Raw genomic sequence first — 56,218 nt, 5'->3', positions numbered from 1 at the left:
TGATTTCAGCCGTCTCCGAGCAGGTCGAAGCAGCCGACAGGGAATGGCGTCATGCACACTGATGCATCCATGTTCAAGGTTCGCGGACTGGAGCTGTCGCTCCCCGATTTCGCCAACAAGCAGCCCTTCGGCCGCGCGCCGATGGTCGATATACTCAAAGGGCTGGATTTCGACATCGAGACAGGAAGCGTGCTCGGCATCGTTGGCGGCTCGGGGTCTGGCAAGTCGACATTGGGCCGAACGCTCGTCCGGCTGCTGGAGCCGACGGCCGGATCGATCGTGTTCGAAGGCAGCGACATCGGACATCTCGACGAGACGGGCCTGCGGCCGCTGCGGAGGCGGTTGCAGATGATCTTTCAGGACCCGATGTCCTCGCTTAACCCACGGCGCCGTGTGGGAGCAATCATCGCCGATCCGCTGCGGATACACGATCTTGACCGGATCGATGAGCGCGTCGACGAGGCTCTGGACCATGTCGGGCTGCCGCGCGCGTTCCGGGCGCGCTACCCGCACGAGCTTTCAGGCGGGCAGCGTCAGCGCGTCGGCATCGCCCGCGCCATTGCCATGCGTCCGGATTTCATCCTCGCCGATGAAATCGTCTCCGGCCTTGACGTGTCCTCGCAGGCACAGGTGCTCAATCTGCTGGAGAACCTTGTGCGCGAACTGGGTCTGACGCTGGCCTTCATCAGCCATGACCTTTCGGTGATCCGGCGCTTGTGTTCGCAGGTCCTGGTCCTCAATCGCGGCACGATCGTGGAATATGCGCCGGTGGAGCAGATTTTCGACGCGCCCAAATCCGAATATACCCGCGAACTGCTTGATGCCATCCCGTTGCCGGATCCCGATCAGCCCGGCTGGTAGCTACCATGTTCTCGGAAATTCACATATAAAAACACATTTTACATATGGATCGTTTTGGCGTAGCCTGCCCGGTGTGGACAGGGAGCCGAAACCGCATGATCGTGGAGCAGTTTTTCGAGGACTATGAGATCGGGACGCGTCGAAAGACCTTCGGGCGAACCATCACGGAGACCGATTTCGTCGTTCATGCCGGCCACAGCGGCGACTTTTTCCCCCACCACATGGACAAGGAGTGGTGCGCCACGCAGGAATTCGGACAGCGCATCGCCCACGGGACCATGATTTTCACAATCGGTGTCGGGCTGACGGCAACGGTCATCAATCCAAGGGCGTTCAGCCTCGGCTACGACAAGCTGCGGTTTCTCAAGCCCGTCCATATTGGCGACACGATCCACACCGAGGTCGAAATCACGCAGAAGACTCCGGACAGGAAACGCGATGACCACGGCAGGGTCATCGAGGCGACATCCGTCGTCAATCAGCGCGGCGAGACGGTTCTGTACTGCGAGCACATCTATCTGGTGCAGATGCGGCCCTGAAGCGAGTTCGCGGACCGATGTCTGAGGGTTTGCACCTCGGTCATTGCCGAAAACATGTGAAAGACCCGAGCCACGCGCCGCGCTGAATGCGCGAGCCGGATGCGTTGCAGCGCTTGATCATCACGTTGCGTATTTTTCAACTTGACTAGTCAACTGGACATATTAGTCTGAAACCATGCAAAGACACATCGCCCAGCCGCGTTACCTCATGCTTGCCGACGATCTGCGCGGCAGGATCGAGGATGGCGCCTTCAAGCCGGGCGACCGCCTGCCGAGCGAGGCGCAGCTTTGTGCCGATCATGGCGTGAGCCGGGGGACCGTCGTGCGGGCCATCGAACAGCTTGTCAGCGACGGCATTGTTCACCGCCGCCAGGGCGCCGGCAGTTTCGTCGCGCGACCGTCGCTGCATCGGCGCGCCGGAAACCTGCTGAGTTTTTCGGAATCGGCTGCAGGCGAGGGCAAGCAATCGCAGCAGACGCTGATCGACTTCAAACCGGCGTCCGAGGAACAGGTGCGGCAGTTCGATTGCGACGGGCCGGCGATCTACATGTGCAGGCTGCGGTCTCTCGACGGTCTGCCTTGCGCCATCCACCGCTCGATCGTGCCGGCCCATGTGGCGCGTCGGATCGACGCGCTGAACGGCAAGGAGCCGCAAGCGCTGAATGAAAGCGGTTTCTCGCTCTACCACGCACTGGACGAGGCCGGCTTCAAGGTGCGCGAGGCCCGCGAGCGCGTGACCACGCGTCTCGCGAGCACCGAGGAAACCGAACTGCTCGGCCTCGACGATCCGGCGGCGGTCATGGTCGTTTTTCGGCGCAGTTACGACGGGTCGGGACGGCTGGTCGAGGCCGTCGAGGCCGTCTACCACGGAGAATACTACACTTACGACATGCGCCTGGTTTCGGCACCGAGCGAGGTCACGGACCATGATGGTCCCAGCATCCTCAGCCTCGGCGGGCGTGTGTCCAATCCAGCTAACAGGAGGAAATGAAATGTTGAAATCAACAGCGATCGCCTGCGGATTGGCCATTCTTGGAATGGGCATGCCGACAATGGCGAACGCGGCCGATGTTGCGCCGGCCGCACTGATCATCGCGCAGGGCGGGCTCGGCGACGGGTCCTGGAACGACACGGCCAATGCCGGCTTCCAGGCCGGTCTCAAGAACACCGGCATCGAAGGTCGGCCCATTGAATCGAAGGATGTCGCCGCGCAGGGCGAGGAGATCATGCGCCGCGCCGCCGATGGCGGCTTCGGGCTGGTGATCAGCCTGGAATGGATCCACGGCGAGCCGATGGAAAAACTCGCGGTCGACTATCCCGACGCCAACTGGGTCATCATGAACCAGACCCGCAAGGGCGACAATGTCGCCTCCGTCGTATTCGGCGAACATGAAGGTTCCTATCTGGCCGGCGCCCTGGCTGCTCAGGTGACGACAGACGAATCCATCAAGGGCATCAACGGCAAGCCGGTTATCGGCGTGATCGGCGGCGTGAAGGCGCCGGGCATCGACAAGTTCATTGTCGGCTATATCCAGGGCGCCAAGGCCATCAATCCCGACATCGAGGTCAAGGTCGCCTATTCCGATTCCTTCGGCGATCCGGCGAAGGGCCAGCAGATGGCCAAGGCCATGTTCGACGAGGGTGCCGACATCGTCTATCAGGTCGCCGGCGGCACGGGCATCGGCATCATCGAGGCCGCCAAGGCGGCTGGCGCTTATGCCATCGGGGTCGACACCGATCAGGACGGCATGGCCCCGGGCAACGTGCTGACCAGCATGATCAAGCGTGTCGATGTTGCGGTTGAGGACATCATCAACAACTACGCGGACGGCAAGTTCCCCGGCGGAGAGGTGATGGATTTCGGCCTTGCGCAGAACGGCGTGGCGCTCTCCGATATGAAGCACACCAAGGACATGATCCCGGCCGCCTATCTTGAAAAGGTCGATGCCCTGAAAGCCGACATAGTCGACGGCAAGATCGAGGTTTGGGACGTATCGACTCAGGGTTACCCGGACTTCTTCCAGTAATCTCCCAAGCACCAGAGGGGCGGCGTGAGCCGCCCCTCTGGTCATTCGAAAGACCTGTAAATGAATGTCCGCAACGCGGCCCGAGATGAAACAGGCCAGGTGTCCGTGCGCCTCGGCGCCGACCGGCTCTGCAAGAGCTATGGCAGCATCGAGGCCAACCGCGACATCTCGATCACGGTTGCGCCGGGCGAAATCCATGCCATTGTCGGCGAGAACGGCGCCGGCAAATCGACACTCATGCGCATGCTGCAGGGCATCGAGCAGCCCGACAGCGGCCGCATCATCGTCGATGATCAGGTGGTCGATCTGACAGGGCCGCAAAGGGCTTTCACGCTCGGTATCGGCATGGTGCACCAGGAATTCATGCTGGCGCCCGATCTCACCCTGCTCGAGAACCTCGTGCTCGGAGACGAGCCGGTGATCCGCGCGCTGGGGCCCGCATCGACGATCGACTGGCGCTCGGCGCTGGAATCGGGCGAGCGGCTGGCGCGGGAAACCGCGGCGCATGTCGATTGGAGCCGCACAGCCCGCAATACGCCCGTCCATATCCAGCAATTTGTCGAAATCATCAGGCTGCTGCGGCGCGGAACGCGGATACTCATTCTCGATGAGCCTACCGCCGTTCTGGCCCCGCAGCAGGTCGACGACCTGTTCGCATTGCTGAAGAAGCTGCGCGATGGCGGCACCACGATCCTCTTCATCAGCCACAAGCTTCGCGAGGTGATGGCGCTGGCCGACCAGGTCACCGTCATCAGGCGCGGCGAGGTGCAATATACCAGCCCGGTTGCCGAGACGGACCCGGACACGATCGCCGGCCACATGGTCGGCGGGCAGGGTGTCCTGCCGGAAAGCGCGGCGGATGCAAAGAGCAGACAAGCCGTTGTCGGCGACGTGGTGCTGGAAGTCTCAGGCCTGACGACCCCCATCGTCGAGAAATCCCACCCGCTGCACGGGGTGGGCTTTGAACTTCGCAAGGGCGAGATCATCGGTCTCGCCGGCGTCAGCGGCAACGGGCAGAACGAACTCGTCGAATGTCTCGTCGGATTGCGGCCTGTCGGAGGCGGCGTGGTTTCCTTCGCCGGGCAGGACATTACACATATGTCCAATCAGCAAAGACGCGCCCGTGGCATGGGGTACATCAGCGCCGACCGGCGGCATGAAGGCCTGGCGCTTGAAGCGTCGGTTGAAGCCAATGTCATCGCCGGAAGCCAGCGCAAGCCGCCGATCAGCAATGGCGGGTTTTTCAACCGGCGAGCCATGCGGCGCGCCGCCGAAGAACGGCTGTCCTTCATCGGGGTGCGCCATGGCGGCCTTGACAATGCGGCCGGCGATCTGTCCGGCGGCAACCAGCAGCGGCTCGTCTTCGCGCGGGAAATCGCATCGCGGCCGAGCCTGCTGATCGTCTCGCAGCCGACCCGTGGCGTTGATCTTGTCGGCATCGCCGCCATCCACGGCATTCTGTCCGACTTTCGCCGAAACGGCGGTTCGGTCCTGCTGATCTCCGAAGAGCTCGATGAAATTCTCGCCCTGTCGGACCGCATACTCGTGATGGCCGATGGCGCGATTGTCGGAGAGACCAGCGCTTCGGACGCCGATATCGGCCATATCGGCCGGATGATGGTTATCCAGGGGGCGGGCGATGGCTGAGGCCGCAAGCATCGGGCGATCGCCTCTCATGGATTGGTTCGACAAGGGCATCGGCCTGGCTTTCCCGTTCATCGTGGCCCTTGTCGTCGCGGCTGTCGTGCTTCTGGCGATCGGCGAAAATCCGCTCGATGTCTTCGCGCTGATGTTCGCCGAATCCTTCGGCACGCAAAGGCGCATTGCGGCCACCCTGTCTGCAGCGACACCCCTGCTGTTTACCGGCGTTGCGACGGCGATCTGTTTCCGCTCGGGCGTTTTCAATGTCGGCGTCGAAGGCGCATTGGTTATCGGGGGGCTTTGCGCGGCGTTTATCGGCTTCACGCTTCCGGCAGCGCTCGGCCTGACGCTGATACCGCTGGCCTTCGGCTTTGCCGCGCTCGTCTCGGCGATCTGGCTTTTGGTGCCGGGTTTCCTGCTGGCCCGCTACGAGGTGGATGAGGTCGTCTCGACGCTGATGCTCAATTTCGTTGCCTTCGGCATCACCGGTTATCTGGTCAACGGCCCGCTGCTCTCGGAAATCTCCGGCAACAACGTCACGCCGCTGGTTCACGAAGCCGCGCAACTGCCGCGCCTGATGCCGCCGTCGACTCTGCATACGGGCTTCCTGATCGGTGTGCTGGTCGTCATCCTTTACGGGGTATGGGCCCGCAGGACACCATCCGGTTTCGAGGCCGCGCTGGTAGGGCAGAACAAGCGGTTTTCCAGCGCGGTCGGCATATCGATACCGGCCACGATCATTCTCGTGATGGTGCTTTCGGGCGTCATCTCGGGCCTCGGCGGCGCGTCCCACGCGCTTGGCCAGCTGCATCGCTTCGCTGACGGCTTTTCGCCCGGATACGGCTTTACTGGAATGGCGGTCGCCTTGCTTGGCCGCAACAACGCGATCGGGATATTCCTCGGCGCTGTCCTGTTCGGCGCGCTGGCCTCCGCCGGCACGACAGTGCAACTCTTCTCCGACATCCCGCTCGACATCGTCAATATCATCGAGGGCACGGTGATGATCTTCGCGGTCGTCGAGCTTGGCCGGATCAGTCTCAAGCGATGGAGGGCGCGACGATGATCGTCGACCAGGTCATAGCCGCTTCCCTGACGCTGACGACGCCCATTCTGCTCGCCGCCATGGGCGGCCTCGTCAACCGCCAGGGCGGTATCGTCAATATCGCGCTCGACGCCAAGATGCTGGCCGGCGCCTTTGTCGCGGTCATCGTCTCCTCGATGACGGGCGGCTGGTTCGTGGCGGTCCTGTCTGCCGCCGTCGCGGGCGCACTCGTCGGCTATCTGTTCTCGCTTGTGATCACGCGCGCCAATGCCAACATGATCGTCGCGGGGCTGGGCCTGAATGTCCTGGTTGCCGGGTTCATTGGTTTCATCCTCAACTGGGTCTACGATTCCAGTGGCACGCTGCGCTTGCCGGATGTGCAGTTGCTGCCGAAATTCATGCCCGATTTCGTCTCCGGAATTCCGGTCGTCGGACTGGCCTTGTCCGAATTGGAGCCTCTGACGGTTTTCGCCTGGATAACCGTCTTCACGCTGCCGTTTCTGCTGGCTAACACCCGGATCGGTCTTTGGGTGCGCGCCACGGGCAATGCGCCGCAGGTGGCCCGCGCCATGGGCATATCGGGCCGCAACGTGCAGGATTTCTCCACCGCCTTCGCCGGTTTCTTTTCCGGGCTGGGCGGCGCGCATCTGGCGCTCGCTTCCATCGGCCTGTTCAATGAGGGCCTGACGGCGGGGCGCGGCTTCATCGCCCTCGCAGCGTTCTATTTCGGCCGCGACAGGCCCGTGACCACCGCGCTGGTGTGCCTGCTGTTCGGCTTCCTTGACGCCACTCAGATACGCATGCAGACGGCGGGGTTGCCGCCGAAGCTCATCGGCACGATTCCCTATCTCATGGTGCTCGTGGCACTGTGTATCGCCGGCTGGCGCAATCACCGCAGAAAGGCTGTCGCTCCATGAAGACCGCGCTCATAGTCATCGACATGCAGAATTCCTTCCTGCACCCTGACGGCGAGAACTACTATCCGGCGGCGGCGGATGTGATCGACAATGTCCGCCGGCTCATTGCGGCGGCCGGTGCCTGCGGCGTGCCGGTGGTGCATGTCGCGGACCGTCACCGCCAGGGATTTGAGGACTTCGAGAACAAGCGTCTGCCGCGCCATTGTGTGAGCGGTGGGTTCAACGCCGAGTTCTTCGACGGTTTCGGCCCTTCCGGGCGACCCAATGAAATCGAGATCGTCAAGCGGCGATTCAGTGCCTTCTTCGCAACGGAGCTGGCGCTGTTCCTCAATGAGCAGTCGGCGGAGCAGGTCGTGCTGTGCGGGGTGAAAACCAATGTATGCGTGCGGGCAACGGCGCAGGATGCATTCGCCAACGGCTTTGAAGTCTGCGTGGTCAGCGATGCGACCAATTCGAACCGCGAACACCTTGCCGAGGCGTCGCTGGAGGATATCGAGCGCTATATGGGCCGGCTCATATCGACGGACGAGGCACTGGAGATGCTGTCATGACGGGACTGGTGGTCACCGGCTATGCCAGTCTCGACTATCCGGTGGGCCTGTCCGGGCAGATCGGCGGCGACAGGACGACACTGATCGATCACCGTGATCCCGCCGCCTGGCCGCGCATCGGCGGCTGCCCGGCCTATATGGCGCTGGCCGTCACACGCGAAGGCGGATCGGTTTCACCGCTCACATGGATCGGCACCGGCGCGGAAAGCGATCATTTTGTCGGTGCGCTGCGCGATGCCGGAGCGGATATTGGCGGGATCGCCAGTCTGCCGTCGGAGCGCACGCCGACGGCCATCCTGGCCTATCAGGCAGACGGCACGTGCGCCTGCCTTTTCGATCCGGTCTTTGCCGGTGAGGAGACGTTGACGCAAGCCCAGCGCGACCTCCTGGCCGGCGCGGATCATCTGTGCATTTCCGTCGGTCCGCCGCACCTGACCCGGGAGATCCTCGCGTGCCGCAAGGCGAGCGCGCGGCTCTACTGGGTGATCAAGAACGATGCGCACAGCTTTTTTCCCGAGATTTGCGGTGAGCTCTCGTCGGCCGCCGATGTGATTTTCTGCAACGAAGCCGAGCGGAGCCTCGTGGCGGAAACACCACCCGAAACGACTATTGTGGAGACGCGGGGTTTGCGTGGAATCGCGGTCGAATGCGAGGGGCAGGTGCAGACGCTGACCATCGATCCTTTGGCGGTCCGCGACACCACGGGCGCGGGCGACACGCTGGCCGGTGGTTTCATTGCGGCACAGATGGCCGGGACAATGGATGCGCTCGCGGCGACGCAAGCCGGTCTCGACGCGGCAAACAAGATGCTGAAACAGCGGCAGGAAAGGCAAACCTCATGAAGAAGGCCTGGTATCTCGGATATTCTGCCGACGATATAGGCGATCGCGCCATACTGATCGGAGATCCGGACCGGGTGGACCGTATTGCCGGCCTCCTCGAAGAGCCACGGTTCCTGCCGGTCTCGCGCGGCCTCAAATCCGTCACCGGCGGTTTTGCGGGCAAATCCCTGACGATCGCGGCATTCGGCATGGGTGCGCCGATCGCGACGATCGTACTGCATGAACTCGCCGATCTCGGCATATCGCGCTTCCTGCGCATCGGAACCGCCATGTATTTCCCGCCGGCGCGTGGCGGGGAGTTTATCGTCAGCACATCGGCCGTTGGCTTCGAGGGCACATCGCCGGCCTATCTGGAAGGCGGCGAGCCGTATGCGGCCGATACCGCCCTGGTCGAGGCCTTGAATCAGGCGGCCGCCGCTGCGGGGCAGAGCGTGCGAAAAGGTATCTACGCCACATACGACGCCTTTTATCGCGACATGTTCGGCATCGACGATGCGGGCCGTGACCGCGCTTCGGCAAACAGGGAACTGCTCAAGGAAATGGGCGTGCTCGCGGTCGATATGGAAACCTCGGCTCTGCTGGCGGCAGCCGGCGCGCTCGACGTCGCATGCACCACATTGTGTCTCGGAACAGTGGACGCGCTGACCCAGGAAAAGCTCGAACCGGGCGCGCTGGCGCAGGGTGAGAAGCAATTGTTCGAAATCGCGTTAAGCGGGCTGTGCGCGCTCGATTGACGGCGTACCGGTTCCGCATGGAGAGTTAAAATGAGTAATATTTCAACGGATTACTTCGCTACGGTCATGGAACGGTTGCAGAAGGTCGCGGACACGCAAGGCGCGGCCATTGAGGCCGCGGCCGAGATCTGCGCAGAAGCGATCATCAACGACAAGCTGGTGTTTACCTTCGGCACCGGTCACGGCTCCTTTGCCGCGATGGAGATGTTCCCGCGCACGGGAACGGTCACCGGTTTTCGGCCGATCGTCGAGAGCTCGATGATCTCGTTTCACCGCGTATTGGGCGACGGCGGCGCGCGCCAGTACCGGTTCATCCACGGCCGCGAAGGCTATGGCGACGCGATCCTGTCCTCGCACCAGCTCGATTCCGGCGATGCGATGCTGATTTTCTCGCATTCGGGTCTCAATGCCGTGACGCTCGACATTGCCGTCGGCGCCAAGGAGCGCGGCATGAAGCTCATCGGCGTTACGTCTGTCCCGCATTCCTCGTCGACGCCATCGCGCCATTCCTGCGGCAAGCGTCTGTACGAACTTGCCGATGTGGTCATCGACACCGGCGTGCCCAAGGGCGATGCGGGCATATCCATCGAAGGCCTGAAATACCGGGTCGGCGCGACATCCACGTCGATTGCCATTGCCGTCGGCCAGGCGATCAACGCCGCGACAGTGGAAATCATGGTCAAACGCGGTCATGAGCCCTTCGTCATGGTCAGCCCCAACACGGCCGAGAAGGCCGAGGCCGACATTCAGAACGACCGCAACTACGCCGAACTCTGGCGGCGCCTGAAGATGCGTTAGAAAGGCTGGGTCATGGATCGCGGACTATTCATCGACGGCGAATGGCAGTTCCCGGAAGGGCTTGAGCGGTTTGAGATCGCCGACCCCGCCACCGGAGCGCCGGTAGGCTCGACCCTGCTTGCCGACGAGGCGACTGTCGACCGCGCGGTTGCAGCCGCGCAACGGGCGGCTCCCGCCATGGCGGCGATGCACGCAGATGAGCGGGCTGCAATACTCGAAAGGGCGGTCGGCCTGATCGAGGCGCGCGCCGAGGACATGGCGTTCCTGCTGACCCGCGAGCAGGGCAAGCCGGTCGCCGACAACCGCAAGGAAATCCTCTTCGGTGCGCGGGTGCTTCGTTACTATGCGGGCGAGGTGATTCGCATCGGCGGCTCCCTGCGGCCGGCCATGGCCGCCGACATCAAGAATATCGTCTCCTATCATCCCGTCGGGGTGGCGGCGGCGATCGTTCCGTGGAACTACCCGGTCGATCTTTACTGCTGGAAGGCAGGGCCGGCGATTGCCGCCGGCTGCCCGTTGATCGTCAAATCGCCGCCCGAGACACCGTTGGCGATCGCCATGCTGGTCGATTGCCTGCACGAAGCCGGGCTTCCCATGGGCGCGCTCGCCGATTTGCCGGGCCGCGGCCCGGTGGCGGGCGCCGCGCTGGCGCGTCACGCGGGCGTGCGCGTTCTCTCGGCGACCGCCTCGATCCCTGCCGGCCAGGACATCATGCGCAATGCCGCAGGCAATCTGAAAAAGCTCTGCCTGGAGCTCGGCGGCAATGCGCCGCTCGTCGTCATGGCCGATGCCGATCTTGAAGAGGCGGCGCGGGCGGCGCACCGCCGTTCCTTCTCGAATATGGGACAGATCTGCATCACGGTGAACCGGATCCTGGTGGACCGGTGCGTGCACAATGAATTCGTGGATATTCTGGCCGGGCTGGCCGAAGGGACGGAGCTTGGCCACGGGACCGATGCAGGCGTCGAATACGGACCCGTCCTCAACAATTCCGTCATTGAGCGGGTCGAGGCCCACCAGAAGGACGCCGTCACAAAGGGCGGGCGGCTTGTCGCCGGCGGGAGCAGACCGGCCGGAGAGACCTTCGGCAGCGGCTTTTTCTACAGGCCGACAGTGATCGACAACGCGCCGGCCGACAGTCTGCCGATGACCAGCGAGACCTACGGGCCGCTTGCGGCCGTTGCCGCATTCGATACGGATGCGCAGATGATCGCCATGGCCAACAGCCTCGAATACGGGCTGGCGGCCTATCTCTACGGCTCGGACCTTGAGCGGCTCTGGGCCGTCGCGGACCGGCTGGAATTCGGCGGTATCGGCATCAATGTCAACGATGTCAGCGAGTTGCAGGCGCCCTTCGGTGGCTGGAAGATGAGCGGCATCGGACGCGAACTCGGGCCGGAGGGGCTCGATGCCTATCTCGAGCCGAAACTCGTCAAGATGCGTGTCCGGCGTGTATAGCCTGCTTGGACAGACACGGCCTGTCTCTTGATCCGGCGCAAATTACCCTAGAAAATAGCGAGTCGAAGTATCCCGACACGCTCCGGCGTGCTGTCTGAGGCGAACGGATGGATAAAGCCGTCAAAAAACAGAACTATTCCGCTCCCGCCCTTGAAAAGGGGCTGGATATCATCGAACTCCTGTCGGATCAGGAAACGGGTCTGAGCCAGTCGGAAATCGCCCGGGCGCTCGGCCGGTCCGTCAGCGAGATATTCCGCATGCTGGTGGTGCTCATGGAGCGCGGCTACGTGGCGCAGGAACCGCTGAGCGACCGTTACGTTCTGACAACTTTCCTGTTCGAGATCTCGCACCGCATCCCGAAGATCCGGCGCCTCACGGCCTTTGCCGGGCCGCTGATGCGGGCGATGGTCAATGCGGTCAAGCAGTCCTCGCATCTGGCGATCCTGACGTCCGACAGCGTGCTTGTCGTCGGGCAGGTGGATTCACCCGGCATCAACAACATGACCGTGCGCCTCGGCGCCAAGATCGATCTCTGGTCGACATCGTCCGGTCGTGTGATCCTTGCCCATCTTCCCGACGAGGAGGTCGGCGAATATTTCGAGAGTGTGCCGCTTCCGGCCGACATGAGTGAAGAATCGGTGCGCCGTGATCTGCGCAAGATACGCGACAACGGACACGAGGTTCGCGACAGTTTCGTCGTCCGGGGCGTGGTCAATGTCGCGGCCCCGATCATGGACCATTCCGGCCGGGCGGTTGCCGCTCTGACCGTTCCGCATATCGAAAAATATAACGACCCGATCACCTTCGAGGATTGCCGTCTCGAACTGATCAGGACGGCCGCCGAGCTGACCAAGAGCCTCGGCGGCGGGGCTTTCCTGCAGGATGTCAGTCAAGCTGAAGCGGAGTAGGTGGCACCTGCATGGCATTGAAACAGGCTTCGACAAGCGCCATCGTCTCATAGGCATCCTCGACCGAAGCATATAGGTGGTCATCCTCGCCGGCATCGAAGCGCTGCACATTGCGCATGGTGCCCATGAAGGCGTCGATGAACCAGCTTCCCTCCAGCGGTATGGATTGCCACGCCCCGCCATTCGGGCAGTACCACAATTCATCCTCTTCTCCGTTCGGATAGTCGAAGCAGACGCCGAGCTTGACCATCATGGCGCCTTCCGTTCCCTCGATGCGGAACCAGGCGGACTGGAATTTGCGGCCGCCCTGGTGATTGTGATTGATCGACATCAGGCCGCGCAGCCGGTCGCCGTAATCCAGGATGACGGAGGTCCGGGTCTGTGCAAAGTCCTCGGCCCGCGGATCGCCGATACTGCGCGCGAAGACGCCGGAGGGGCTGCCGGCCAGCGCGCGGATCGTATCGAGATAATGGATCGAGTGGACAGCGATCTCGACGCGCTCCATCGGAATGAGGAACGGGAAGAGCTTCCAGGGCGTGAAGATATTGAGGTGCACCTCGATCTCAAGAAGGTCGCCGAGCAGACCCTTCTCGATTGCGTCCCTGGCAGCCATCATCATCGGTGAAAAGCGTAGCTGGAAATTGACCGCCGCCTTCAGTTTCCTGTCGCGGCAGATCTGCCGGATGCGGCGCGCCTGCTCCTGGTCGGCGCCCATCGGCTTTTGAATGAGAACGGCAGCGCCGTCGGGAAGGTCCGGCAGAATATCGGTGATGACGTGGGGCGGCGTCGCAATGTCGTAGACCGCATCGGTCCCCTTGGCCGAAACCGCGTCTGACAGGCTCGAATAGACCGCCGGTATGTCGTAGTCGCTGGCCAAGGCATTGGCGTGCCCGGCGTCGACATCGGTCACGCCGCCGACCGCTATGCCGGCCTTGGCATAGGCCGGCAGGTGGGCATCGCGGATAATGCCGCCTGCGCCCACAATAACAACCGGCTTTGGCGCCGACGGCGCCGGCCAGGACTGTTTGAGTTCCGCAATCATCATGATCCTCCCGTTTTCGCCGCGCTGATTATGCCTGCGACAACTGGCAGCCGTCCCGGTCGGCGGCGATGTCCGGGCATGTCAATGCACAGTTTGGATTTTATATATAGAAAAGAATTTGACAAATAAAAAATAACATGGATCATTGACAGGCAAGAATGAAGCCTGGGGAGGAGAAATGGCTGAGATTGGTGTCCACGCACGGGCATTGCCCGGGTTGCCCAAGGACCATTGCGAAATCCCGGTCTGGAACGCAGAGAACTGGTACTTCGAGGATTTCGAGGTCGGCGACAAAATCCGTTCCATCCGGCGCACCATCTCCGAAGGCGAGGCCATGCTCTTCAATTCGCTGGTGCTCGATATGCATCCCTATGTCGGCGATCAGGGCTTTGCCGAGAAAGAGGGCGTTTTCGGAAAACGCCTGGTGGCCGGCGCTCAGGTATTCTCCTACGGCCTGGGACTTGCCGCGACCAACTGCCTGAATTCGTTTTCCTACGGCTATGACCGCCTGCGCTTCATCGCGCCGGTCTTTATCGGCGACACCATCTACACGATCCGCGAGAACCTCTCCAAGGAGATCAAGAACGAGGAGATGGGCAAGGTGCGTGTGAGCTATTCGGTCTTCAAGGGCGACGGCGAGCTGGTGCTTTATTGCGAACATCTCATGACCGCGCTCTATCGCGATCCGGCGGCGTTCGCCGACGAGGTTGCCAAGCTGGCGAAAGAGAAGGCGGCGGGGTAGCTGCGGATGGGTGAGACGATACATCTGCGCGGCATGACCTGGGATCACAGCCGTGGTTACGATCCGATGGTCGCGACATCGAAGCAGTTTGCCGAGATGCATCCGGGCGTGTCGATTGCCTGGGAAAAGCGCTCGCTCCAGGCTTTCGCCGACCGCCCGATAGAGGAGATGGCCGGCGACTATGACCTGATGGTCATCGATCATCCGCATGTCGGTGAGGTCGCTCGCAGCGGACAGCTCCTGGCGCTGGACACGCTGGGCCGGGCAGGGGAGCTGGAAACGCTGGCCGCCCAATCCGTTGGCGTTTCGCACCGCTCCTATGAATTTGATGGTCATCAATGGGCGCTGGCGATCGATGCCGCCACGCCGGTTGCCGCCTTTCGTTCGGACCAGTTGAGCGTGGCACCGACGCGTTGGAACGAGGTTGTGGAACTTGCCAGGGGCGGCGACGTGGCCTTTGCGCTCATCCCGATCAATGCGCTGATGACCTTTTTCGGCCTCGCACGCAACATGGATTACGCTATTGCCGAGGATCCCGGGCTCCTTATCGAACGCGCGCAGGGCCAGCGTGTCCTCGAAGTAATGGCGGAGATCGCCGGCCTGATGGATGCGCGCTGCCTGACGCTCGATCCCATCGGGGTTCTGGAATGGATGGGCCGGACGGCCGACGGCCCGATCTATGCGCCGTTCGGCTATGGTTATACGAACTACAGCCGCCGCGGCTATTGCAGGTTTCCGGTTACTTTCGCCGACGCGCCCGGTATCGGCAACAACGGGCCGCGCGGCACGGTGATCGGCGGAACGGGCATTGCGGTGTCCGCTTCGTCTGAACACAGCGCCATCGCCGCCGACTATGCGTTCTGGATCGCCGGAGCGCAGTGTCAGTCGGGTGTCTATTTCTCATCCGGCGGCCAGCCGGGCAATGCGGTCGCTTGGGAAGACGATGCCTGCAATGCGGCATGCGGCGATTTCTTCCGCAACACGCGACAGACGTTGGAGACGGCCTGGCTGCGCCCGCGCTACGACGGCTATATGGGCCTTCAGGATCATGGCGGCGACATCGTTCACGAGTGCCTGCGCGGCGAAGCCGGCATCGAAGCAACGCTCGACAAATTGCAGTCAGCCTATCTGGAGAGCCGGTCATGAGGGATCTGCCGCAGGCCGACCGGCCGCTCAACGGTCTGACCGTTATCGATTTCAGCCAGTTCCTGTCCGGTCCCGTCTGCACGCTGAAGCTGGCGGATCTCGGCGCCCGGGTCATCAAGGTGGAACGGCCCGAGATCGGCGATTTGTGCCGCTACCTTTATCTGTCGGACACGGATATCGATGGCGACAACACGCTGTTCCATGCCATCAACCGCAACAAGGAAAGCATCACGGCGGACCTGCGCAACGAAGAGGACCGGCAAAGGCTGTTTGACCTTTTGAAAACGGCCGACGTGATGATCCAGAACTTTCGGCCGGGCGTCATCGAGCGGCAGGGATTCGGTTACGAGGACGTACGCAAGATCAATCCCGGCATCGTCTACGGATCGATCTCCGGCTATGGCGAGGATGGCCCCTGGAAGGACCTGCCGGGCCAGGATCTTCTGGCCCAGGCGCGTTCCGGGCTGCTCTGGCTGACCGGCAGCCGTGACGATCCGCCGATGCCGATGGGGCTGGCGGTCGCCGACATGATGGCCGGCAATGCGCTGGCGCAGGGTGTTCTGGCGGCATTGGTCGGCCGCGGCATTACCGGCAAGGGCGCCAAGGTGGAGACCAGCCTCTTCGAGGCGATGATCGATTTCCAGTTCGAGGTCCTGACGACCCATCTCAACGACGGCAACAGGCCGCCCGAACGCAGCGGGTTCAACGGGGCGCATGCCTATCTGGGCGCACCCTACGGCGTTTACGAGACCGCCGACGGTTATCTGGCTCTTGCCATGACGCCGTCACTGAAGACGCTTGCGGAGTTGCTTGGTGTGGAAGGCCTCGACCATTTCTACAAAGACAAGAACGCCCTGCTTTCCCATCGCGACGAGATCAAGCAGTCCATCGCCCGGCGTCTCAAGCTGAAGAAGACGGCCGAATGGCTTGCCGTGCTGCAGCCGGCGGACATCTGGTGCTCCGAGGTCCTCGACTGGCAGGACATGCTGCGAAGCGAAGCCTATCGCATGCTTGATCTGGAGCAGACGATCCGACGCAACGCCAGCCTTGAGCTGACTGCCGTGCGCTCCCCGATCCGCATCAACGCCGCGACCCTGAAGTCCGAGATAGCGGCGCCGGTCCTCGGCCAGCACAACGCAGCTGTCTTCGGCGCGGACAAGACTAAAGACGGCGATGGAAAGTCGGCCGGACAATCGAAATGACGAACTCAAGCAATCGTACCAAGGAGGAAACGATGACCAAGGCAGGAATCAAACTTTTGGCCGCGGCGACAGCATTGCCGCTGCTGATGGCCGGCGCAGTCAGCGCCGAGGAGATCGACTACGGCAATTTCGACGGATATACGCTGCGTGTGAAGCTGATCGGCGGTGCGCAGTACGAGCCGCTCTATGCCGAAATCGAGAAGTGGGAAGAGATGACCGGCGCCAAGGTCGACGTCCTGTCCCGCAAGAACCACTTCGAGCTCGACCGCGAAATCAAGCAGGACATCGCAGCCGGAACGCTCGACTGGTGTGTCGGCTCCAACCACACCAGCTTCGCGCCGCAATACGGAACCATCTATATCGACCTGAACGGTGTGATCCCGGAAGCAACGCTTGCCGAGTTCCAGGAGCTGGCTCTGGCGAACTCGACCGTTGACGGACGCCTGGTGCAGTTGCCGAGGCATTCGGACATCTCCAACCTCTACTACAAGAAATCGCTCTACGCGGATCAGGGCAACAAGGACCGGTTCAAGGAAAAGCACGGCTATGATCTGGCGCCGCCGGAAACCTGGGACCAGTTCAAGGATCAGGCCATTTTCTTCGCCAATGCGCCCGAATTCTTCGGCACGCAATATGTGGGCAAGGACGAGGCGATCACCGGCCGCTTCTACGAATTGCTGATCGCCGAGGGCGGGCAGCTCTTCGACGAGAACTGGAACCCGACCTTCAACTCGGAAGCCGGCGTTCGCGCGGTCCAGTGGTTCAAGGACCTGTATGATGCGAAGGCCGTGCCGGCAGGTGTTCTCAACTATCTGTGGGACGACACCGGTCTTGGCTTTGCATCCGGCACTGTTGCGCTGAATCTCGACTGGGCCGGCTGGGCATCCTTCTTCAATGATCCGGCAAATTCGAAGGTCGCCGGCGATATCGGCCTGGTGCGCGCACCTGTCGGATCGGGCGGCAAGCGCAGCGGATGGTCGGGCAGCCACACCTTCTCGATCACCGAGACCTGCGACAACAAGGAAGCCGCGGCCTCTTTCATCTCCTTCCTCACATCGCATGAGCGGCAGATGATCGAAGCGCGCAAGGGCCTGTTGCCGACACGCGCCAAGGTCTGGGACGAAGCCATTGCCGAATTCGACGGAGCCGGCAATGAATTCATGGTGACGGTCTTCGAGACCTACTCGCAATCCATGGCGGAAGATGCCTTCACACCGCCGCTGATTGCGCCGTGGATCGAGGTCTCGAACGAAATCTGGCCGCGCCTGCAGGCCGCCATCCTGGGTGAGAAGTCGCCGCAGGAAGCACTCGACGAAGCCGCGGAATCGGCACGCGAGGTCATGGAAGATGCGGGCTATCTCTGATGTCCTCCCAACCGGACGGCGGCCTTCGGGCCGCCGTTCGACCAGACATTCCCACTAGACGGGACGGACCATGGCGAAAATCGAAAAAAAGCTTCCATTCTGGCAGCGCGAAGGGTTCACGCCCTTTATTCTGCTTCTGCCTGCCATACTGGTTCTCGTTCTTGTCGTTCTGCTGCCGCTGCTTTTCTCCCTTTACACGAGCTTTACCGGTTACCGGCTGATCCGGCCCGACAGTCTCTACAACTTTGTCGGGTTTCGAAACTATGAGCGTATTTTCACCGATTGGGATTTCTGGGTCGCCTTCGGCCGCACGGTCCTGTTCCTGACGATTGCGCTCAATCTGGAATTCCTGTTCGGCCTCGGCATTGCCCTCCTGATCAACAGGATCACCTGGGGGCAGCGCACCCTGCGCACGATCATGATGTTCCCGATGATGTTCTCGCCGATCCTCGTCGGCTATCAGTTCAAGTTCATCTTCAACGACAATATCGGCGTGCTGAACAATGCGCTGCAGTCGCTGGGGCTGAGCGACGGCGCCATTCCATGGCTGGTCGACAAGCATCTCGCCATGGGTTCGATCATCGTCGCCGAAGTGTGGATGAGCACATCCATCTTCGCCATCCTTTTGCTCGCCGGGCTGTTTGCCATGCCACGCGATCCGCTGGAAGCGGCCAAGGTAGACGGCTGCAATCCGTGGCAGGTGTTTCGCCACATCACGCTGCCGTTCCTGATGCCTTTCGCCTTCATCGCCATGACGATCCGCTCGCTCGATGTCGCTCGCGCCTATGACATTGTCGACGTCATGACCGGCGGCGGCCCCGCCGGCCGCACGGAGCTCCTCTGGACGATGATTGCCCGGGTCGGATACGACAATTCGCGGATGGGGCAGGCCAACGCCATGGCCTATGTGTCGATCCTGCTGTCGATCGCCTTCACCTACTATTTCTTCAGGAAGCTGATTGCCGCGCGGCGCTACATGGGAGGGGCGAACTGATGGATACCGCCCTCAAGAAGCGCATCGGCAAGGCCGTCACCTGGGTGATGACCTTCCTGCTCATGTTGATCATCTGCCTGCCGGGACTGTGGGTGGTGCTGACCGGGTTTCGCCCGAACCGCGAAGTGCTGGCCAAGCCCGCCATCTGGATTCCCGAGGAACTCACCCTCAACAATTTTGCCCAGATCTTCGGCTTCGGCGCCGAACAGGTGGCGATCCCGGTGCCCGCCTATTTCACCAACTCGCTGATCATTGCCCTGACCAGCACGGTCATCGCCATATTGATCGGCATGTCCGGCGGCTACGCTTTTGCCCGTTTCCGCTTCCGCTTCAAGGACGGGATTTTCCTCGGCCTTATGCTGTCGCGCACCGTACCGGGCATTGCCCTGTCCCTGCCGGTTTTCATGATCTGGAGCCGGCTTGGTCTGATCGACACCAAACCCGGGCTGATCATCGTCTATGTGGCGCTCAACATCCCGTTCACCATCTGGCTGATCGACGGCTTCTTCCGACAGATTCCGAAGGAGATGTCCGAGGCGGCGCAGGTCGATGGCTGCACACGCTGGCAGGCCTTCTGGAAGATCGAATTTCCCCTGGCACGCTCCGGCATTGCCTCCGCGGCGATTTTCGCCTTCCTGACGTCCTGGAACGAATACGCGCTTGCCAGCCAGCTCACCCGGTCCACCGACAGCAAGACGCTGCCGGTCGGGCTGATGGATTTCACCGCCCAGTTCACCATTGACTGGGCCGGCATGTCGGCCATGGCGGTGATCATCATCGTGCCGGCGCTGATCCTCACTTTCATCGTGCAAAAGCATCTCATAAGCGGCCTGACATTCGGCGGCGTGAAGGGATAATTCATGGCTGAAATCAAGCTGCAGAACGTTGTCAAGAAATACGGCCCGTTGGAGGTCGTGCACGGTATCGGCCTCGATATCGAGCACAATGAGTTCGTCGTCCTGGTCGGACCGTCCGGCTGCGGCAAGTCGACCACGTTGCGCATGATCGCCGGGCTCGAGGAGATCTCGGACGGGACGATTTCCATCGGCCCGCAGGTTGTCAACGACCTTCCGCCGCGCAAACGCAATATCTCCATGGTGTTCCAGAACTATGCGCTCTATCCGCATATGAGCGTGCGCGAGAATCTGGGTTTCGGCCTGAAGATCGCCAAGCAGCCGGAAGCCGTGGTTGCCGAGCGGGTCAGGGAGGCAGCCGAGATCCTCGGGCTGGAAGAGCTGCTGGAACGCACGCCGGCGGAACTGTCCGGCGGCCAGCGCCAGCGCGTGGCCATGGGCCGCGCCATCGTGCGCCACCCCGAAGCCTTCCTTTTCGATGAGCCGCTCTCCAATCTGGACGCCAAGCTGCGGGTGCAGATGCGCACCGAGATCAAGAAGCTGCACCAGAGGGTCAAGACGACGGTTGTCTATGTGACCCACGACCAGGTGGAGGCGATGACACTCGCCGATCGCATCGTCGTAATGAAGGACGGCTGGATCGAGCAGGTCGGAACACCCATGGAGGTGTTCAACCATCCACTCAACACATTCGTCGCGAGCTTCATCGGCTCGCCTCCGATGAACCTGATCGATGCCGAGATCGCCGACAACCGGATCGTCCTTTCCGACGGCACGCAATTGCCGATACCCGAACGTCTGGAACAGCATGTGCGCGACGGGCAGAAGGTGGTCTTCGGGCTGCGGCCCGACGATCTGACGCCCCAGGGGCATGGCATCGCGGAAAGCGGTCACCGGGCGACGGTGGAACTCACGGTGGAACTTGCCGAACTGCTTGGCACGGAGACGATCCTCTACACGCGGATCAATGGCAGTGAGGTGCTTGGAAAGATGTTCGATCCGCGCGACGTATCGCCGGGCGAACGCATGACCTTCAACATCTCGCTCGACAAGGTCCATCTCTTCGACGCTGAAACGCAGAAATCCGTGAGGCTCGGCTGATGGCGCGCATCGAAAGGGTGGAACTGGTCATGGTCGACCTTGCGCCCAAGGCGGAGCGCAAGGATGCGATCCAGGCCTTTGTCAGCCAGGAAACGCCCATTTTGAGCATCACCGACACCGACGGCGCCGTCGGAACCGGCTACTGCTATACGATCGGTACCGGCGGCGGGGCGGTGATGAGCCTGCTCGGCGACACCCTCATTCCGGCGCTGATCGGCCGGGAAGCCGAAGAGATCGAAGCCATCTGGCGCGATCTGCTGTTCTTGACCCACGCGACCGCCGTGGGCGCGGTTACGTCCCTGGCGCTTGCAGCCATTGATACGGCCCTGTGGGACCTGCGCTGCCGGAAGGCATCGCAACCCCTCTACAGGATGGCCGGCGGCGCCAAACACGCGGTGCCGCTTTATTCGACGGAGGGCGGGTGGCTGCAGCTTGCGCCGGAAGCGCTGGTCGAGGATGCCCTTGCCATGCGCGAGCAGGGGTTCATCGGCTCCAAGTTCAAGATCGGCAAGCCGACGGCGGCCGAGGACCGGGCGCGTCTGGCGGCGGTGCGCGAGGCGGTGGGAGACGCGTACCGCATCCTGACCGACGCCAACCAGTGTTTCGCATTGTCGGAGGCGCTGATCCGCGCCGAAATGCTGGCCGAGCTTGATGTCGGCTGGTTCGAGGAGCCGATGCCCGCCGACGATGTCGGCGCCCATGCAACCCTTGCCAGCCGTTCGCGCGTGCCGGTCGCCGTCGGCGAGAGCCTCTATTCGATCAGCCAGTTCAAGGACTACCTGAATCAGGGCGCCTGTTCGATCGTCCAGGTGGATGTGGCGCGCATCGGCGGGATCACGCCGTGGCTGAAGGTGGCCCATATGGCCGAAGCCTTTAACATATCCGTCTGTCCGCACTTCCTCATGGAGTTGCATGTCAGTCTGGTCTGCGCCGTGCCGAACGCGCCGATCCTGGAATATATCCCCCAGCTCGACGACATCACCGTTTCCCGCATTCAGATACACAATGGACAGGCAAGTCCGCCATCGGCGCCGGGCATCGGCATCGAATGGGACTGGCCGGCGATTGAGGCAAGGGCCGAGGCGCACAAGCGCGTATTCACCGGAGGATAGACAATGCAGAGAATGGGAATGGTCATCGGTTTGAACGCCGACAAGGTCGAGGAATACAAGCGCCTGCATGCGGCTGTCTGGCCGGAGATCCTGGCAAAGATAAGCGAATGCAACATCACCAATTACTCGATCTTCCTGAAAGAGCCCGAGAACCTTCTGTTCGGCTACTGGGAATATACCGGCAACGATTTCGAGGCCGATGCGGCGCTCATGGCCGCCGATCCGAAGACCCGGGAATGGTGGGATGTGTGCATGCCCTGCCAGGTTCCGCTCGAGACGCGCAAGGAAGGTGAATGGTGGGCCATGATGGAGGAGGTTTTTCATCATGACTGACGCACGCGTCGGCAAACTCGGGCAGTGTTATACCGGCGTCATCCATGACGTGATGCGGGCGAGCGGCTTGCGCAATTTCACCCTGCCGCCGCGCATCACGCCGCTGCAGCCGGAAAAGACGCTGTGCGGGCCGGCATTCACCATCGAGGGGCGGATGGATGAGACGGCGGACGCCCATGAAACATTGCTGGCCTGGACGGGGCTGTTGTCGCAATGCAAGCCCGGCCATATCTGGACGGCGCAGCCAAACACCCATCTCGTCGCCCAGATGGGCGAGCTTTCCGCCGAAACCCTGCACCGCAAGGGTGTGCTGGGCTGCGTCCTCGACGGCGCATTGCGCGATGCGAATTTTATCCTGGATCTCGGTTTCGCCTGCTGGCGCACCCACCACACGCCGCGCGATATCGTCGGCACCTGGCTTCCGAAGGCAATCGATGTGGAAATCATGATCGACGATGTCCTCATTCGCCCGGGCGACTGGTTGCACGGCGACCGCGACGGCATGGTGCGCATTCCCTTCGAGCGCCTGGATGAGGTCCTGGAAAAGTCCGTCGAAGCGATGCAGACGGAGAACCTGGTCCGCAAAGCGATCCTTGAGGGCGTCGATCCGCAAGAGGCCTATCTGCGTTTCGGAAAATTCTGATGAAGATCGCCAGCCTCGACATCCGCTGTTGCCGATTGCAGCAGGCCGTCATCCCGGGCGATGCGACCCGCGACGGCATCGCGCAGGACGGCATGGAGTTCCTGGTTTTCACGGCCAACACCGAGGACGGCCTGTCGGCCTCCATGTTCGGCTTCGCCGGACGCTCGGCGCTCGGCTCCGGTCACCTGGCGGCCGCATCGCTCAGGCCTTTCATGGTCGGCCGCGACGCACTCGATCGCGAGGCGGCCTGGCATGACTGGCGCGTGGCCGACCGCTGGTGGCATCACTTGCCGATCTATCTTTACGGTCCTGTCGATTGTTGCCTGTGGCTGCTCGGAGCAACGGCGGCCGAACAGCCGCTCTGGCGCTATATCGGCGGCGCGCGCAGCGAAATCCCGGTCTATGCCTCGTCCATGGTTCTGCCCGATGCCGCCGCCTATCAGGACGAGGCGCGTGCCGTGCGCGATGCCGGTATGAAGGCCTACAAGATCCATCCGCCGGGGCGTTCGCCTGAAGAGGATATCGAGGTCCACCGTGCCGTGCGCGAAGCCGTCGGTCCCGAATTCACGCTGATGTCCGATCCCGTGGCGGCCTACTCGCTTGAGGAAGCTGTTCGCTTTGGCCGGGAACTGGAAGCACTTGGCTATCTTTGGCTTGAAGAGCCTCTGCCGGATGAGAATTTCAGCGCCCTGCGGGAACTGACGCGGCGCCTCGATATTCCGGTGGTAGGCACCGAGGTTATCGCCAAACATCCCTATTCGGTTGCCGAGTGCATTGCATCGCGGGTGGTCGATGCGGTGCGGGCCGATATCTCCTGGACCGGCGGTGTGACGGGCGCGCTGAAGACGGCGCGTCTTGCTGAGGCGTTTCACATGAACTGCGAATTGCACACGACGATTTTCCACCCGCTGGAACTGGTCAATCTGCACCTGTGCGGAGCGGTACGCAACAACAGCTATTTCGAGCTTTTGTGGCCGGTGTCGCAGTTCGCGTTCGGACTGGCGGAGCCGCTGCCCGTCGAAAATGGAATAGCGCGCATGCCGGTCAAGCCGGGTCTTGGAGTGGAACTCGACTGGGACCTTATCGACAATTGCACGATCGCCGAGCTGTGAACCGATGGGCAGGATCGAAACCTTGACCGACCGGCTTGAAACCGACAGGAGGTTGCTCACCCTGTCGCCACGCGACAATGTCGCCGTGGCGAAAGAGGCGATTCCGGCCGGCGAAACGTTTCTGGTCAGCGGTCGTGAGATCATTGCCGCGGTCCGTATCGGCCTCGGGCACAAAGTGGCGCTTCGCCCAATTCGCGCGGGTGAAAAAGTGCTCAAATACGGCGTGCCCATCGGCTCGGCGACCGCCGACATTGCGGTCGGCGATCATGTTCATCTCCACAATATCAGAAGCGATTACACGCCCACCCATTCTCTTGATGCCGCGCGCGCCGATCATATCGGTGAGCGCAATGGAGAGGGCCGATGAGATTTGAAGGTTTTCAACGCGCCGACGGTCGCAAGGGTATCCGCAATGTCGTCGCGGTGGCCTACCTTGTCGAATGCGCGCACCATGTTGCCCGCGAAATCGTGCTTCCGCATCGGGAGGAAGCGCATCTGATCGGATTTCCGGGCTGTTTTCCCAACGAATATGCGCAGAACATGATGGAGCGCCTGTGCACCCACCCCAATGTCGGAGCGGTATTGCTGGTCTCGCTGGGTTGCGAAAGCTTCAATCGCTACCGGCTTGAAAAAACCATCGCCGACAGCGGCCGGCCGGTATCCACGCTGGTGATCCAGCGCGAAGGCGGCACGCGCACGACCATTGAAAAGGGCCGGGCGTGGATCGAGCGGACGCTTGCCGGGCTTGCGGGCGCACAACGCGTTTCCATGGATGTCAGCGACCTTGTCGTCGGCACCGTGTGCGGCGGTTCCGATGGCACGAGCGGAATTTCCGGCAATCCGGCCACGGGCCGCGCCTTTGACCGGCTCGTCCGGGAAGGCGCGACCTGCATCTTCGAGGAGACCGGCGAACTGATCGGCTGCGAGGAGATCATGGCCGCGCGGGCGGCAACGCCTGAACTTGCCGACGAATTGCGCCGGTCCGTGCACAAGGCGGCGCGCTACTATGCCGAGCTCGGCTATGGCAGCTTTGCCGCCGGCAACGCCGATGGCGGCCTTTCGACCATCGAGGAAAAATCGATGGGCGCCTATGCAAAGTCAGGCAGTTCACAGATATCCGGGTTGATAAAGCCGGGCGACAGGCCGCCGAAAGGCGGGCTCTACCTCATGGATGTCGTGCCGGATGGCGAAGTCCGTTTCGGATTTCCCAATATCTCCGACAATGCCGAGATCGTCGAAATGATGGCCTCCGGTGCGCATCTGACATTGTTCGTGACCGGGCGGGGTTCAGTGGTCGGCTCGGCGCTGGCGCCCGTCATCAAGATTGCCGCCAATCCGACCATGTATGAACGGCTGAGCGAAGACATGGATATCAATGCCGGCGCCATTCTGACCGGCGATGCGACACTTGACGAGGTTGGATCGGCGATATTCAATCAGGTCCTGCACGTGGCCGCGGGCCAGCAGACGAAATCCGAAGCGCTCGGCCACACCGAGTTCATCCTGACATATAAGAGTTTCGAACCGATTGGTCCGGCATGTTTGCCGGTTTAGCAAGGACAGTATCGTGAGGGCATATGGGAAGACTTGAAGGAAAGACGGCGCTGGTAACGGCAGCGGGGCAGGGCATCGGGCGGGCGTCCGCGCTGGCGATGAGCCGCGAGGGTGCAAAGGTGTTCGCGACCGATGTCAATGAGGAAGCGCTGGCGTCGCTGAACAACGAAGGGCTGGAGACGTTCCGGCTGGATGTTCTCGACCCGGCGTCGATCGATCAGGCGGCAGAACGGGTCGGCGCGCCGGATGTGCTTTTCAACTGCGCCGGTTATGTCGCCAACGGAAACATCCTCGACTGCGATGAGAAGGACTGGGACTTCTCCTTCGAACTCAATGTCAAGGCCATGTACCGCATGATCCGCCGTTTCCTGCCCGGCATGATCGACAATGGCGGTGCCTCCATCATAAACATGTCTTCGGTGGCCTCATCGGTGATCGCCGCGCCGAACCGCTTCGTCTACGGCGCATCCAAAGCCGCCGTCATCGGGATGACCAAGGCGGTTGCCGCCGACTTCATCGAAAAGGGTATCCGCTGCAACGCCATCTGCCCCGGAACGGTGGAATCGCCTTCGCTCGATGATCGGCTGCGTGCCACCGGAGACTATGACAAGGCGAGGAGCGATTTCGTGGCCCGCCAGCCCATGGGGCGCATCGGCAAGGCGGAGGAAATCGCCGCGCTGGTGGTCTACCTCGCATCCGAGGAATCGGCCTATACATCCGGTGTCGCACATGTCATTGACGGTGGCTGGGCGAATGTCTGACAGGAGAAGAATGTGAAATTACTGAGATTTGGAGAAACGGGTTCGGAGAAGCCGGGTATGGTGGATGGCGATGGGACCATCCGGGATCTGTCGTCGGTCGTCGGTGATATCGCCGGCAAAACGCTGTCCGATGAGGGGATAGCGCGTATCGCGGCGATCGACCCGGCAACGCTTCCGGCGGTGGATGCGTCCGTGCGGCTGGGACCCTGTGTCGCCGGAACCGGCAAGTTCATCTGCATCGGCTTGAACTATGCCGACCATGCCGAAGAGGCCGGCATGGAAGTGCCGCCCGAACCGGTTATCTTCATGAAGGCGACCAGTGCGATTTGCGGACCGAACGATCCCATTCTCATTCCGCGCGGCTCGGAAAAGACCGACTGGGAGGTCGAACTCGCGGTGGTCATCGGAAAACACGCGAAATATGTCGATGAAGCCGATGCGCTGGATCATGTCGCCGGCTACTGCCTGACCAATGACGTATCGGAGCGGGCCTACCAGATCGAGCGCGCCGGACAATGGACCAAGGGCAAGTCCTGCGACAATTTCGGTCAGATCGGTCCCTGGCTCGTTACCCGGGACGAGATCGCCGATCCGCAGAACCTCGATATGTGGCTGACCGTCAACGGCAACACCATGCAGAGCGGTTCGACCCGCACCATGGTTTACGGTGTCGCCCATGTCGTCGCCTATCTCAGCCAATTCATGAGCCTGCATCCGGGCGATGTGATCTCGACCGGCACGCCGCCCGGCGTCGGCATGGGGCAGAAGCCGCCGACTTATCTGAAGGCCGGCGACGTCGTTGAACTCGGCATTGAAGGGCTGGGCACGCAGAAGCAGGAGTGTTTCGACGACGCATAGGCACCACAGGGAGGATGTCATGATACCGCTTATCGATACCCATCAGCATCTCGTTTATCCGGACGTGGCCGGCTACGGCTGGACGGCGGGCATTCCTGTTCTTGCGGACAAGGCGTTTACGCTGGAAACCTATCAGGAACTCGCCGATCAACGCAGTGTGGCGGCGACCATCTTCATGGAAACGGGTGTCGATGACGCGGACTACAAGGCCGAAGCCCGGTTTGCCGCCGAACTGGCAGGCCGGCCGTCGAGCCGTATCATCGGTCTGATCGCGTCATGCCGGCCGGAAAGCGACGAGGGTTACGAGGCTTGGCTCGACGAGTGTGCGGGCCTGAACGTCGTCGGCTTTCGCCGCATCCTCCATGTCATGCCCGACGATCTGTCGCAGTCGGAAACCTTCCGCCGCAATATCCGGGAGATCGGCAGGAGGGGGCTTGTCTTTGACATGTGTTTCCTGGCGGCCCAACTGCCGATCGCACTCGAACTGGCAAAGGCGTGCGACAATACGAGCCTCGTCCTCGACCATTGCGGCGTGCCCGATATCGCCGGCGGCGGCCTCGACCCGTGGCGGGCGCATATTGGCGAACTTGCCGCGCTGCCGAACGTGACCTGCAAGCTTTCCGGTGTGCTTGCCTATTGTGCCGCCGGTGAGGCCTCGCTCGATGCGATCAGGCCCTATGTCGATCATGTCATCGAGACCTTCGGGCCGGGGCGGATCGTTTGGGGCAGCGACTGGCCGGTCGTCGACATGGCCAACGGCCTGCCGGACTGGCTTGCCGCGACGCGGACAATCCTCGAGGGCCTCTCCGAAGACGAGGCGGCGCAGATTGCGCAGGAAAACACCAAGCGGGTCTACAAGGTCAGCGTGTAGGGCAGCGGGGCAGACGCCGGAAATCCGTGCGTCTTAGACGCAGACCATCCGCATCACGGTTTCGATGTTGAATTCCAGGCGCTCGTCGAGCTTGCCTTGGTCCATGAAATCGCGTTCGAACAGGATCGATCCCGTGAACCGGTTGGTCAGGTAATAATAGCTGATCGCCGCGATGGTGATGTTGAGTTGGACCGGATCGATTCCCTTGCGGAAGTCGCCGGCTTCCTCACCGCGCTTGAGAAGATCGCCGACCATTCCGACGAAACGGCGGCTGACATCCTTCAGCACGGTCGAGCGTTTCAGGTGCCGTGCCTTGTGCAGGTTCTCGCTGTTGACCAGCGTCAGGAACTCCGGATTTTTCAGATAGTAGTTCCAGGTGAATGTCACCAGCGCCTTGAGCGCTTCGGGGGGCGCGAGGTGATCCAATTCAAGCTTCTGCTCGGCCGTCCTGATATCCAGATAGGCATCTTCCAGAACCCGCTGAAACAGGCTCTCCTTGCTGTCGAAATAGTGGTAGATCATGCGCTTGTTGGCCTTGGCCCGCTCGGCAATGACATCCACTCTGGCACCGCCAAGACCGTTTTTGGCGAATTCCTTCCGCGCCGCCGAAAGGATACGCTTTTGCGTGGCGTCCGCGTCGCGAATGCGCTTTGGTTTGGTAGTTGACGCCATCATGTCCCGCTTTGCTGATTGAAACGCTTGTGCCCTCATCTCGCTCTACCACCCACCGGCACCTCCACGTGTATCCCCATCAAATTCAATCGCAATCGATTCTGTCAAGACGTTTGTGCCCCAAAGTCCACCAGAAATAACCCGTTAGTTCCAGAACCCGTCTATGGCACCCGCAAGCCGGCCACGGTCAATGCCGCACGTGTCGCGCCACTGTCGCAAGGGTGTTGACACATGTCAAATAACGAAGTAACTAGTTAGTGCGTTAATGCGAAAAGGCCAGACGTGGAAATCATGATTTTTCCGACGCGTGCAGCCTGAATATTCCTCGCATTGATCAATTCCATGGGAGAGAGAAATGTCGTTCATCAAGAAATTCATCGAGCAGGAGAAGATTTCCAGGCGGAATCTGCTGCTGGCATCAGCCTACGGAATCTCCGGTGCCGCGGCGATGCGCATGTTCGGTCCGTCGCCCGTACAGGCCGCGACCTATGCCGATCCGACGATCGCCTGGTCGTACCGCAACCGCACCAATCCGTACTGGAACGAGATCGTTTCCGGCGGCGAGGCCTTTGTCGAAAGCCTCGGCAAGCCCAAGGATTCGCTCACCCACCTGATCAACGAGGGGTCTTCCGAAAAGTCGCTTGCCGACGTCAAGGCGCTGCTGGCCAAGACCAATGGCGAACTGGCGCTGGCCATCGATACCAATGACGCGCCGAACTGCCGTCCGGTCGTTGAAGCCTGTGCCGGCGCCGGTGCCTATGTCTCGACTTTGTGGAACAAGACCGACGACCTGCATCCGTGGGATTTCGGTGACAACTATGTCAGCCACATGACCTGGTCGGACGAAAAGCCGGCCGAGCAGACCGCGCGCATCTTGCTGGAAGCCATTGGCGGCAAGGGCGGCGTGGTGCATCTCGGCGGCATCGCATCGAACAACCCCGCCATCGAGCGTCTGCAGGGCCTGAAGAACGCCCTTAAAGACTATCCTGATGTCGAGTTGCTGGACGCGCAGCCGGCGGATTGGGACACCCAGAAGGCCAACCAGATCATGTCATCCTTCATCACCCGTTACGGCGATGAGATCACCGGCGTGCACTGTGCGAACGACACCATCGGTTACGGCGTTCTGGAAGCGCTGCGGGCCGAAGGCATGTCCGTGCCGATCGTGACCTATGACGGCAATCCGCAGGCGGTCGAACTCGTTGCCAAGGGCGACATCCTGGCAACGGTCTTCACCAACCCGCATTGGGGCGGCGGCGTGACCGCAGCGCTCGCCTATCACGCGGCAACCGGGGCGTTCAAGCCGTCGGAAGAGCCGAATGAGCATCGCGAGTTCTACGGTCCCACGATCATGATCACGCCCGAGGATGCCGTGGAATTCAAGGCAGCCTATCTCGACAACGTGCCGACCTATGACTGGAAGGATTTCTGGGGTCCGTCAAACGGCCAGATCCTCTACAAGTAAAGACGCCTCTGCGTGGCCGGACGATCCGGCCACGCAGACCTTGCGGCTACCGGCAACTTCCACATTCCGAACTGCGCATTGCTCTAGCTGCCGGCGACAAAGGGCATGGAGGCTCGTACCATGACGGACATCACGGCTCAAAGTGCACCGGGCGCCCGTTTCCTGACCCGGGAACGGATAATCAAGTGGACGCCGCTTCTGGTGCTGGTCTTTCTGGTGTTGCTGTTCCCGTTCTTCGAATGGCTCGAGGATTTCGGCGCGGGCAAGGAGCACATGTACCTGGCAGACAGCCGCTTCTTTTCGATCCGCAACGCCGCGCGGATTTTCATTGCCGCGACACCCGCGCTGATGGTCGCCATCGGCGTGACGTTCATCATCATCATGGGCTCCATCGATCTGTCGATGGAAGGCACGGTATCGGTTTGCGCGGTGATTTTTGCCTTTGCCTTCATCGGGTGGGGCGGCACGCTGGCCAGTTGGGCGTGGCTGGCCATCCCGGTGGCGCTGCTGGTCGGCGCCGCACTCGGGTTTATCAACGGTCTGGTCCATGTTCGCCTGAAGATACCGAGTTTCATGGCTTCTCTGGCGATGGGCTTTGTCGGCACCGGTCTGGCGCTGCTGCTGACGGGCGGAGATCGTATAAGGGTCGAGGATGAGCTGTTCCGCTCATTGCTGACCGTCCGCTGGTTCAACTTCCCGATCATGGTCTATGTCGCGGCTGTCATGCTGCTGATTGCGTGGTTCATTCAGTCGCGCACGACGCTTGGCCGGAACTTCTATGCCGTTGGAGGCGGGGAAGAACTCGCCCATGCCAGCGGCCTGAACGTCAACCGTGTCCGCATCATGGGCTTCACACTGGCCGGCGTCTTCTTTGCGGTGGGCGCACTCCTGGCAGTGGGCCGCATCGGCATCGCCGAAACGGCGACCGGCAACAATTTCATGTTCGTGTCGATCACCTCGGTGGTGGTCGGCGGCACCGCTCTGTGGGGCGGCATCGGCGGCGTGTGGAACACGCTGGTCGGAGTGCTGATCGTCAATGTCATCAACAACGGCATGGTGGTGATCGGCCTGCCCAACTTCCTGCAGGACGGGGTGCTGGGCATTCTCGTGATCCTCGCGGTGGTGCTTTCGACCGACCGCAAGTCCGTCAGTTTCGTGAAATAGGGGCGGGCGCATGTATGAGCTGAGACAGGTCGACAAGCATTTCCCCGGCGTGCATGCGCTGAAAGCCGTCGACTTCAAGGTCAACAGGCACGAGATCGTTGGCCTCGTCGGCGAGAACGGCGCCGGCAAGTCGACCCTGATGAAGGTCATTTATGGCGCCTATCAGCCCGATGGCGGCGACGTGCTGATCGACGGCACGGTTGTGCGCTTTCAAAATCCGCGCATGGCGATGGATCACGGCATCGGCATGGTGTTCCAGGAGCAGTCTCTGATTTTGAACCTGACCGTGATGGAAAACATCTTTCTCGGATATGAGCAGCAATTCGTCAAACTCGGCGTCATTGACTGGAAGGCGATGTCCGAGGCGGCGAGAAGACAGCTCGCCAAGGTAAAGCTGGACATCGACCCGGCGATGACGACATCGGACCTCTCCTTCGCCCAGCGCCAGCTCGTCGAACTTGCAAAGGTATTGACGCTTGAAGAGCGCATCGACGGCGACCTGGTGATCCTGCTCGACGAGCCGACCTCGGTGCTCGCGCAGGAAGAAGTGGAGCTGCTTTTCAGTCTCGTCCGCGACCTGACGAAACGCGCAAGTTTCATCTTCGTCAGCCACCGCATGGAAGAAGTGCTGGAACTCAGCGACCGCATCTATGTGATGAAGGACGGCGCGGTGGTGGATGTCGTCGCCCATGACGGTGCGGACAAGGATGCGATCCAGCACAAGATGGTGGGACGCGACGTCGACAAGGAATATTACCGTGAGCAGAAACAGAAACCTTACGACGAAGACAAGGTGCTGGTCCGGTTTGACGGCGTCAGCAGCGGCAACCGCTACACCGACATTTCCTTCGCACTGCACCCGGGTGAAGTTCTGTGCCTTGTCGGCACCGAAGGATCGGGCCGCGAGGCCATCTTGCGCACGATTTTCGGGCTGGAGACGCCGACAAAAGGACAGGTGACGATCAAGGGCGAAACGATCAGCCGCTTTACCGCGCAAAACGGCGTCAAGCTTGGCGTTGGCTACACCCCGCGCGAACGCAAGATCGAAGGCATCGTCGCGGGCATGAATGTCTACGAGAACATGACTCTGAGCCAGATGGGCAACTATGCCAGTGCCGGTGTTCTCAAGGTTAATGAGGAAAAGAGCCTCGCCCGCACCTGGATCGAGCGGCTGGGGATCAAGACGCCAGACGTCTACAAGGATTGCGGCGGTCTATCGGGCGGCAATCAGCAGAAAGTCGTTCTGGCGAAATGGCGATCCGCCGGAGCGGACATCATGCTGCTCGATCACCCGACGCGCGGTCTCGATATCGGCGCCAAGGAAGATGTCTACGAGATGATCCGGGAGATGTGCGCTGCAGGGGTCGGCGTCGTGCTTGTCGCCGACACGCTGGAGGAGGCGATCGGACTGTCCCACACGATCATCGTTCTCAAGGACGGTGCTTTCCAGAAACGCTTCGACGGAAAACCCGGCTCCAAGCCGTCGCTCTATGACCTAGTCCACCACATGATCTGAGGCCGCCCAATGTCCTTCGAACGCATCAAGCCGCACTTTCCCTGGATAACGCTGGTCGTGCTGATCCTGATCGTCGGCATTGCCAATCCGAGTTTCTTCGACCCGGCCGGGCTGCTGACACTGGTGAGCGACGTCGTACCCCTTTTCATCATGGCGCTCGGCATGACGTTCGCCATCTATATTGGCGGGATCGATCTGTCCGTGCAGCAGCTTGCCAATCTGGTGACGGTGATTGCCACGGTCTACCTGGCGGAATTCGGCATTGCCGTTGCCGTGATCGCCATCGTGGCGGGATTTGCCATCGGCGTGATTTCCGGCTTCGTGACAACACGGCTTTACGTGCCGAGCTTCGTGTCGACGCTTGCAATGGGTTTCGTGGCGCTTTCGGCCGCAAAATTCCTGTCCGGGCAGCGGGCGCTCTATATGGATGCCGAATTGCGCGATGCCAGCTTCGGCTGGATGTTCGGCAACACGGCGGGCATTCCCCATGAGCTGGCGATTGCCGTCGTCCTTCTGGTCGTCGCCTGGTTCCTGCAGACCCGCACGACCTTTGGCCGTGCCCTGAAAGCGGTCGGATCCGGCGAGTTGGCGGCCATCGCATCGGGTCTCAATGTCGACCGGGTGAAGATCCTGGCCTTTGCGATCTCGGGCGTTTTTGCGGCGATCGCCGGGCTGCTTTTTTCAGTGAAACTGTCTGGCGGCGACGCCAACCTTGCCAATGGATTCCTGCTGCTGGCGATCGTTGCCGTTCTGGTGGGCGGCACGCCGTTGACCGGTGGCGTCGGCGGCGTTGTCAACACGGCCATCGGCACGCTGATCGTGATGGTGATCCGCTCGGCAATGGTCTATCTGGAAATCGACGCGACGCAGCAGCAGATGGTGTTCGGCATCGTCCTGATTGCCGCCATTGCCCTGACCATCGACCGGTCCAAATTGCGCGGAGTGGTCAAGTGAGCACCATGCAGGCCGCTTATTTGGTTGAACCCGGACGATTTGATCTGCGCGAGGTGCCGGTGCCTGAACCGGGCCCGAACGAAGCGCTGATCAAGATTGCGCGGACCGGCATCTGCGGAACCGACATGCATATTTTCCACGGCGCCTATTCGGCGGACAAGCTGCCGTTGATCCCCGGGCACGAATTTACCGGTACCATCGCCAAACTCGGCGATGACGTTGCCGGTCTCGAGGAGGGGCAGCCGGTGGTCGTCGACATGAACATCGGCTGCGGACGCTGCTACTGGTGCCGGCGCAACGAAGTTCTCAACTGTCCCGAGATGCAGCAGATGGGCATTACCATTGACGGTGCCTTCGCCGAATATATCTGCGTGCCCGCGCGGCTGGTGATCCCGGCATCGGGTCAGATCCCGCCGGCTGTCCTGGCGCTCACCGAACCGCTCGCCTGCGTTGTGCGTGCCGCCCGCAAGGCGCAGGTGACATTCGGGCAATCCGTTGTGATCATCGGTGCCGGACCCATCGGCAATCTGCATGTCCAGCTGATGCGCACGATCGGCGCGGCGCCGATCATCGTTTCGGATGTTTCACAAGAGCGCGTTCAGACGGCGCTCGATGCGGGCGCGGATTTCGGCGTCAGCGATCCCGATGAATTGAAGGACACCGTCATGCGGGCGACCGACGGGCGTGGTGCGGACATTGTGATTGAGAGCGTCGGACATCCGGCGCTCTACAAGGAGGCGCAGGGGCTGGTCCGCAAAGGCGGGCATATTGCGGCGTTCGGCCTGACCGGTGCGGGCGAGACGCTGCCGCTCGACATTCTTCAGACGATCCTCGAGGAGAATTCGATCAAGGGGTCCGTCGCCGGCATGGGTCAGGACATGCATGACAGCCTGACGCTGCTTTCCCATGGCCGCATCCGGACTGATGCTTTCACCCGGGCGGAATACCAACTGGCAGAAATCCAGGTGGCTTTCGACAGCTTCGCCGACCGGCCACAGGACCTCAAGACCCAGATCGTGATGTAAACGAATGGAGTGACCGTGATGACCACTGAAGCCTATACTTCAAAGCCGGAAGGCATGATTCCCAACAGCCGCTTTCCGCTGCTCATTCACCGGGGCGGCATACCAGGCGGCGGGGCTGATGCCATCAAGGCCAGGTTCCGCAAAAACGGCTGGGGCAACAACTGGGAATATCCGGGTATCTATGAATATCCGCATTTTCACTCGACCTCGCACGAATGCCTTGGGTGTGCTTCAGGATGGATGGAGTTCAACCTGTCTGTGGAAGGCTGGTCCCGGGTGCGCATCGACGCCGGCGATGTCATTGTCATGCCGGCCGGTGTCAGCCATGAGATGGTCGGGCACTCGGACGATATCCTCATGGTCGGCGGTTATGCCGGCGGGCGCGACTGGGACAACATTCAGGAGGCCTACCTGACGCCCGAACTGTTTTACCAGGCGGCCAAGCGGATCATGATGCTGCCTATCCCCGACAAGGATCCTGTCACGGGCGAAGCCATGCACCAATGGCACGATGCACCGTCCTCGGTGGATGGAGGCTGGAACGACTATCGCGACGGGTTGGACGTCAGCGGCTGATCAACGGAGCAACAGGCTATGGATAAACCCACGATAGATCTCTCCCTGCCAAAAACACCGCGCGAATTCGGTTTTTTTGTCGACGGCGGCTGGATCGGTGCGGGCGACCGCGACGTCTTTGAACGCAACTCGCCCGGTCATAACGTGCCGGTGAGCCGCATTCCCAAATGCACCGAGGCAGATCTGGACATGGCCGTTGCCTCGGCCCGGCGCGCCTTCGATGACCGGCGCTGGTCCGGTCTGTCCGGTGCCGACCGCGCCGCGGTCCTTCTGAAAACCGCGGAGGGCATCCGCACGCGCGCCGAAGAGATCGCCTATTGGGAAACGCTGGAAAACGGCAAGCCGATCAGCCAGGCGAGGGCGGAAGTCGGCGGCTGCATCGGCATGTTCGAATATGCCAGCGGGCTCGCCCGCGCCATCCACGGCGACAGTTTCAACAATCTCGGTGACGGCATGTTCGGCGTGGTCACACGCGAACCGGTCGGCGTTGTCGGCCTCATCACACCATGGAACTTTCCGTTCCTGATCCTTTGCGAGCGTGTGCCCTATATTCTTGCGGCGGGATGTACCATCGTTGCCAAGCCGTCCGAAGTAACCTCGGTAACCACCTTGATGCTGGCGGAAATTTTGCACGACGCCGGGCTTCCCGACGGGGTGATGAACGTCGTCACAGGATCCGGCAGCACCATCGGTCAGGGCCTGATCGAGCACGACCATGTGGACATGCTGTCCTTTACCGGCTCGACGGCGGTGGGCCGGCGCGTTGTCGAAGCGTCCGGGCGGACCAACTTCAAGAAGCTGGGCCTCGAACTGGGCGGCAAGAATCCGCAAATCGTTTTTGCCGATGCCGATCTCGAAGATGCTGCTGATGGTGTTGCCTTCGGTATCGGGTTCAATACCGGCCAGTGCTGCGTCTCGGGATCCCGTCTGATTGTCGAGCGATCGGTGGCCGACCAATTTGCCGACATGGTGGCCGAAAAGTTCAAGAAGGTCAGGGTGGGCGATCCGCTCGACGAGGCGACCCAGGTCGGCGCGATCACCACGGACGCACAGAACGCAACAATCATGGGCTATATCGAAAAGGGGCAGTCGGAAGGGGCAACCCTGCTGCACGGCGGCGAACAACTGGATTTCGGGCGCGGTCAGTACATTGCACCGACGCTGTTCGGCAATGTCACGCGCGATATGGCCATTGCCCGGGAAGAGATTTTCGGCCCGGTCCTGACGGTCATGCCCTTCGACACCGTGGAGCAGGCCATCGACATTGCCAACGACACCGAATACGGTCTTGCCGCCAGCGTCTGGACGAAAAACATCGACAAGGCGCTGACGGTGACGCGTCGGGTGCAGGCGGGCCGGTTCTGGGTGAACACGACACTGTCCGGCGGTCCGGAACTGCCGATCGGCGGTTTCAAACAGTCGGGCTGGGGCCGCGAGGCGGGTATCTATGGCGTCGAGGAATACACTCAGATCAAGTCCGTGCATATCGAGATCGGCAAGCGGTCTCCATGGGTAGAGTGATGGCGGCGTCCGCTTATGACTATGTGATCATCGGCGGCGGCTCCTCCGGCTGCGTTCTGGCCAATCGGCTCAGCGAAAATCCGGATGTGCGGGTGCTACTGCTCGAATCCGGTGGCAAGGACTGGCACCCGCTGATCCACATGCCGGTGGGCTTTGCCAAGATGACCACCGGGCCGCATACCTGGGGCCTCGTCACGGCACCGCAAAAACACGCCAACAACCGGGAGATTCCCTACGCGCAGGCGCGCGTCATCGGCGGCGGCAGCTCCATCAATGCCGAGGTGTTCACACGCGGCAACCCGGTCGACTATGACCGCTGGGCCAAGGAAGAGGGCTGCGACGGCTGGGCCTTCAAGGATATCCAGCAGTATTTTCTGCGTTCGGAAGGCAACACGATCCTGTCGGGCGACTGGCACGGCACCGATGGTCCGCTTGGTGTGTCGAACATTCCCGATCCGCAGGCCATGACGCGCGCCTTCGTGCAGGCCTGCCAGGAGAACGGGATTCCCTACAGCCATGACTTCAATGGTGAAACCCAGGCCGGATGCGGGGTCTACCAGACAACGACCAAAAACTATCGCCGCTGCTCCGCCGCCGTCGGCTATTTGAAACCGGTTCTTCATCGCAAGAACCTGACGGTCGAGACCGGCTGCACGGTGTTGCGGATTACCATCGAGTCCGGCCGCGCAACCGGGGTCGTCTATGCGAAGGGCAAGGAAAAGCAGACGGTCCGCGCCGAAAGCGAAGTGCTGGTGGCGGCCGGCGCGATCGGTTCCCCGAAGATCATGATGCTGTCGGGGGTAGGACCGGCCGCGCATCTGAAGGAACACGGGATCAAGGTCGAGCACGACCTGCCGGGCGTCGGCGAGAACCTCAATGACCATTTCGGGATCGACATCGTGGCCGAACTCAAGGGCCATGACAGTCTCGACAAGTACAACAAGCCGCACTGGGCACTTTGGGCGGGGATCGAATATGTGTTGTTCCGCAGCGGTCCGGTCACATCGAACGTGGTCGAAGGCGGCGCGTTCTGGTTTGCGGATGAAGCCAATGCTGTGCCGGATCTGCAGTTTCATTTTCTCGCCGGCGCGGGCGCCGAAGCCGGGGTGCCGAGCGTGCCCAAGGGCTCGTCCGGGATCACCCTGAATTCATACACGGTCAGACCGAAGAGCCGAGGGACCGTGCGGTTGCGCTCGTCCGATCCTGAGGCGCTGCCGATCGTCGATCCGAATTTCCTCGCCGAACCGGACGATCTGAAAACGAGCGTCGAAGGGGTGAAAATCAGCACGGAGATCTTCCAGCAACCGTCCCTGCGGAAATACATCAAGGCAATCCGCTATCCGGACGACGGCGTGAAAACCCAATCGGATTTCGAGGCCTATGCACGCCAATATGGACGCACCTCCTATCATCCGACCTGCACCTGCAAGATGGGCACGGACGAGATGGCGGTCGTGGATCCGCAACTGCGCGTTCACGGTCTCGATGGAATTCGGATTTGCGACAGTTCCGTCATGCCGAGCCTGATCGGCTCAAACACCAATGCGCCGACGATCATGATAGCCGAGAAGGCCAGCGACATGATTCGCGGCAACCAGTAGCGTGTCACCTCCCGACACAAACTCGGCGGCCTGGGCCGCCGTTTTTTTTGGCTAGAGCAATTCTGAGTTAGCTTGGATCATTTGACCGTGGCGATTTTGGTCACTGGCTAGGCGGATTGCGCGTCGTGGTGCCAACCCACCACAAGCGCGAGCCAACGACGCCAGGGGGCAAAATCGCCCGGCCCGATCATCTCTGAATTTCAACACGGTAGGCCTTACCAGGGTGGGGAAAATCGGCCCATCGGACGTCGTTGCGCCGCTTGCCCGATGCACCACATCGCGCTGCGCGACGCGCCTGGCCGACTGGACCGATTTTCCACCATCAAATGTTCCAAGCTAACTCAGAATTGCTCTAGGTGTTTAGTCCCATTTCGGTGCCCACGGCACCAGGCTTTCGTCGACAATGCGCATGCCGGTTTGCGTCAGCGCGTCGATGCGCGCCATGTCGACGCTCGAAAGCGAGAAGTCCATGACATCGAAATTTGAATGGATATTGTGCGGTTTGGTCGACATGGTGTTGATCGAGACGCCCTTTTGCAGGATCCACCGCAGGACGATCTGTCCGGGGGTCTTTCCATAGGCTTCGGCCAGTTCTTCGAAAAGCGGATATTTGAACACCTCGCCCCGCGCCACGGAGCAGTAGGACGACAGCGGAATGCCGGTTTCAACCGAAGCCGCATGCAGGATGTCCTGATTGAGCAGCGGATGAAACTCCACCTGGTTGGTCACCAGCGGCGCATCAATGATGTCTCGTGCCTCGCGCATCATCTGCGCCGTGTAGTTTGACACGCCGATATGGCGCGCAAGACCTTGTTTATGCGCTTCTTCAAGAAGTCGCAGCGATGGCGCGATATCGCCGCCGATGGGCGGCCAGTGCAGCAGCAGGACATCGACATAGTCGGTCTTGAGTTTATCCAGGCTTTCCCTGACGGAGGGGATGAACCGTTCCTCGGTGAAGTTGTCCGGGTGCACTTTCGTGGTGATGAAAAGCTCGCTTCTGGGGGTGCCGATTTCCTGGAGGGCCTCGCCGACATCCGCTTCGTTCTCATACATTTGTGCGGTGTCGATTGAACGGTATCCAGCCTCGATCGCGTGGGCAAGCGCCTGCTTCAGTTCCTCTCCCTGCAGGGGATAGGTGCCGAAGGAGCGCTGGTGGGTTCGTTGAAAATAAGCCGTCATTGTCCGTTCTTTCATAATAAACTAACCAGTTACTTAATTAATCGCATTTTTGGCGATTTTGCAAGTTTGCCGGCGATAGCGCTTTCTATGGCGCCGGAAATATTGAAAATTGCACCCGATCGCAACATTTTAGGCGTAATCCTGCCGTGGCGGCGCTTGAAATATAAGCCCAATTGGGCATATAATTAACGAACTAGTTACTTAATTAAGGGCAGCGGAGAACATCGATGTCTAAGGTGAGGAGAGCCTCGGAGGCGGCAAGGCAGATCAAGAGCGGAGCTGTCGTCGCGGTGAATGCATCGAGCGGCCTTTGCTGCCCGGACGCGGTGCTTGAAGCGGTCGGCCAAAGGTTTGATACGGAGTCGGCGCCGAGGGACCTCACCATGGTTCATCCCATCGCCGCCGGCGACATGTTCGGCACGCCGGGGATAGATCATCTTGCAAAGAAGGGGCTGATCACCACCATCCTGGGCGGCTCCTATCCGTCGGGTCCGTCTTCCGCCGAGCCGCCGCTGATCTGGCAGATGCTCGGCAACAATGAGGTCGCCGCCTACAATGTGCCGAGCGGCATAATCTTCGACATGTTGCGCGAAGCAGCCGGCAAGCGGCCGGGTGTGCTGACGAAAGTCGGCCTCGACACATTCGTCGATCCGGCGCATGAGGGCTGCGCCATGAATGAGGCGGCGAGCCATAAGCCCATCGTCAGGAAAGTGGAATTCGAGGGCGAGGAGTGGCTTTATTTTCCGGCGCTCGCACCGGATGTGGCGATCATTCGCGCAAGCACCGCCGATGAACGCGGCAATCTGACCTTCGAGCATGAGGGGGCCTATCTGGGCGCCATGGAGCTGGCGCTGGCCGCGCACAACAGCGGCGGGCTGGTGATCGCCCAGGTCAAGCGCGTTGCCAAATCCGGCACCTTGAAGCCGCACGACGTTCGCGTGCCGGGCATTCTGGTGGACACCGTCGTCGAGGCGCCGGATCAGTTGCAGACGACGGCGACGAGTTACGATCCGGCCATATCGGGCGAGCTCTTCCGGCCGCTGGACAGTTTCAAGACAGGCGAATTCAATGTCGCCAAGGTCATTGCGCGGCGGGTCGTTCAGGAATTGCGGTCCGGTTGGGCGGTGAATATCGGCTTCGGCATATCCGCCAATGTGCCGCGCATCCTGCTTGAGGAGGAAAAGCACGGCGAAATCACCTGGGTCATCGAGCAGGGCGCCGTCGGCGGCGTTCCGTTGCTCGATTTCAAGTTTGGCTGTTCCTCCAATGCCGAGGCATTCGTCTCCTCGCCGCATCAGTTCACTTACTTTCAGGCTGCCGGCTTCGACGCATCGCTTCTGTCGTTCCTGCAAATCGATCGCAACGGATCGGTCAATGTCTCAAAACTCTCCGCGCGGCCGCACGTCACCGCCGGTGCCGGTGGTTTCGTCGACATCACGGCGCGCGCACGCCGCATCGTCTTTTCCGGCTATTTCAATGCCGGTGCAAAGCTTGCCGTTTCGGAAGGCCGCCTCGTTATCGAGAAGGAAGGCAAGATCGCCAAGATCGTCGAAGAGGTGGAACAGATTTCGTTCTCCGGCCGGCGCGCCATGGAGCTCGGCCAGGACGTGACTTACGTCACCGAGCGTTGCGTGCTCAAACTGACGGAAGACGGGCTTGTCGTCACGGAAATCGCGCCCGGTATTGAGCTGGAGCGCGATGTGCTGGGGCAGGCGGCCATACCGCTGAAGGTTGCCTCGGACCTCAAAGTGATGGATGAAGCCCTGTTTTGTCCCGAGCCATTCGGGCTTGAGCTGAAACCCGGAGGCAGGGCATGGCAGATCGATCGTCACTGATAGATTATTCGAATAGCGGCGGCATCGCGCGCATTACCATCGACCGGGCAGACAAGCTCAATGCACTGGATGCCGGGATGGTCGCGGAGTTGCACCGCATCTGCCTCGAGATCGATTCCGACGCCTCGGTTCGGATCGCATTGCTTTCATCTGCGGGTGACCGCGCCTTCTCCGCCGGCGGCGACATCAAGGCGTGGGGCGATCTGACGCCCGAGGAATTCGCCCGGGACTGGTTGCGGCGCGGCCATGATGCCTTCAATATGCTGGCGCGCCTGCGCGTGCCGCTGATAGCCGTTCTTTGCGGCGACGTGCTGGGCGGCGGCCTGGAGCTTGCCGCGACGGCCGATCTGCGCATTGCCGAGAACCACATACGCTTCGGACAGCCGGAAGCCGGCATCGGCATCATACCCGGCTGGTCCGGCACCCAGCGCGCGGTCCGCCGTTTTGGGGCGGGGCCGGTGCGGCGCATGGCGCTCTTCGGTGAAATTCTGTCCGCCGAACAGGCCCTCGCCGCCGGCATTGTCGATCACCTTGCCGAAAAGGGCGCGGGGATGGCAAAGGCCGAGAGCATCGCGGCGACCGTCCTGTCGCGCGGTCCGGCCGCCACGACGGCCATCAAGATGCTGATCAATGCCGCCGAGGGCGAGGAACGCGAAAGCGCCCTCGAAACCCTTGCAGGGCTTGCGGTCAGCCAGTCGGGCGAGCCGGCAAAGGGCGTTGAAGCCTTCCGCAAGAAACAGAAGCCTGAATTCTGAGCCGCGGTGGCTGCTCGCCATCCAAAGCCCACACAAGATACCGGGGCCATGCCATGATCCGCCACTTCGTTTTGCTTCGATTCCGCGATGACGTCACCACCGAGCAGAAACAGGACATATTCGACGCGCTTGCCGGCCTGCAGGCTCACCTGGAAGGCGTGCGCGGCTTCCATGCCGGTGCCAATGTCTCCGTCGAGACTGATCTCATTCGCGGCTTCAGGGAAGCCTTCTGGTTCGATTTCGAGGACGCGAACGCGCGCGATGCCTATCTCGTGGACGAGAAACACCAGGCGGCCGGCGCGCGCATCGTCGAGCACACGGTTGGCGGCATTGACGGCGTGATCGTGGTTGATCTGGAGCTCTAGATCCAATGACCGAAGATCCGCGCACGCTTCTCACCGCACTGTTCGACGCGGCCATTGCGGCTGCCGATCCGGAAGCAACGATCCGTTCTCATCTGCCTGAGAAACCCAGGGGCCGTACGGTGATCGTTGGTGCCGGCAAGGGTGTCGCGCAGTTGGCAAGAGCGCTGGAAAAGAGCTGGGGCGGACCGCTGGACGGTGTTGTCGTCACCCGCTACGGTTTTGGCGCGGCCTGCGAGACGGTTGAGGTGCTCGAAGCGGATCACCCGGTGCCCGATGCCAATGGGCTTGCCGGTTCGAAGCGCCTTCTGGACGCGGTCGGTAATCTGACCCGGGATGATCTGGTGATTGCGCTGATCTGCGGGGGTGCATCCGCTTTGCTGCCCTGTCCCGCGCCCGGGCTGACCCTTGAAGACGAGATCGCCGTCAATCGGGCCCTGCTGGCTTCCGGCGCGCCGATCTCGGCGATGAATGCGATCCGCAAGCAGATATCGGGCATCAAGGGCGGCAGGCTCGCGGCAGCAGCGCACCCGGCCAGGGTCGTCAGCCTCATCGTGTCGGATATTCCCGGCGACAATCCGGCGGATGTCGGGTCCGGCCCGACGGTCGCCGATGCGACCACCGCTGCGGATGCTCTTACCGCGATTGAGCGCTACGCCATCGATCTGCCAGCCAATGTCCTGGCTCACATCGAAAACGCCGCATCGCCCGCGCCGCAGCCGGACGACCGGCGCCTTGCCGGGCACGAACAAGCGGTCATCGCTTCTGCGGGCGTTTCTCTGGAGGCCGCCGCGGAGAAGGCGAAATCATTAGGACTGAGTGCCGCCATCCTTTCGGATGCCATCGAGGGCGAGGCGCGGGAATCGGCGCATATGCATGCGGCGATCGCGCGCGAGATTGCCCGGCGCGACCGGCCATTTGCAAAACCTGTGGTGCTGCTCTCGGGCGGTGAGACGACGGTGACCCTGCGCGGCAAGGGCAAGGGCGGGCGCAACACGGAATTCCTGCTGTCCTTCGCCATGGATATTGACGGTTTCGACGGCATTCACGCGTTGGCCGCCGACACGGACGGCATTGACGGTTCGGAAGACAATGCCGGGGCGTTTGCCGATGGCGACAGTGTGACGGCCATGCGGGCGGCGGGCCTCGATCCGGCGGCGCTGCTTGCCGACAATGACGCCTGGTCTGCCTTCGCCGCCATCGATGCGCTCTTTGTGCCGGGTCCGACGGGAACCAACGTCAACGATTTCCGCGCTATTCTTGTGCGTTAGAGCAATTCTGATTTAGCTTGGAACATTTGATGGAGGAAAATCGGTTCACTCGGCCAGGCGCGTCACGCAGCGCGATGCGGTGCATCGGGCAAGCGGCGCAACAACGCCGATGGGCCGATTTTCCCCACCCTCGAAAGGATTGTCGTACTGAAAACCAGTAGTGAATGGGCCGGGCGATTTTGCCCCCTGGCGTCGTTGGCCCGCGCTTGTGGTGGGTTGGCACCACGGCACGCAATCCGCCTAGCCAGAGACCAAAATCGCCACGGTCAAATGAACCAAGCTAACTCAGAATTGCTCTAACTCCACGGTAAACCATCAACTGGTTGGTGCCGCTTTGCACGCTGTCGCCATTCTGGTTGGTGACATCGCAGGCAAGTTTGACGATGCCGCGCGCGGCATGCCGGGTCGGGCGTTTGCCGGCAATGGTCAAGGTGGCGCGGATCGTGTCGCCGATCAGGACCGGGCGCTTGAACGACCAGTCCCAGCCGAGCGATGCGATGGCGTTGAAACGCGCTGCGGCCTGGTTTTTGAGCCCGTCGACGAGCGACAGGACCAGCAACCCGTGGGCCACGCGGCCGTCGAAGCCGTGATGTCTGGCCCGGTCGTCCGACATGTGGATCTCGAAGCGGTCACCGGTCAAGTCGGCGAAACGATCGATATGATCGGCGGTCACCGTCAGTGAGTCGGTACTGAACCAGTCCCCGTCCCGAAGCTGTTCGTATTCATGGGTTCCGGCGGCAAGTTCGTGCTGCTGCGATTCCACCGGCATCTCAGCTTCCCGCCGGTGTCGGAGCATCCTCCCGCAAAAGGCTCTTCCGCTTCAGCTCGGCCCAGAATTCCGCCGGGATCGGATGGGTGAACCACGCCAGGTTTTTCTCCAGCTGTTCGACGGTGCGTGTGCCGGCCGCAAAGGACGGGACCGCCGGATGCGCCACGACAAACTGGATCGCCGCGGCGGGCAGGGGAACGTCGTGCTCGCGGCACACGGCCTCGATGCCCCTGACGCGCTCCATGATTTCAGCCGGCGCCGGTGCGTAATTGTACTTGGCGCCTTCGACGGCGCCCGTTGCCAGGATGCCGGAGTTGAAGCCCCCGCCGACGACGACGGCCGCGTTTCGTTCCTCGCAAAGCGGCAGGAACGCATTGAGCGAATCCTGCTCAAGCAGCGTGTAGCGCCCGGCCAGCAGGAAGCAGTCGAAATCCCGCTGCTTCAGGGCTTCATGACACACTTCCCATTCATTGACGCCGACGCCGATCGCCTTGACGACGCCTTCGTCGCGCAGTTGCGACAGGGCTTTCCAGGCGCCATCCATGGCCTGTTTGAACACTTCGGGCTGTTCGCTGCCCCGCGTGAAGACGTCGATGTCATGGATGAAGCAGATGTCCATGCGTTCCAGCGCCAGGCGCTGCAGTGAATCTTCGAAGGCGCGCATGGTGCCGTCATAGCTGTAATCGAAAATCATCTCGAAAGGTGCGGCGTCGACCCAGGGCGTGAAGTCGATATGGGCGCGCTTTTGCGGCTTGAGAATGCGCCCCACTTTCGAGGACAGCACGTAGTCATCGCGATGTTTCCAGCGCAGCGAATGGCCGCAGCGCAGTTCGGAAAGGCCGTGTCCGTACATGGGCGCGGTATCGTAATAGCGCACGCCCGCATCCCATGCCGTCTGGATCATCGCATCCGAGACGTCTTCGCCGATAGGGCGGAAGATATTGCCGATGGGCGCCGCGCCGAAAGCGAAGGGAGTGACATGCAGGTCAACCCTGCCGAATTTGCGTTTATCGCCGATATTCATGATTGCCTCACAAGTAACTAGTTAGTTATATAAGATACACGGGATTACGATTTCCGCAAGCCTCATCCGGGCAAATCGGTACTTATTCGTTGTGCCCGGCCGCGATGGCACGATGCATCGGTCGGCAATCTTGACGGCGATATTCCTAGTTGATATATAAGTAACTAGATAGTTACAAATATGGTAGACTCATGCATTTGACCGATACCCACCGGCAGGTTCGCGAGATGGCCCGGCAGTTTGCCGATGATGTCGTCCGCCCGGCTGCGGAGGCACTGGACCGCGACGAACGTTTTCCGTCTGAAATCTACGAGCAGATGGGCGAACTCGGCCTGTTCGGCATCGGCGTGCCGGAAGACCATGGCGGTCCCGGATTCGACACGCTGTGTTACGCGGTCGTCATGGAGGAATTGTCGCGCGGTTATGCATCCGTGGCTGACCAGTGCGGTCTGGTCGAGCTCATTTCGACCCTGCTTGTGCGTCACGGAACGGATACCCAGCGCCAGACCTGGTTGCAGCCGGTCATGGCCGCGACGAAGAAGGCCGCCTACTGCATTACCGAGCCGGAAGCCGGAACCGACGTGTCGGGCATCCGCACGACGGCGGAAAAAACAGACGATGGATGGATCCTCAACGGCGGCAAGATATGGATTCACAACGCGCCGGTTGCCGATGTCGGTTTTGTGCTGGCCCGCACCGACAAGGATGCTGGCCGGCGCGGTATGAGCATCTTCATCGTCGACCTGCACGCCGACGGTGTCGAGCGCGGCCCGAAGGAACACAAGATGGGTCAGCGCGCGAGCCAGGTCGGAGCGCTGAATTTCACCGACGTCAGGCTGTCCTCGGACGCATTGCTCGGCGAGGAGGGGCGCGGCTTCCACATGATGATGAGCGTTCTCGACAAGGGCAGGGTGGGCATCGCGGCTCTGGCGGTCGGCATCGGTCAGGCGGGCCTGGAGGCGGCACTCGATTATGCCCAGCAGCGCAAGCAGTTCGGTGTCCATATCGCCGAGTTCCAGGGCGTTCAGTGGATGCTCGCCGACATGGCCAAGGACATCGAGGCCGCGCGGCTGCTCGTGCACAGCGCGGCCACGGCCATCGATGAGGGCCGCGACGCGACAATGGCCTGTTCCATGGCGAAGTGTTTTGCCGGCGACATGGCGGTGACCCGTACCGCCGACGCGGTGCAGGTGTTCGGCGGCTCGGGATATATTCGCGGCTTCGAGGTCGAGCGGCTCTATCGCGATGCGAAGATCACGCAGATTTATGAAGGAACCAATCAAATCCAGCGTATGATCATCGCCCGTGAACTGATGAAGAACGGAGCACGCGCATAATGTCGGCAAAGCACGCAGCGCTGGTGACCGGCTCCAGCCGGGGGATTGGTCTGGGGATCGCACTCGAACTGGCGCGCAACGGTTTCGATATCGCGCTCAATGCGGAAATCGGCGGCGAGGAACTGGATGCCGCTGCCGATGCGGTTGCCGAAACCGGCGTTTCGGTGGCCAAGGTCGTGGGCGATGTGGCGGACCTGGCACAGCATGAGGCCATGCTTGATCAGGCAGAGGCCGCGATCGGGCCGCTGACAACGCTGATCAACAATGCCGGCGTTTCGGTGCTCAGTCGTGGCGATCTTCTGGAGGCAAGCGAGGAAAGCTATGACCGTTGCATGGCGGTCAACGCCAAGGCGATGTTCTTCCTGAGCCAGGCCTTCGCGAAAAGGCTTGTTGCGCGCAAGCGCGACGACGGCCGCTTCTACAGCCTGGTCAACGTGACCTCGTCCAATGCCGTCGCCGTTGCCGCGCCGCGCGCAGAATATTGCGCCTCCAAGGCTGCCGCGGCGATGATTTCGAAGACCTTCGCCGTGCGGTTAGGCGAGGAGAATATCGCTGTCTACGACGTCCAGCCCGGCCTTATCGAAACCGACATGACGCGCGGCGTGAAGGACACCTACCAGCGGCGCATCGACGAGGAGGGGCTGACCCTCCTGCCACGTCTCGGCCAGCCCGTGGAGATGGGGCGTATCGTCGCCACGCTTGCCGCCGGCAACCTTCCCTATACGACAGGCCAGGCGATCTCGGCCGATGCCGGCATGCTCGTTCAGCGATTTTGAGGATTTCCATGCACATTCGCCTTCCAGACGAAACCGGTCGGCTGTCCGACTACTCCATGAGTGGCAATGCCGTCGAGGGCAAACCGCTTGGTGCCAGTGCCTGCCGGATCATCTATTCGGCCGCGCATGTGGTCGCCGATCCGTTCGCGGACAGCGATCCCTCCGGGCAGGCCTCGGTCGATTGGGAGGCGACAATGGCCTTCCGCCGGCACTTGGCTTCGCTGGGTCTTGGCATCGCCGAGGCCATGGACACTGCGCAACGCGGCATGGGCCTCGACTGGCCGGGCGCGCTGGAACTGATCCGGCGCACGAAGGCCGAACTGCCGGATGCGCTGCTGGCGAGCGGGGCCGGGACCGACCATCTGGAGGCAGCCGACGCACGCGCGCTCGACGATGTCAGGCGGGCCTATCTCGAACAGGTCGAAGTCGTGCAGAAGGCGGGCAGCCGCATCATCCTGATGGCGAGCCGGGCGCTGGTCGCCGTCGCCTCCGGTCCGGATGATTACCGGACCACCTATCGCGACGTGCTGGCGCAATGCGATGAGCCGGTCATTCTGCACTGGCTCGGCGACATGTTCGATCCGGCCCTGGCGGGCTACTGGGGCGCGGGCAGCTTCGAGGAAACGCTGGAGACTTGTCTCGCGGTCATCTCCGAGAACAGTACGAAGGTCGACGGCATCAAGGTTTCGCTGCTCGACAAGGACAAGGAAATCATCATGCGCCGCCGCCTTCCGAACGGCGTGAAGATGTATACCGGCGACGATTTCAACTATCCCGAACTGATTGCAGGAGACAGCGAGGGCTATTCGCACGCGCTGCTCGGCGTCTTCGATCCCTTGGCCCGGCACGCAGCGCAGGCCGTCTCGCAGCTCGGTGAAGGCGATGTCGCTGCCTTCCGCGCAACGCTTGATCCGACGGTGCCGCTTGCCCGGCACATCTTCCGTGCGCCGACGCAATACTACAAGACGGGTGTCGTTTTCCTCGCATGGCTGAATGGCTTCCAGGACCATTTTGTCATGCTGGGCGGTGCCCAGTCGGCGCGCTCGCTGCCCTACTTCGTGGATTCGTTCAGGATGGCGGACCAGTGTGGTCTGTTCACCGATCCCGAGCTTGCGGTGCGGCGCATGGGCAAGCTGCTCGATCTGTACGGGGCTGCCTGATGGCCTCCTTTGAATTGCGGGATTTTTCATCGGACCATTCGATGCTGGCGCTCAACACCGCGACGCTCGGCCACAATGTCGAGGGTCACGGCGCCGGCTGGTCCCCGGAGCAGGTGATTGATGCCTGCGCGGAACGCGGTTACGGCGCCGTCACCTGGTGGCGCAGGGAGATCGGCGACCGCGCTGCGGAGATTGGCGAGCGCACCCGCGCCGCAGGTCTGGAAGTCTGGGGACTTTGCCGCTCGCCCTTCCTGACGGGGCCGCTCGCGCCGCCGGACCGCCAGTCCGTTCTGGACGATTTTCACGCCTCGATCGACATGGCCGCCGGGCTGGGCGCTGCCAGCCTGACCATCTGTGTCGGCGGTGTCGTCGAAGGCTCACACAGCATGCGAGAGAGCCTCAAACAGGTGACCTCCATTGTTGCAGAAGTCGCGCCGGTCGCTCAGGCGGCGAATGTTCGCCTCGCACTCGAGCCTCTCAACCCAGTCTATGGCGGCAATCGTTCCTGCCTGACGACCGTGCGCGATGCAGTGGATATGTGCGAGGCCATCGACCATCCGGCCGTCGCACTGGCCATCGACGTCTATCACGTGTGGTGGGACCTCTCGCTGGCTTCGGAACTGAAACGCGCCGGTGCCGAACGGATCGTCGGCTATCACCTCTGCGACTGGCTGGCGGACACGCAGGACGTTCTGCTCGATCGCGGCATGATGGGCGATGGCGTCGCCGATCTCAGACATGTCAGGGCCGCTGTTGAAGCAGCCGGCTATGACGGTTTTTGCGAGGTAGAGATTTTCTCAGCGCAAAATTGGTGGAAGCGCGATCCGGGCGAGGTACTGGATACCTGCATCGAACGGTTCCGGAACTGCTGCTGACGCTCTGACTAACGCGCTGCCGGCGGCGCAGTGCTCTTGCGCACTTCAAGCCAAGGATCGAGCGGAGCCATCTCAAGATCCGGTTGATTTCCCTCGATGAGGTCGAGCAGGTGGCGCGCCGCGCATGAGCCCACGGCCCGCCGTGGCTGATGGACCGTGGTCAGGGCCGGAATGAAATGCGCGGCAATGTCGATATCGTCGAAACCGACGACCGAAACATCCTCCGGAACCCTGATCCCGGCCTCGTGCAGCGTCGAAATGAAGCCGAAGGCGCTGCGGTCGCTGGCGCAGAAGACAGCGGTCGGCCGTTCCGGCAGTTTCAGCCAGGCTTCGGCGGCTCCTTTTCCCGTCTCCAGTGAATAGTCGCCTGTAAAAACCCATGCCCCGGAAGGGGCGATCCCGGCGCCCGCAAGCACCCTACGAAAACCGTCCAGCCGGTCGCGGCCGGGCTTGTGCGTCAGCAGGCCGGTGACGTGGCCGATATTGGTGTGGCCGCACGCCAGAAGATGCGAGACGGCGAGGTCGGCGCCCATGAGATTGTCGACGATGGCGATGGGAACGGTCGGATCGTCGCTCCATTCGCCGGCCGTGACCACCGGCGGAAGGGCAAGGTTCGCCGCCCGCATCTCGGAAATCGAGATATCCCCATCGAGAATGACGATACCGTCGCAATTGTTCTGGCTGAAATAGCCCTGCAGCTTGGAGCGCGACATGGAGGGTTTGCGCGTATCGGCAATCAGCACCTTGATGTCCCGTTCGTCGCAGACGGTCTCGATGCCTTTCAGGATGTTCGAGAAGTGGGAATTGCCGATATCCGGGACCAGCGCGACGATGGTGCCGGTCTCCTGGCGCCGCAGGTTCCGCGCCGCATGGTTGATGACATAGCCCGTCTGTTTGACGGCCTCGGCGACACGCTTGCGGGCCTTCTCGGATACGCGTTCGGGAGCGGAAAGGGCGCGGCTCACCGTCGCCGTTGAAACATTGGCGGCGCGCGCGACGTCCTGAACGGTCGGGTTCTGTTTTTCGTGTTCGGGTTTTGACATGTACAGTTGCCCGTTAGGCCAGCATTTCTTGACGGCGGACGATAGATCATCCGGGGCGATTTTCGCAACGGACGTGGCTGATTCCACTGTTGTTTATAGCACCGGTTTGCTTTTGCCGGCAGGCGCGACTAGCCTTTCGGGCCGTGTGTCCGGTGCCTTCTGGCCAGGATCATCCGGGGCATGACGGCGTCCCGCCGGCACGGGAGAAGAGCGTGAAGATCGATCTTGAAGGCAAGGTCATTGTCATAACCGGCGCCGCGCAGGGGCTTGGCGCCGAGATCGCCAGAACCGCTGCCGGCGCGGGTGCGCAAGCCCTGTTCCTGACGGATCGGAACGCGCCTGCGGGCGAAGCGGTTGCGCAGGATCTGGCGGGGCAGGGACATAAGGCTGCGTTCTTCATGTCCGATCTGGCAGAGCCTTCCGCGCCGTCCGCGGTGATCGATGCGGCACTTGCGCGTTTCGGACGGATCGATTGCCTGGTCAATGCCGCCGGCATCACCGACCGTGCAACTGTTGCCGATGGCGAGGTGGAGACCTGGGACCGGCTCTATGCGGTCAATGCCCGTGCGCCTTTTTTCCTGATGCAGGGTGCGATCAATGACATGCTGCGGCGCGGCGCCGCCGGTGCGGTCCTCAACATCCTGTCGATGAACGCCCATTGCGGCGCCCCCGACCTGGCGATCTATGCGTCCACCAAGGGTGCGCTGGCGACACTGACCCGCAATGCCGCCAATGCACACCTGGCGGACCGCATCAGGGTTAACGGCATCAATGTGGGATGGTGCGATACGCCGGCCGAGCGGAAAATGCAGGCGGAGATTCTCGGCAATGGCGATCAATGGCTGGCCGCGGCGGCCTCGAATCTGCCGCTTGGGCGGCTCCTGCAGATGGACGAGGTGGCGCGTTTGGCCGTGTTCCTGCTCAGCGATGCCGCCGGATTGACGACCGGCGCGCTGATTGACATGGAACAGGCCGTGGTCGGGGCGCCGGCGGGAATATAGGTGCTTGAGGAAAGCAATGCCGAAAAAGAAAAGCGGAGACGAGGCGATTGCGCGCATCGAGGACTATGCCAGCCTTGTCGATAAGCTCGTCGAGCGCCAGGGAAGCCTCAGCAAGCGCCTGAACCAGGTCGCCCAGTTCTTTCTCAACAATCCCGAGGACGTCGCGATCTACAATATTGTCGGCCTGTCGAAAATGGCCGGGGTGCCGCCGGCAAACATCACGCGTTTTGCCAAGGAACTCGGTTTTTCGGGCTTTGCCGAACTGCAGGATGTCTTCCGCCAGCGCCTGGTCGGGCCAAGGATGACCTATTCGGATCGCATCAAGGCGCTCGGTGAATATGGTGACATGGACGCCGACAGCGGGCTCGACCTGGAACAGCCGCGCATCGTTTTCGGGACATTCGTGCAAACGGCGGTCGAGTCGTTGCTGCGCCTTCGCGATGATATCGACAATAGCGAACTCGAAGCATTCGTGGATGCGCTGCTGGAAGCCGATGCGGTCCACATCGCCGCGGCGCGCGGCGCCTACGGGATCGGTGCCTATTCCTTCTACGGCTTTTCCAATGTCGGAAAACGGGTGCACTTGATCGACAATCTGGGCGCCATGCGCAACGAGCAGATTGCCTCGATCGGCGAAAGCGACGTTCTGCTGGCGATCACCTTCGACGACTATACGCCTGAGACTGTCGAAATCGCCGAACGCGCGGCGGAAAGCGGGAGGCGAATCCTTGCCATTACCGATAATGAGCTCAGCCCGGTGGTCTCGCTTGCGGAACGCGTTCTCTACGTCAAGGAGGCGCGTCTCGGGCATTTCCGTTCTCAGGTACCCGCACTGGTGCTGTGCCAGTCGATCATCGTCAGTCTCGGCCGCAGGATCGAACGGCGCACATAGTCGGGCAGCGTGCGTGCTGCAAGATTGGTCACAAATTTTCATAAACTTGATTTTGAAAATATCCTTGCAATCGAAAATGGGCCGTGGAACATTGTCCCAGGGAGGACAGTGTCGATGGATCCGCATCGCACTTTCGATTTTTCCGGCAGACAGGTTCTCGTCGTCGGCGCCAGCCGCGGCGGCATCGGTTCTGCCATTGCATCGGCTTTCAAGGCTGCGGACGCGCATGTCCGCATAACCGGTGTCGAAGCCGAGCCGATCGAGGCCGATCGCGACCGCCATCCCTATGTCCAGCTTGACGTCACGGACCCGCAATCCATCGAAGCCCTGACCAGGGCGACGCCGCAACTCGATATCCTGGTCAATTGCGCGGCGATCACGGCGCGCGGCGAGGAGATGCAGCCGGATTTCTTCGAAAAGGTCGTCAAGGTCAATCTGCACGGCACCTTCCGCGTCGCATCGGCCTTCCTGCAGGCGCTGAAGCAGAGCAAGGGCTGTGTGATCAACATTGCCTCCATGTACAGCGCTTTCGGCAGCCCGAAAAACCCGGCCTACGGCGCCAGCAAGGCGGCGGTCCAGCAGTTGACGCGCTCGCTGGCGATCGCCTGGGCAGAGCACGGGATCCGGGTCAATTCGGTGTCGCCCGGCTTCATCGTGACGGAACAGTCGGCGAGGAGTCGCTCCGATCCGAACCACGTCGCCGCGGTCAATGAACGCACGCCCATGGGGCGCTGGGGCCAGCCCGAAGACATCGCCGGCCCCGTGCTTTTCCTGGCTTCTCCGGCAGCGGCTTTCATGACCGGAGCATCGATAAATGTTGACGGCGGATATTCCGTTGCGTGAAACTCAAGTGAAAAGGCTTAGGGGGCATACATCCGAATGAGCACGTCGCAGCCATTCAATCCGGGTGACTTTGGTGCTGCCGTCATCGGTACCGGCTTCATCGGCACGGTTCATGCCGAGGCCCTGCGCCGTCTCGGCGTCAAGGTTACGGGCCTTTTGGGCAGCAGCCCGGAAAGAGCGGCCGAGCGTGCGCGGCAGATCGGTGTCGAAAAGGCCTATGAAAGCCTCGATCAGCTGCTCGATGACCCTGCGGTCAATGTCGTTCATGTGACATCGCCCAACCGCTTTCACTTCGAACAGGTCAAACAGATCCTGGCCGCCGGCCGGCACGTCGTTTGCGAAAAACCGCTTGCCGTCTCGTCGCAGGAATCGGCGGAGCTGGTGAAGCTGGCCGCAGACAGCGGCCTGATCGCCGCCGTCAATTACAACATCCGCTTCTATCCGCTGAACCAGCATGCGCACCGGATGGTCCGGGATGGCGGTCTCGGTGAGATCAGGCTGATCAGCGGGCACTATCTTCAGGACTGGCTGCTTCATGACACCGACTGGAACTGGCGTCTCGATCCGAAGGAGGGCGGCGCCCTGCGGGCGGTCGGCGACATCGGCACGCACTGGATCGATCTGACGAATTTCATCTCCGGCCAGAAGGTGACCAGCGTCTTCGCCGAACTCTCGACCTTCATCAAGACCCGCCAGCAACCCGTTGGTCCTGTTGAGACTTTTTCACAAGGAGGCGGCGGGGAAACGGTCGAGCGACAGATCGAGACCGACGACACGGCGCTCATCCTGCTGCGCTATGCCAACGGCGCGCGCGGTTCGCTCACGGTCAGCCAGGTGAGCGCCGGGCGCAAGAACAGCCTGCAATGGGAAATCGACGGCTCGCAGTCGGCCGCGAGCTGGCACTCCGAGACGCCCGACCATCTGTGGATCGGTCACCGCGGAAAGCCCAATGAAATCCTGCAGCGCGACGCATCGCTGATGAACGCGACCGGTGCCGCCGCCGCCGGCCTGCCGGGCGGGCATGTGGAGGGCTTTGCCGACACATTCTACGCCCTGTACCGCAACGTCTACGGAGCCGTGGCCGCCGGCGGGCCGCCGGACGAACCGCTCTATGCAACGTTCGAGGACGGACACGAGGAAATGCTGATCTGCGATGCTGTGCTGCGCAGCGCAAAGGAAGGCTGCTGGGTCGAGATCGGATCATGATGACGCCGCGACAACAGGGAGAGGCTGCATGAAGCTCGGATTACTGACGGCACCATTTCCGGAAACGCCGCTGATGGAGGTGGCGGACTGGTCGGTGTCCAACGGCTTCGAGATGCTGGAAATCGCCTGCTGGCCGGTCTCCAAGGGGCCGACCCGCCGCTATGCCGGCACGACCCATATCGACGTTGCATCGATCGACAAGGCGCAGGCGCAGGACATCCGGGCCGAAATCGAGGGCAAGGGCCTCGAAGTCTCGGCCCTCGGTTATTATCCCAATCCGCTGCATCCCGACCGCGATCATCGCGACACGGTCATTGCCCATCTCAAACAGGTGATCGTGGCTGCCGGCTGGATGGGGTTGCCGGTGGTCAACACGTTCTGCGGCGGTGACGCCTCAAAGCATGTGGACGACAACTGGGACGATGCCCTTCAAGTGTGGCCCGATATCGTTGCCCATGCCCGCGACAACGGTGTCAAAATCGCCTTTGAGAACTGCCCGATGATCTTCAGCTACGACGAGTGGCCGGGCGGGCACAACATCGCCTATTCGCCCTATGTCTGGCGCCGTATCCTGGAAGCCTGGGGCGATGATGTCGGCATGAACTACGATCCGAGCCACCTCGTGTGGCAGATGATCGACCAGACGACCTTCATCGGTGAATTCGGCCCGCACATGCTGCACGCCCATGCCAAGGATCTGATGATCGACCATGAGGGCCTCTATGAGCGCGGCATCCTATCGGCCGGCATGGGCTGGCAGGTCCCGCGCTTGCCCGGCCTCGGCGATGTCGATTGGAGCGAGATCTTCTCGGGCCTCTACAGGGCCGGTTATGACGGGCCGATGGTCATCGAACACGAGGACCGCAATTTCGAAGGAACGGACGAATTGGTCAAAAGGGGTTTTCTGCTCGCGCGCGACGTCCTGCGCCCCTACGTCAAATAACAAGAACAGCGTGAGCAAAAGCGCATATGCAGCTTTAACAAGGAGGAAATGCACAATGAAACGACTGCTATCCGGAGTACTGCTCGGTGCCTTTGTGGCCGGCATGTCCAGCACGGCCCTGGCCAGCGACTACACGATCGGTGTTTCCAACACCGTACAGGGCAATGGCTGGCGCGAGGAAATGGTGTGCGCGATGAAGGCGCAGGCAAAAGCGTCCGGCAAGGTCAAATCGCTCAACATTGCCCACCGCAATACGGACGCGGCCGGTCAGCTTGAGGACATCCGCAACCTGATCGAGGCGGGCGTCGATGCGATCGTGGTCAATCCGGCGAACCCGGAAGGCATCAATTCCGCGATCAAGGAAGCCACCGACAAGGGCATTGTCGTTGTTGCCGTCGACCAGGCGGTGACCGAGCCCTCGGCCTACGTTCTGTCGAACAACCAGG

58 protein-coding genes (2 of these 58 only partly in view) are annotated in these 56,218 nt (G+C 61.6%); 52 read left to right on the top strand and 6 right to left on the bottom strand.

The genetic code is table 11. From position 1 onward, the window contains the following. The 14 genes from OOZ53_RS06695 to OOZ53_RS06630 form a co-directional block, all read left to right on the top strand. Positions 1 to 62, top strand: partial view of an ABC transporter ATP-binding protein gene (locus OOZ53_RS06695; protein ID WP_271088586.1) — the final stretch only. 817 nt of this gene lie to the left of the window's left edge; 62 of the gene's 879 nt are visible here — the last part of the coding sequence; the start codon falls outside the window, past its left edge; it ends in the stop codon at positions 60 to 62. Further along, positions 52 to 861 carry an ATP-binding cassette domain-containing protein gene (locus tag OOZ53_RS06690; protein ID WP_271088585.1) on the top strand — a complete coding sequence of 270 codons (810 nt, stop codon included), beginning with the start codon at positions 52 to 54 and terminating at the stop codon, positions 859 to 861. The genes OOZ53_RS06695 and OOZ53_RS06690 overlap by 11 nt, the downstream gene beginning before the upstream one ends. Before the next feature lie 98 nt (positions 862 to 959). Then, positions 960 to 1,400, top strand: coding sequence for a MaoC/PaaZ C-terminal domain-containing protein (locus OOZ53_RS06685; RefSeq protein WP_271088755.1), 441 nt, complete (start codon positions 960 to 962; stop codon positions 1,398 to 1,400). 175 nt (positions 1,401 to 1,575) lie between these two features. Then, positions 1,576 to 2,391 (top strand): GntR family transcriptional regulator, encoded by an 816-nt coding sequence (locus tag OOZ53_RS06680; RefSeq protein ID WP_271088584.1) that lies wholly within the window; start codon positions 1,576 to 1,578, stop codon positions 2,389 to 2,391. 1 nt (position 2,392) lies between these two features. Next, positions 2,393 to 3,427 carry a BMP family lipoprotein gene (locus OOZ53_RS06675; RefSeq protein ID WP_271088583.1) on the top strand — a complete coding sequence of 345 codons (1,035 nt, stop codon included), beginning with the start codon at positions 2,393 to 2,395 and terminating at the stop codon, positions 3,425 to 3,427. Positions 3,428 to 3,487: 60 nt separating this feature from the next. Further along, positions 3,488 to 5,074, top strand: a complete 1,587-nt coding sequence (locus OOZ53_RS06670; protein WP_271088581.1) for an ABC transporter ATP-binding protein — start codon at positions 3,488 to 3,490, stop codon at positions 5,072 to 5,074. Then, positions 5,067 to 6,131, top strand: coding sequence for an ABC transporter permease (locus OOZ53_RS06665; protein ID WP_271088580.1), 1,065 nt, complete (start codon positions 5,067 to 5,069; stop codon positions 6,129 to 6,131). Before OOZ53_RS06670 ends, OOZ53_RS06665 begins: the two co-directional genes overlap by 8 nt. Further along, on the top strand, positions 6,128 to 7,027 hold the full coding sequence (locus OOZ53_RS06660; RefSeq protein WP_271088579.1) for an ABC transporter permease: 900 nt from the start codon (positions 6,128 to 6,130) through the stop codon (positions 7,025 to 7,027). Before OOZ53_RS06665 ends, OOZ53_RS06660 begins: the two co-directional genes overlap by 4 nt. Continuing rightward, complete coding sequence (locus OOZ53_RS06655) at positions 7,024 to 7,578, top strand: cysteine hydrolase family protein (protein WP_271088578.1); 555 nt, start codon at positions 7,024 to 7,026, stop codon at positions 7,576 to 7,578. The genes OOZ53_RS06660 and OOZ53_RS06655 overlap by 4 nt, the downstream gene beginning before the upstream one ends. Next, on the top strand, positions 7,575 to 8,420 hold the full coding sequence (locus tag OOZ53_RS06650; protein ID WP_271088577.1) for a carbohydrate kinase family protein: 846 nt from the start codon (positions 7,575 to 7,577) through the stop codon (positions 8,418 to 8,420). Before OOZ53_RS06655 ends, OOZ53_RS06650 begins: the two co-directional genes overlap by 4 nt. Further along, complete coding sequence (locus tag OOZ53_RS06645; RefSeq protein ID WP_271088576.1) at positions 8,417 to 9,154, top strand: phosphorylase family protein; 738 nt, start codon at positions 8,417 to 8,419, stop codon at positions 9,152 to 9,154. The genes OOZ53_RS06650 and OOZ53_RS06645 overlap by 4 nt, the downstream gene beginning before the upstream one ends. Positions 9,155 to 9,184: 30 nt before the next feature. Continuing rightward, positions 9,185 to 9,952, top strand: a complete 768-nt coding sequence (locus OOZ53_RS06640; RefSeq protein WP_271088575.1) for an SIS domain-containing protein — start codon at positions 9,185 to 9,187, stop codon at positions 9,950 to 9,952. Positions 9,953 to 9,964: 12 nt separating this feature from the next. Beyond that, positions 9,965 to 11,410, top strand: coding sequence for an aldehyde dehydrogenase family protein (locus OOZ53_RS06635; protein ID WP_271088574.1), 1,446 nt, complete (start codon positions 9,965 to 9,967; stop codon positions 11,408 to 11,410). A gap of 107 nt (positions 11,411 to 11,517) precedes the next feature. Beyond that, positions 11,518 to 12,318, top strand: a complete 801-nt coding sequence (locus tag OOZ53_RS06630) for an IclR family transcriptional regulator (RefSeq protein ID WP_271088573.1) — start codon at positions 11,518 to 11,520, stop codon at positions 12,316 to 12,318. Here OOZ53_RS06630 and OOZ53_RS06625 read toward each other — a convergent pair. Then, positions 12,296 to 13,363 (bottom strand): Gfo/Idh/MocA family protein, encoded by a 1,068-nt coding sequence (locus OOZ53_RS06625; RefSeq protein WP_271088572.1) that lies wholly within the window; start codon positions 13,361 to 13,363, stop codon positions 12,296 to 12,298. The genes OOZ53_RS06630 and OOZ53_RS06625 overlap by 23 nt on opposite strands. A 175-nt stretch (positions 13,364 to 13,538) precedes the next feature. On the opposite strand from OOZ53_RS06625, the gene OOZ53_RS06620 reads away from it, so the two are divergent. The 16 genes from OOZ53_RS06620 to OOZ53_RS06545 all read left to right on the top strand — a co-directional run bounded on the left by OOZ53_RS06620 (position 13,539) and on the right by OOZ53_RS06545 (position 28,007). Beyond that, entirely contained in the window at positions 13,539 to 14,102 is a 564-nt protein-coding gene (locus OOZ53_RS06620; protein WP_271088571.1) for a MaoC family dehydratase, read from the top strand. Between the two features lie 6 nt (positions 14,103 to 14,108). After that, the gene (locus OOZ53_RS06615; protein WP_271088570.1) at positions 14,109 to 15,248 is read left to right on the top strand and encodes an ABC transporter substrate-binding protein; all 1,140 of its coding nucleotides are present in this window, start codon (positions 14,109 to 14,111) and stop codon (positions 15,246 to 15,248) included. Beyond that, complete coding sequence (locus tag OOZ53_RS06610) at positions 15,245 to 16,450, top strand: CaiB/BaiF CoA transferase family protein (RefSeq protein ID WP_271088569.1); 1,206 nt, start codon at positions 15,245 to 15,247, stop codon at positions 16,448 to 16,450. The genes OOZ53_RS06615 and OOZ53_RS06610 overlap by 4 nt, the downstream gene beginning before the upstream one ends. Before the next feature lie 32 nt (positions 16,451 to 16,482). Further along, positions 16,483 to 17,814 (top strand): ABC transporter substrate-binding protein, encoded by a 1,332-nt coding sequence (locus OOZ53_RS06605; RefSeq protein ID WP_271088568.1) that lies wholly within the window; start codon positions 16,483 to 16,485, stop codon positions 17,812 to 17,814. Between the two features lie 70 nt (positions 17,815 to 17,884). Next, a complete protein-coding gene (locus OOZ53_RS06600) occupies positions 17,885 to 18,808 on the top strand; it encodes a carbohydrate ABC transporter permease (protein WP_271088567.1) in 924 nt (307 codons plus the stop codon). Beyond that, entirely contained in the window at positions 18,808 to 19,665 is an 858-nt protein-coding gene (locus OOZ53_RS06595) for a carbohydrate ABC transporter permease (RefSeq protein ID WP_271088566.1), read from the top strand. The genes OOZ53_RS06600 and OOZ53_RS06595 overlap by 1 nt, the downstream gene beginning before the upstream one ends. Positions 19,666 to 19,668: 3 nt before the next feature. Next, positions 19,669 to 20,763, top strand: coding sequence for an ABC transporter ATP-binding protein (locus tag OOZ53_RS06590; protein ID WP_271088565.1), 1,095 nt, complete (start codon positions 19,669 to 19,671; stop codon positions 20,761 to 20,763). Next, a complete protein-coding gene (locus tag OOZ53_RS06585) occupies positions 20,763 to 21,875 on the top strand; it encodes a mandelate racemase/muconate lactonizing enzyme family protein (protein ID WP_271088564.1) in 1,113 nt (370 codons plus the stop codon). The genes OOZ53_RS06590 and OOZ53_RS06585 overlap by 1 nt, the downstream gene beginning before the upstream one ends. Positions 21,876 to 21,878: 3 nt before the next feature. Further along, positions 21,879 to 22,208, top strand: a complete 330-nt coding sequence (locus OOZ53_RS06580) for an L-rhamnose mutarotase (protein WP_271088563.1) — start codon at positions 21,879 to 21,881, stop codon at positions 22,206 to 22,208. Next, positions 22,201 to 22,851, top strand: coding sequence for an RraA family protein (locus OOZ53_RS06575; RefSeq protein ID WP_271088562.1), 651 nt, complete (start codon positions 22,201 to 22,203; stop codon positions 22,849 to 22,851). Before OOZ53_RS06580 ends, OOZ53_RS06575 begins: the two co-directional genes overlap by 8 nt. Continuing rightward, the gene (locus OOZ53_RS06570) at positions 22,851 to 23,963 is read left to right on the top strand and encodes an enolase C-terminal domain-like protein (protein WP_271088561.1); all 1,113 of its coding nucleotides are present in this window, start codon (positions 22,851 to 22,853) and stop codon (positions 23,961 to 23,963) included. Before OOZ53_RS06575 ends, OOZ53_RS06570 begins: the two co-directional genes overlap by 1 nt. Positions 23,964 to 23,967: 4 nt before the next feature. Then, complete coding sequence (locus tag OOZ53_RS06565; protein ID WP_271088560.1) at positions 23,968 to 24,330, top strand: UxaA family hydrolase; 363 nt, start codon at positions 23,968 to 23,970, stop codon at positions 24,328 to 24,330. After that, positions 24,327 to 25,517, top strand: coding sequence for a UxaA family hydrolase (locus tag OOZ53_RS06560; RefSeq protein ID WP_271088559.1), 1,191 nt, complete (start codon positions 24,327 to 24,329; stop codon positions 25,515 to 25,517). Before OOZ53_RS06565 ends, OOZ53_RS06560 begins: the two co-directional genes overlap by 4 nt. 23 nt (positions 25,518 to 25,540) lie before the next feature. Continuing rightward, positions 25,541 to 26,278, top strand: a complete 738-nt coding sequence (locus tag OOZ53_RS06555; protein ID WP_271088558.1) for an SDR family oxidoreductase — start codon at positions 25,541 to 25,543, stop codon at positions 26,276 to 26,278. A 12-nt stretch (positions 26,279 to 26,290) separates the two neighbouring features. Further along, positions 26,291 to 27,136: a fumarylacetoacetate hydrolase family protein gene (locus OOZ53_RS06550; RefSeq protein ID WP_271088557.1), complete on the top strand. Its 846-nt coding sequence runs from the start codon at positions 26,291 to 26,293 to the stop codon at positions 27,134 to 27,136. 19 nt (positions 27,137 to 27,155) lie between these two features. Beyond that, positions 27,156 to 28,007 carry an amidohydrolase family protein gene (locus OOZ53_RS06545; RefSeq protein WP_271088556.1) on the top strand — a complete coding sequence of 284 codons (852 nt, stop codon included), beginning with the start codon at positions 27,156 to 27,158 and terminating at the stop codon, positions 28,005 to 28,007. A gap of 33 nt (positions 28,008 to 28,040) precedes the next feature. Here OOZ53_RS06545 and OOZ53_RS06540 read toward each other — a convergent pair whose 3' ends face one another. After that, positions 28,041 to 28,718 carry a TetR/AcrR family transcriptional regulator gene (locus OOZ53_RS06540; RefSeq protein WP_425499115.1) on the bottom strand — a complete coding sequence of 226 codons (678 nt, stop codon included), beginning with the start codon at positions 28,716 to 28,718 and terminating at the stop codon, positions 28,041 to 28,043. Between the two features lie 316 nt (positions 28,719 to 29,034). On the opposite strand from OOZ53_RS06540, the gene OOZ53_RS06535 reads away from it, so the two are divergent. The 8 genes from OOZ53_RS06535 (at position 29,035) to OOZ53_RS06500 (ending at position 38,501) form a co-directional block, all read left to right on the top strand. After that, positions 29,035 to 30,144, top strand: a complete 1,110-nt coding sequence (locus OOZ53_RS06535) for a sugar ABC transporter substrate-binding protein (protein WP_271088555.1) — start codon at positions 29,035 to 29,037, stop codon at positions 30,142 to 30,144. 120 nt (positions 30,145 to 30,264) lie between these two features. Next, on the top strand, positions 30,265 to 31,308 hold the full coding sequence (locus OOZ53_RS06530; protein WP_271088554.1) for an ABC transporter permease: 1,044 nt from the start codon (positions 30,265 to 30,267) through the stop codon (positions 31,306 to 31,308). A gap of 10 nt (positions 31,309 to 31,318) precedes the next feature. Then, positions 31,319 to 32,824: a sugar ABC transporter ATP-binding protein gene (locus tag OOZ53_RS06525; protein WP_271088553.1), complete on the top strand. Its 1,506-nt coding sequence runs from the start codon at positions 31,319 to 31,321 to the stop codon at positions 32,822 to 32,824. Positions 32,825 to 32,833: 9 nt separating this feature from the next. Further along, on the top strand, positions 32,834 to 33,778 hold the full coding sequence (locus tag OOZ53_RS06520) for an ABC transporter permease (protein WP_271088552.1): 945 nt from the start codon (positions 32,834 to 32,836) through the stop codon (positions 33,776 to 33,778). Between the two features lie 5 nt (positions 33,779 to 33,783). Further along, a complete protein-coding gene (locus tag OOZ53_RS06515; protein WP_271088753.1) occupies positions 33,784 to 34,803 on the top strand; it encodes a zinc-dependent alcohol dehydrogenase in 1,020 nt (339 codons plus the stop codon). Between the two features lie 18 nt (positions 34,804 to 34,821). Continuing rightward, entirely contained in the window at positions 34,822 to 35,379 is a 558-nt protein-coding gene (locus tag OOZ53_RS06510) for a hypothetical protein (RefSeq protein WP_271088551.1), read from the top strand. 18 nt (positions 35,380 to 35,397) lie between these two features. Continuing rightward, positions 35,398 to 36,900, top strand: coding sequence for an aldehyde dehydrogenase family protein (locus OOZ53_RS06505; protein ID WP_271088549.1), 1,503 nt, complete (start codon positions 35,398 to 35,400; stop codon positions 36,898 to 36,900). Further along, complete coding sequence (locus OOZ53_RS06500; protein WP_271088547.1) at positions 36,888 to 38,501, top strand: GMC family oxidoreductase; 1,614 nt, start codon at positions 36,888 to 36,890, stop codon at positions 38,499 to 38,501. Before OOZ53_RS06505 ends, OOZ53_RS06500 begins: the two co-directional genes overlap by 13 nt. Positions 38,502 to 38,861: 360 nt before the next feature. Here OOZ53_RS06500 and OOZ53_RS06495 read toward each other — a convergent pair whose 3' ends face one another. After that, entirely contained in the window at positions 38,862 to 39,680 is an 819-nt protein-coding gene (locus OOZ53_RS06495) for an aldo/keto reductase (RefSeq protein WP_271088546.1), read from the bottom strand. A gap of 227 nt (positions 39,681 to 39,907) precedes the next feature. Between OOZ53_RS06495 and OOZ53_RS06490 the strand changes: the two genes are divergently transcribed. The 4 genes from OOZ53_RS06490 to OOZ53_RS06475 are packed head-to-tail and all read left to right on the top strand — an operon-like array spanning position 39,908 to position 43,903. Further along, positions 39,908 to 41,515: an acyl CoA:acetate/3-ketoacid CoA transferase gene (locus OOZ53_RS06490; protein WP_271088545.1), complete on the top strand. Its 1,608-nt coding sequence runs from the start codon at positions 39,908 to 39,910 to the stop codon at positions 41,513 to 41,515. Further along, complete coding sequence (locus OOZ53_RS06485; protein WP_271088544.1) at positions 41,494 to 42,270, top strand: enoyl-CoA hydratase/isomerase family protein; 777 nt, start codon at positions 41,494 to 41,496, stop codon at positions 42,268 to 42,270. Before OOZ53_RS06490 ends, OOZ53_RS06485 begins: the two co-directional genes overlap by 22 nt. A 53-nt stretch (positions 42,271 to 42,323) precedes the next feature. Beyond that, positions 42,324 to 42,635, top strand: a complete 312-nt coding sequence (locus OOZ53_RS06480; RefSeq protein WP_271088543.1) for a Dabb family protein — start codon at positions 42,324 to 42,326, stop codon at positions 42,633 to 42,635. A 5-nt stretch (positions 42,636 to 42,640) separates the two neighbouring features. Beyond that, positions 42,641 to 43,903 (top strand): glycerate kinase type-2 family protein, encoded by a 1,263-nt coding sequence (locus OOZ53_RS06475; RefSeq protein ID WP_271088542.1) that lies wholly within the window; start codon positions 42,641 to 42,643, stop codon positions 43,901 to 43,903. Positions 43,904 to 44,183: 280 nt separating this feature from the next. Here OOZ53_RS06475 and OOZ53_RS06470 read toward each other — a convergent pair whose 3' ends face one another. Together OOZ53_RS06470 and OOZ53_RS06465 are read right to left on the bottom strand one after the other, a co-directional pair. Then, positions 44,184 to 44,672: a MaoC family dehydratase gene (locus tag OOZ53_RS06470; RefSeq protein WP_271088541.1), complete on the bottom strand. Its 489-nt coding sequence runs from the start codon at positions 44,670 to 44,672 to the stop codon at positions 44,184 to 44,186. 1 nt (position 44,673) lies between these two features. Beyond that, on the bottom strand, positions 44,674 to 45,696 hold the full coding sequence (locus OOZ53_RS06465) for an aldo/keto reductase (RefSeq protein WP_271088540.1): 1,023 nt from the start codon (positions 45,694 to 45,696) through the stop codon (positions 44,674 to 44,676). A 191-nt stretch (positions 45,697 to 45,887) separates the two neighbouring features. Between OOZ53_RS06465 and OOZ53_RS06460 the strand changes: the two genes are divergently transcribed. Genes OOZ53_RS06460 through OOZ53_RS06445 form a run of 4 tightly spaced genes read left to right on the top strand, consistent with a single transcriptional unit; the run spans position 45,888 to position 49,844 of the window. Further along, positions 45,888 to 47,033 (top strand): acyl-CoA dehydrogenase family protein, encoded by a 1,146-nt coding sequence (locus OOZ53_RS06460; RefSeq protein ID WP_271088539.1) that lies wholly within the window; start codon positions 45,888 to 45,890, stop codon positions 47,031 to 47,033. Next, positions 47,033 to 47,809, top strand: a complete 777-nt coding sequence (locus OOZ53_RS06455; RefSeq protein ID WP_271088537.1) for a 3-ketoacyl-ACP reductase — start codon at positions 47,033 to 47,035, stop codon at positions 47,807 to 47,809. The genes OOZ53_RS06460 and OOZ53_RS06455 overlap by 1 nt, the downstream gene beginning before the upstream one ends. Before the next feature lie 8 nt (positions 47,810 to 47,817). Then, the gene (locus tag OOZ53_RS06450) at positions 47,818 to 48,969 is read left to right on the top strand and encodes a dihydrodipicolinate synthase family protein (RefSeq protein WP_271088535.1); all 1,152 of its coding nucleotides are present in this window, start codon (positions 47,818 to 47,820) and stop codon (positions 48,967 to 48,969) included. Between the two features lie 14 nt (positions 48,970 to 48,983). Next, entirely contained in the window at positions 48,984 to 49,844 is an 861-nt protein-coding gene (locus OOZ53_RS06445) for a sugar phosphate isomerase/epimerase family protein (protein WP_425499117.1), read from the top strand. 8 nt (positions 49,845 to 49,852) lie between these two features. Here the strand turns inward: OOZ53_RS06445 and OOZ53_RS06440 are convergent, their stop codons facing one another. Further along, on the bottom strand, positions 49,853 to 50,887 hold the full coding sequence (locus tag OOZ53_RS06440; RefSeq protein ID WP_271088533.1) for a LacI family DNA-binding transcriptional regulator: 1,035 nt from the start codon (positions 50,885 to 50,887) through the stop codon (positions 49,853 to 49,855). A 212-nt stretch (positions 50,888 to 51,099) separates the two neighbouring features. Between OOZ53_RS06440 and OOZ53_RS06435 the strand changes: the two genes are divergently transcribed. The 6 genes from OOZ53_RS06435 to OOZ53_RS06410 all read left to right on the top strand — a co-directional run. Further along, positions 51,100 to 51,888, top strand: coding sequence for an SDR family oxidoreductase (locus tag OOZ53_RS06435; RefSeq protein ID WP_271088532.1), 789 nt, complete (start codon positions 51,100 to 51,102; stop codon positions 51,886 to 51,888). A 16-nt stretch (positions 51,889 to 51,904) separates the two neighbouring features. After that, entirely contained in the window at positions 51,905 to 52,780 is an 876-nt protein-coding gene (locus tag OOZ53_RS06430; protein ID WP_271088531.1) for a MurR/RpiR family transcriptional regulator, read from the top strand. Positions 52,781 to 52,894: 114 nt separating this feature from the next. Beyond that, positions 52,895 to 53,623, top strand: coding sequence for an SDR family NAD(P)-dependent oxidoreductase (locus tag OOZ53_RS06425; protein ID WP_271088530.1), 729 nt, complete (start codon positions 52,895 to 52,897; stop codon positions 53,621 to 53,623). 36 nt (positions 53,624 to 53,659) lie between these two features. Next, positions 53,660 to 54,829 carry a Gfo/Idh/MocA family protein gene (locus OOZ53_RS06420; RefSeq protein ID WP_271088529.1) on the top strand — a complete coding sequence of 390 codons (1,170 nt, stop codon included), beginning with the start codon at positions 53,660 to 53,662 and terminating at the stop codon, positions 54,827 to 54,829. A 28-nt stretch (positions 54,830 to 54,857) separates the two neighbouring features. Then, positions 54,858 to 55,772 (top strand): sugar phosphate isomerase/epimerase family protein, encoded by a 915-nt coding sequence (locus OOZ53_RS06415; RefSeq protein WP_271088528.1) that lies wholly within the window; start codon positions 54,858 to 54,860, stop codon positions 55,770 to 55,772. 55 nt (positions 55,773 to 55,827) lie between these two features. Further along, positions 55,828 to 56,218, top strand: partial view of an ABC transporter substrate-binding protein gene (locus OOZ53_RS06410; RefSeq protein ID WP_271088527.1) — the start only. The gene runs 635 nt beyond the window's last position; 391 of the gene's 1,026 nt are visible here — the first part of the coding sequence; the start codon lies at positions 55,828 to 55,830; the stop codon falls past the right edge of the window.

Source organism: Allohoeflea poritis (assembly GCF_027889715.1).
Taxonomy (GTDB): Bacteria; Pseudomonadota; Alphaproteobacteria; order Rhizobiales; family Rhizobiaceae; genus Hoeflea_A; species Hoeflea_A poritis.
Note: the sequence above shows the minus strand (reverse complement) of the source record. Positions and strands in the feature narration are given on the sequence as shown.

Bases quoted from the DNA above. Each gene is read 5' to 3' on its own strand.
- OOZ53_RS06450 (WP_271088535.1), top strand. From the start codon at position 47,818: ATGCACATTCGCCTTCCAGACGAAACCGGTCGGCTGTCCGACTACTCC.
- OOZ53_RS06625 (WP_271088572.1), bottom strand. From the start codon at position 13,363: ATGATGATTGCGGAACTCAAACAGTCCTGGCCGGCGCCGTCGGCGCCA.
- OOZ53_RS06480 (WP_271088543.1), top strand. From the start codon at position 42,324: ATGATCCGCCACTTCGTTTTGCTTCGATTCCGCGATGACGTCACCACC.
- OOZ53_RS06575 (WP_271088562.1), top strand. From the start codon at position 22,201: ATGACTGACGCACGCGTCGGCAAACTCGGGCAGTGTTATACCGGCGTC.
- OOZ53_RS06465 (WP_271088540.1), bottom strand. From the start codon at position 45,696: ATGAATATCGGCGATAAACGCAAATTCGGCAGGGTTGACCTGCATGTC.
- OOZ53_RS06605 (WP_271088568.1), top strand. From the start codon at position 16,483: ATGACCAAGGCAGGAATCAAACTTTTGGCCGCGGCGACAGCATTGCCG.
- OOZ53_RS06600 (WP_271088567.1), top strand. From the start codon at position 17,885: ATGGCGAAAATCGAAAAAAAGCTTCCATTCTGGCAGCGCGAAGGGTTC.
- OOZ53_RS06545 (WP_271088556.1), top strand. From the start codon at position 27,156: ATGATACCGCTTATCGATACCCATCAGCATCTCGTTTATCCGGACGTG.
- OOZ53_RS06520 (WP_271088552.1), top strand. From the start codon at position 32,834: ATGTCCTTCGAACGCATCAAGCCGCACTTTCCCTGGATAACGCTGGTC.
- OOZ53_RS06570 (WP_271088561.1), top strand. From the start codon at position 22,851: ATGAAGATCGCCAGCCTCGACATCCGCTGTTGCCGATTGCAGCAGGCC.
- OOZ53_RS06580 (WP_271088563.1), top strand. From the start codon at position 21,879: ATGCAGAGAATGGGAATGGTCATCGGTTTGAACGCCGACAAGGTCGAG.
- OOZ53_RS06495 (WP_271088546.1), bottom strand. From the start codon at position 39,680: ATGACGGCTTATTTTCAACGAACCCACCAGCGCTCCTTCGGCACCTAT.
- OOZ53_RS06630 (WP_271088573.1), top strand. From the start codon at position 11,518: ATGGATAAAGCCGTCAAAAAACAGAACTATTCCGCTCCCGCCCTTGAA.
- OOZ53_RS06540 (WP_425499115.1), bottom strand. From the start codon at position 28,718: ATGAGGGCACAAGCGTTTCAATCAGCAAAGCGGGACATGATGGCGTCA.
- OOZ53_RS06535 (WP_271088555.1), top strand. From the start codon at position 29,035: ATGTCGTTCATCAAGAAATTCATCGAGCAGGAGAAGATTTCCAGGCGG.
- OOZ53_RS06675 (WP_271088583.1), top strand. From the start codon at position 2,393: ATGTTGAAATCAACAGCGATCGCCTGCGGATTGGCCATTCTTGGAATG.
- OOZ53_RS06585 (WP_271088564.1), top strand. From the start codon at position 20,763: ATGGCGCGCATCGAAAGGGTGGAACTGGTCATGGTCGACCTTGCGCCC.
- OOZ53_RS06420 (WP_271088529.1), top strand. From the start codon at position 53,660: ATGAGCACGTCGCAGCCATTCAATCCGGGTGACTTTGGTGCTGCCGTC.
- OOZ53_RS06595 (WP_271088566.1), top strand. From the start codon at position 18,808: ATGGATACCGCCCTCAAGAAGCGCATCGGCAAGGCCGTCACCTGGGTG.
- OOZ53_RS06565 (WP_271088560.1), top strand. From the start codon at position 23,968: ATGGGCAGGATCGAAACCTTGACCGACCGGCTTGAAACCGACAGGAGG.
- OOZ53_RS06475 (WP_271088542.1), top strand. From the start codon at position 42,641: ATGACCGAAGATCCGCGCACGCTTCTCACCGCACTGTTCGACGCGGCC.
- OOZ53_RS06670 (WP_271088581.1), top strand. From the start codon at position 3,488: ATGAATGTCCGCAACGCGGCCCGAGATGAAACAGGCCAGGTGTCCGTG.
- OOZ53_RS06415 (WP_271088528.1), top strand. From the start codon at position 54,858: ATGAAGCTCGGATTACTGACGGCACCATTTCCGGAAACGCCGCTGATG.
- OOZ53_RS06470 (WP_271088541.1), bottom strand. From the start codon at position 44,672: ATGCCGGTGGAATCGCAGCAGCACGAACTTGCCGCCGGAACCCATGAA.
- OOZ53_RS06505 (WP_271088549.1), top strand. From the start codon at position 35,398: ATGGATAAACCCACGATAGATCTCTCCCTGCCAAAAACACCGCGCGAA.
- OOZ53_RS06635 (WP_271088574.1), top strand. From the start codon at position 9,965: ATGGATCGCGGACTATTCATCGACGGCGAATGGCAGTTCCCGGAAGGG.
- OOZ53_RS06640 (WP_271088575.1), top strand. From the start codon at position 9,185: ATGAGTAATATTTCAACGGATTACTTCGCTACGGTCATGGAACGGTTG.
- OOZ53_RS06485 (WP_271088544.1), top strand. From the start codon at position 41,494: ATGGCAGATCGATCGTCACTGATAGATTATTCGAATAGCGGCGGCATC.
- OOZ53_RS06515 (WP_271088753.1), top strand. From the start codon at position 33,784: ATGCAGGCCGCTTATTTGGTTGAACCCGGACGATTTGATCTGCGCGAG.
- OOZ53_RS06555 (WP_271088558.1), top strand. From the start codon at position 25,541: ATGGGAAGACTTGAAGGAAAGACGGCGCTGGTAACGGCAGCGGGGCAG.
- OOZ53_RS06500 (WP_271088547.1), top strand. From the start codon at position 36,888: ATGGGTAGAGTGATGGCGGCGTCCGCTTATGACTATGTGATCATCGGC.
- OOZ53_RS06525 (WP_271088553.1), top strand. From the start codon at position 31,319: ATGTATGAGCTGAGACAGGTCGACAAGCATTTCCCCGGCGTGCATGCG.
- OOZ53_RS06460 (WP_271088539.1), top strand. From the start codon at position 45,888: ATGCATTTGACCGATACCCACCGGCAGGTTCGCGAGATGGCCCGGCAG.
- OOZ53_RS06690 (WP_271088585.1), top strand. From the start codon at position 52: ATGCACACTGATGCATCCATGTTCAAGGTTCGCGGACTGGAGCTGTCG.
- OOZ53_RS06430 (WP_271088531.1), top strand. From the start codon at position 51,905: ATGCCGAAAAAGAAAAGCGGAGACGAGGCGATTGCGCGCATCGAGGAC.
- OOZ53_RS06490 (WP_271088545.1), top strand. From the start codon at position 39,908: ATGTCTAAGGTGAGGAGAGCCTCGGAGGCGGCAAGGCAGATCAAGAGC.
- OOZ53_RS06510 (WP_271088551.1), top strand. From the start codon at position 34,822: ATGACCACTGAAGCCTATACTTCAAAGCCGGAAGGCATGATTCCCAAC.
- OOZ53_RS06665 (WP_271088580.1), top strand. From the start codon at position 5,067: ATGGCTGAGGCCGCAAGCATCGGGCGATCGCCTCTCATGGATTGGTTC.
- OOZ53_RS06660 (WP_271088579.1), top strand. From the start codon at position 6,128: ATGATCGTCGACCAGGTCATAGCCGCTTCCCTGACGCTGACGACGCCC.
- OOZ53_RS06530 (WP_271088554.1), top strand. From the start codon at position 30,265: ATGACGGACATCACGGCTCAAAGTGCACCGGGCGCCCGTTTCCTGACC.
- OOZ53_RS06590 (WP_271088565.1), top strand. From the start codon at position 19,669: ATGGCTGAAATCAAGCTGCAGAACGTTGTCAAGAAATACGGCCCGTTG.
- OOZ53_RS06680 (WP_271088584.1), top strand. From the start codon at position 1,576: ATGCAAAGACACATCGCCCAGCCGCGTTACCTCATGCTTGCCGACGAT.
- OOZ53_RS06610 (WP_271088569.1), top strand. From the start codon at position 15,245: ATGAGGGATCTGCCGCAGGCCGACCGGCCGCTCAACGGTCTGACCGTT.
- OOZ53_RS06655 (WP_271088578.1), top strand. From the start codon at position 7,024: ATGAAGACCGCGCTCATAGTCATCGACATGCAGAATTCCTTCCTGCAC.
- OOZ53_RS06425 (WP_271088530.1), top strand. From the start codon at position 52,895: ATGGATCCGCATCGCACTTTCGATTTTTCCGGCAGACAGGTTCTCGTC.
- OOZ53_RS06455 (WP_271088537.1), top strand. From the start codon at position 47,033: ATGTCGGCAAAGCACGCAGCGCTGGTGACCGGCTCCAGCCGGGGGATT.
- OOZ53_RS06650 (WP_271088577.1), top strand. From the start codon at position 7,575: ATGACGGGACTGGTGGTCACCGGCTATGCCAGTCTCGACTATCCGGTG.
- OOZ53_RS06560 (WP_271088559.1), top strand. From the start codon at position 24,327: ATGAGATTTGAAGGTTTTCAACGCGCCGACGGTCGCAAGGGTATCCGC.
- OOZ53_RS06620 (WP_271088571.1), top strand. From the start codon at position 13,539: ATGGCTGAGATTGGTGTCCACGCACGGGCATTGCCCGGGTTGCCCAAG.
- OOZ53_RS06615 (WP_271088570.1), top strand. From the start codon at position 14,109: ATGGGTGAGACGATACATCTGCGCGGCATGACCTGGGATCACAGCCGT.
- OOZ53_RS06645 (WP_271088576.1), top strand. From the start codon at position 8,417: ATGAAGAAGGCCTGGTATCTCGGATATTCTGCCGACGATATAGGCGAT.
- OOZ53_RS06440 (WP_271088533.1), bottom strand. From the start codon at position 50,887: ATGTCAAAACCCGAACACGAAAAACAGAACCCGACCGTTCAGGACGTC.